The following is a 54,802-nucleotide window of genomic DNA, read 5'->3' on the forward strand; positions in this document are numbered from 1 at the left end:
CCGGGCATGGGATACGGTATTGGCATGCGCTTTCAGCCCCAATAAGGCGCGATCGGAATTTTCAGCAAATAGGGCGTGCGGAAAATGGGCCGGCCCTTTTTGAAGACAGGCGATAAATTGCGATTGACTATCAGCTAGCGAGGGCATGGTGCGCGTCATCCCAAACATGGCTGTTGAGCACGGTATCAACTTTTGCAACTTCGGACATTAAAATATCATAGTCAGGAATATCAGTATCCCATTCAATCAATGTCGGTTTGGGTCCTGCGCGTTTGATAAACCGTTCGTAAAGACGCCAGGTGACATCGCTGACGACCGAGCCATGGTCATCAATGAGCAGGACACCGCTTTCATGATCTTCTCGGGCATGCCCGGCCAGATGCATTTCTCCGACCAGCGCGGGATCGATCGCATCAATATAAGCGTCCATATCCAAGCCAACATTGGTGGCGGTAACTTCCACATTGTTGATGTCAAAAAGCAATCCGCAGCCAGATTGTTTGCACAAGGAGAGGATAAAATCCGTCTCGCTCATTTCGTCATCATTATAGCTGAGATAGCGCGACGGATTCTCGATCAATATCGCCCGGCCCAAACGGGATTGAACCTTGTCTATTTCCCGCGCAAAATGGTCGAGCGCTTCTTGGGTATAGGGAATGGGCAGCAGATCCGGATAGCGGTCATGCGCGTTGCCGCTCCAGCTCAGATGGTCCGATACCATTGCCGGCTGATACCGGTCACAAAGATCCGCAATTTTTTCAAGATCATGTTGGTTTAACCCGTCGGCAGAGCCGAGCGATAAGCCCACACTATGAAAGCTGAGCGGATGGTCTTCGGCGATGGCGGTCAACCAACGATGTGGCGGACCACCATCACCGAAGTAATTTTGCGGATGCACCTCTACCCATCCGGGATTTTTTGAACCGTCTTCTGAGGACAATACATCATTATAATGTACGGACTTCAGACCTATGCCACCTGATGGAGGGAGGGAGTGTAACATAGGCGTTTTCATAACGGACAGATCAAAATTTGAGGGTCGGATATCGATAACATCCGCAAAACCTAGCTTAAAATCCGCACCTAGGCCAGAGCCTAGAAACGGATTAAGACTGATTAGCCTCTGCGTGGAACGGGCTTGCTATTGCCTTTTTTGGCGGTCAGCGATCCACCCGCTTTTACACATGCGCCTTTGGCAGTGTATTTCCAGGCATTGCCTTGATAATTTATGGTCGACGTACCGGCGCAGCTTGTGCCTGGTCCAGCGGCGCAATCATTCTTGCCTTTTAAAGCAATGCCGAAACATTTTTCTTTGGCGCCAGCAGCGACAGCGGTTGTTGGTGAGATAGCAATGGTAGCAGCAGCGGCTAGAGCGGCAGCAGCGGCGGTTGCTTTGATCATTTTGTTAGACATTGAGTATTCCTCTCATGAAATTGGGTAATGGGGGCGAGCTTGTCTCGCAGGCTCACCATCTGTTTCGTGGCGGTGCTGGCGTTGGTTACATTTCTTTTTTTCAAATTGCGGAAAATCTCGGCATAGTTTTCCAAAAGGGTAATTTTCTGGTGGATACAGGCAGAAAAAAAGATTCAAAATTTTTTGCTCTTAGGCTTGACGTGCCGGTCAAATCGCCCATATGGGCTCCGTTAGCACTCGACTCAAAGGAGTGCTAATTCTCCATTGAATATATTCTTGATGGCTAAAGCTAAAGGAGCGCAGCCCGCAGGAAAATAATTTGGATAAGAAAGGCAAACTTATGAAATTTCGTCCACTACATGACCGTGTACTGGTTAGCCGCGTCGAAGCGGACACGAAAACCGCTGGCGGTATCATCATCCCTGACAGTGCTCAGGAAAAGCCATCCGAAGGCAAGGTTGTTGCTGTTGGCAATGGTTTGAAAGACGATAATGGCAAGGCAACGCCGCTCGACGTCAAAAAAGGCGACAGCATCCTGTTCGGCAAATGGTCCGGCACAGAAGTCACCGTCGAAGGCAAAGATCTGATCATCATGAAAGAAAGCGATATCCTCGGAATTATCGATTAATCGCATTTCATTCCACGAAACATTCATTCTCATAAGCAGAGGAAAAAAACATGGCTGCTAAAGACGTAAAATTTGGTCGCGACGCACGCGAACGCATTCTAAACGGTGTCGACATTCTTGCTGACGCTGTAAAAGTCACATTGGGTCCCAAAGGCCGCAACGTGGTTCTCGACAAATCTTTCGGCGCGCCGCGGATCACCAAAGATGGTGTATCGGTTGCGAAAGAAATCGAACTGAAAGACAAGTTTGAAAACATGGGTGCCCAGATGCTCCGTGAAGTTGCATCGAAAACCAATGATGTCGCAGGCGACGGCACCACCACGGCAACCGTATTGGCGCAAGCCATTGTCCGCGAAGGCATGAAATCCGTTTCCGCTGGCATGAACCCAATGGATCTGAAACGCGGTATCGACCAAGCGGTGGATAAGGTTGTTGCCGATCTTCAAAAACGGTCGAAAAATGTCAAAGGCAGCGGTGAAATTTCACAAGTCGGTGTTATTTCTGCCAATGGCGACGAAGAAGTTGGCCAGAAAATCGCAGAAGCGATGGAAAAAGTCGGCAAAGAAGGCGTGATCACGGTGGAAGAAGCCAAAGGTCTCGACTTTGAGCTCGACGTTGTTGAAGGCATGCAGTTTGACCGCGGTTACCTGTCTCCTTACTTCATCACCAACCCGGATAAGATGATTGCAGACCTCGAAAATCCGTACATTCTCATCCATGAGAAAAAGCTCACCAACTTGCAGCCTATGCTCCCAATTTTGGAAGCTGTTGTGCAAGCCGGCCGTCCGCTTCTGATCATTGCAGAAGATATTGAAGGCGAAGCGCTGGCGACGTTGGTGGTCAACAAATTGCGCGGCGGTCTGAAAATCGCAGCAGTGAAAGCCCCAGGTTTCGGCGATCGTCGCAAAGCAATGCTCGAAGATATCGCGATTCTCACCAAGGGTGAAATGATCTCCGAAGATCTTGGTATCAAGCTGGAAAGCGTCACGCTGAATATGCTTGGTGAAGCCAAAAATGTCACGATTGACAAAGACAATACCACGATTGTGGATGGCTCTGGTAAATCGAAAGACATTAAGGCGCGTGTTGAAGCGATCCGCGCACAAATCGAAAATACCACGTCTGATTATGACAAAGAAAAACTGCAAGAGCGTCTAGCGAAACTCGCTGGCGGTGTTGCTGTGATCAAAGTCGGCGGTGCCACCGAAGTGGAAGTGAAAGAGAAGAAAGATCGTGTCGACGATGCATTGCATGCAACGCGCGCTGCGGTTGAAGAAGGTATTGTCCCTGGTGGCGGAACCGCTTTGCTTTATGCCACAGCATCTTTGAAAAATCTCGAAGGCGTGAATGACGACCAAACTCGCGGTATCGACATTGTTCGCAAAGCGTTGCAAGCACCGGTTCGTCAAATTGCTGAAAATGCTGGTTTTGACGGTGCGGTTGTGGCGGGCAAATTGCTCGATCAGAAAGACAAGAACTTCGGTTTCAACGCGTTTAGCGACAAATATGAAGATCTGGTCAAATCTGGTGTGATCGATCCAACCAAAGTCGTGCGTGCAGCATTGCAAGATGCGAGCTCGGTTGCTGGTTTGTTGATCACCACCGAAGCGGCTGTTTCGGAAACGCCAGAAGACAAAGCCGCAGCGCCAGCAATGCCTGACATGGGCGGCATGGGCGGCGGCATGGGCGGCATGGGCTTCTAAACCCAACTTCTCTGCTTACGCTGAAACTCACAAGAGGGGCTGGAAGGCAACTTCCGGCCCCTTTTTTGTTGATGGATTCTGTAAACCATTCCCAATGTTTGCAAAATCGCCAGACTGTGCCATGCAGTTGCCAATGTAACTTTATGCACGGGGTCCAGACCACATGGCCAAGTTTTTCACGCTCCTACTCGCTTCTACCACATTGGCAGGTTGCGCCGCGACAACGCCGTCGGTGCAAACTCAAGCGCCGGTACCGGTCGTCGAAGATGCAATGGAAACGGAGACGGATCGTCTCAACATCTGGTTTAATAACAAGTTCGAAGAACAGCTGGCTTTCAGCCCAATCCGCCAGACCTTGCTTGGCCGCCGCACCGCTTATGATCAAATTGACGATTACTCGGTGGAAGCGGCAGACCGCCAATTGGATTGGATGCGCAAAGCGACCGCAGAAATGAAGCGGGATTTCGACTATGCAAAGCTGACCGCGGATGCGAAAATATCATGGGATATGTGGCTATTCCGGCTGGAGCAGGCCGAGGCCGGCGTCGCCTTTCGTCCCAACGGCTACGTCCTGCATCAATTTAACGGCCAGCAATCTTTCTTTCCCACCTTTTTGATCAATCAGCACCGGGTTGCCAGCGAATCCGACATGATTGCCTTTATTGCTCGGATTAAAGGCAGTGCGCGGGCGTTAGACCAGTTGCTTGCGCGCGCTCAGGCGAATGCGCAAGCAGGCACAAGGCCGCCACGTTTCGCTTATGAAGGGGTGATTGAGCAATCGGAAAAAATCACCAGCGGCGCGCCTTTTGATAACGGCAATGCATCGGCTTTGTGGGAAGCAACACAGAATAAGCTGGCTGCGTTGGTGGACGCGGGAACAATTACACAGAACCGTTCGGATGCGCTGAAAGAAGAAGCCCGGCTGGCGCTGACCGGGACATTAAAACCTGCCTATGAACGGATTATCACCTGGTTCAAGCAAGATCTGACCAACACGCAAGAATCCGCCTTCGGTGTCTCTGCACTGCCCAATGGTCAGGCCTTTTATAATTATCGGCTTGCCAACCAGACCACCACGACGCTCACCGCGGAGGAAATTCACACTATTGGTCTAGCGGAAGTGGCTCGTATCCGCAGCGAGATGGAGGCGATTAAGGACCAAGTGAAATTCAAGGGCGATTTGCAGGCCTTCTTCACCTTCTTGCGCGAAGACGATCAGTTTTATTTCTCCGACGATGACAAAGGCGCGCAGGATTATATTGATACTGCGGAAAAACATCTGGCCTTTATCAAAACGCGTTTGCCAGACTTTTTTGGGACATTACCCAAAGCTGATCTGGTGGTGAAACGGGTCGAACCCTTTCGCGAGCAAGACGGGGCCGCGCAGCATTATCGTCCTGGCACGCCGGACGGTACACGTCCTGGCACCTATTATGCGCATTTGTCCGATATGCGCGCCATGCCAATTCACAGTCTCGAAGTGATCGCCTATCATGAAGGCAATCCCGGTCACCATATGCAAAGCTCTATCGCCCAGGAATTGACCGGCATCCCCAAATTCCGGGCACAGGGCGGCTATATTCCAGCCTTTGGCGAAGGATGGGCGCTCTATTCCGAACTGTTGTCGAAAGAAATGGGGGCCTATGCCGATCCTTATTCCGACTTTGGCCGGCTGACGACCGAAATCTGGCGCGCAATAAGGCTGGTTGTCGATACCGGCTTGCATTCCAAAGGGTGGAGTGAAGAAGAAGCCATTTCCTATTTTCTGACCAATTCCCCTATTCCAGAAACGGCGGTGCGCAGCGAAGTGCGGCGTTATCTGGTGATGCCGGGTCAGGCGACAAGCTATAAAATCGGCATGCTGAAAATCCAGGAATTGCGCGCGGAGGCGGAAAAACAACTGGGTGACCAGTTTGATATAAGAGGATTTCACGACACTATATTGGGCGGTGGGGCCGTGCCTTTGAACATTCTTGAGAAACAGATTGATCAATGGGTTGCCAAGGTAAAAGCGTCCTGAAAACAAAAGGCTTGGAACGAGGCTGATGGTCACCAGTACATTTGATCTGTTCAAAATTGGCGTCGGGCCTTCCAGCTCGCACACAATGGGGCCAATGTCAGCGGCGGCAACCTTTGTTTCCCGTCTTGCAGATCTCGAAATTATCAAACAGGTAACGCGCTTGGAAACCCAGCTTTTTGGGTCGCTTGCGCTGACCGGCAAGGGGCATGCGACGGACCGTGCGATCTTGTTGGGCCTTTCGGGACAAATGCCAGAAAATATCGAACCAGACGCAGCCGATATGCTGGTTGAGCAGATCAGAAAAAGCGCCAATATCCGATTGGGCGGCGTGCAAGACATCAGCTTTGATGAGAAAACGGATGTGATTTTTGATCAGCGCAAACGACTCGATTTTCATTCCAATGCGATGCGCTTTACTGCTTTTAAGGGTGAAGAGGCGTTAGAGAGCCGCGTTTATTACTCGGTCGGCGGCGGAGCGATATTGGATGAAAATCAAATTGGTGCCAATGATCGCGAAACGGGCCTTTGGGATGTTCCACATCCCTTTTGCTCCGGTGCCGACCTTTTGGAGATTGCCGAAACCAAGGGGCTGTGCATTGCAGATATTATGCGCAACAATGAACGCGCCGCAAAAAATGATGGTGAAATCAGCGAAGCAATAAGGCAAATTGCCGGTGCCATGTCCCACTGTATTGATCGGGGTATCCAGTCTGGCGGCATCTTGCCCGGCGGCCTGGGCGTCAAGCGGCGTGCGCCCTTAATTCATGCGCGGCTGATGGAACGCCAAGAGCGCGCTCTGTCCGACCCGTTGACGATACTTGATTGGGTCAATTTATGGGCACTAGCGGTGAATGAAGAAAATGCGGCAGGCGGCAAGGTGGTGACCGCACCCACAAATGGTGCGGCGGGGATTATTCCCTCGGTGCTGCGATTTTACGAACGCTTTTCGCCCAAGGCGGATGTCGACGGTGTAGAGAAATTCATCCTCACCGCCGCAGCCATTGGGTCCTTGTTCAAGGAAAATGCGTCTATTTCTGGCGCTGAAGTGGGGTGTCAGGGCGAAGTAGGCGTTGCCTGTTCAATGGCAGCGGCCGGTTTGACGGCGGCTTGGGGCGGCTCGCCCCTGCAGGTTGAAAATGCCGCTGAGATTGGCATGGAGCATAATCTTGGCCTGACTTGTGACCCGGTGGCCGGGCTCGTCCAAGTGCCGTGTATCGAACGCAATGCCGTGGGCGCGGTCAAGGCGATTGAGGCGGCCCGCTTGGCGGTAATGGGCGATGGCACCCACCGCGTCAGTCTCGATGAAGTGATCGAAACCATGCGCAAAACCGGTTTGGATATGAGCGAGCGATATAAAGAAACATCTCAAGGTGGTCTGGCTGTGAATCTTGTGGAATGTTGAACGCACAGGGGGTTGGAGATGAAAAAACTAGTATTTATATTTCTGTTTGTCGCGCTGGTCGGAGTTACGGTGGCGGCGGTTTTGAGAGAAGAAATTGGCGATCAAATATTTTCGCGGGCTGTCGAAACGGCTGTGACCCGTGATGTTGTCGCCAATCTGTCGGACGGCATGCATGTCGCCTTATGCGGTTCGGGATCGCCATTACCCGACCCTAAACGCGCCGGTCCTTGTTCAGCTGTTATCATTGCGGATAAAATATTCATTGTTGATATTGGCGGCGGTGCGGTGCGGCGCATGGGCGAAATGGGTTTAGCCCCCGGTGCGGTCCAAGCCTTATTGCTCACGCATTTTCACAGCGACCATATTGATGGCATGGGAGAATTGATGCTGCAACGTTGGGCTGGCGGAGGCCGAACTGCGCCATTGCCGGTCTATGCACCAGAAGGTGTGACCGCGATTGTGGATGGCGTTAACGCGGCTTACGCAGCCGATGCCCAATATCGTATTGCCCATCACGGCGCTGATATTATGCCGCCTTCCGGCGCGGGTGGAGAAGCGCGGCCTTTTGCTCTGGATGCCGCGCAAGCGGATCGGGTGATTTATGATGAGGGCGGGATTAAAATCACTGCATTTCTGGTAGATCACGCGCCGGTTTCGCCTGCGGTTGGCTATCGCTTTGATTATAAGGGGCGGTCCCTTGTTTTCAGTGGAGACACGGCGCAGAATTCTGCGGTTGCCGAAGCTTGCAGCGGCTGTGACATTTTGATCCATGAAGTGTTAAATGCTGAAATGGTCGGCAAGATGGGAAAGGCCATGCAAAAGGCTGGGCGACCTCGGTTGGAAAAAATCATGGCGGACATACCTGATTATCACGCAACGCCGGTGGAAGCTGCCGAAACCGCACAAGCAGCGGGCGCCAAATTCTTGGTCTTTTCCCATATCGTTCCCGCAGTACCGATTGACTATCTGGAGGCATATTATCTCAAAGGCACAGAGGCAGTGTTCGACGGTCCAATTGTGCTCGGTCAGGATGGCATGTTGTTCAGCCTCCCCGCCAATAAGAATAGTATCGAACAAGACCAACTGCTTTAGATTGCCCTCGGGTTTCCGAGGAGAAGAAAAATGAGCACCAATCGCTTCTGGCAGTTGAACAAGCGTCCTGATGGTGAGGATGTCGCCAGCGCATTATCCTTGGAAACGGAACCCATGCCAACCCTAGCCGAGGGCGAAGTGTTGGTTCGCGCAACCTATCTGTCGATGGATGCTGGAACACGGATGTGGATGACTGAGCGCGAAGATAGTTATCAGCCGGCGCTGGAATTGGGCACGAAAATGGTGGGATTGGTTTTGGGGCATGTTCTGCAATCCCAGCATTCCGACTTTGCTGTTGGAGATCTGGTGCGCGGCTTTGGCCAATGGGCGGAACATGCCGTGGTGCAACCAGAGCTTGCCGGACTGGTCAAAGTGGATGACACAATTGCCGATATTCGTCAGCATTTTGGTGTGCTGGGTTTTAACGGCTGGACGGCCTTATGGGGTTTGGAAGAAACGGCGGGCGTCAAGGCGGGAGATAATGTGCTTGTTTCCGCAGCAGCGGGAGCCACTGGCGTTTTGGCCTGTCAAATTGCCAAAATTTTGGGCGCCAATGTTTATGGTCTGGCCGGCGGTCCCGATAAATGTCGCTGGCTTGAAGACAGTTTGGGCGTGACCAAAGCGATAGACTATAAGCGCGATGATATTGCCGCAACGCTGGCTGAGGTCGAAGGGGGCATTAACGCCTATTTTGACAATGTTGGCGGCCCAATGCTCGATGATATATTGCCCAATATGGCACTCTATGGACGAGTTGCCTTATGCGGTTTGTTGGCGCAATATAAAGGCGATGGACGCGGGCAAGGACCGGAAAATTTCGATCAGATCCTGATGAAAAGACTGCGGGTTGAGGGTTTCTTTTCCCCCGACTTTATGGATCAGGGTGAGCGGTTGAGCGCGAAGCTTAAAAGCTGGCTCGAACAGGGGTTGATTGATACCCCGTTTGACGTGACCAATGGGATAGAAAATGTTCTTACCGCCTATGACAAGCTGTTCCAAGGCGGCAATATTGGTAAGGTGCTGGTGAAAATCTAGCGGACGCGATAACGCATCGCCCCGATGGACAAGGCCATGATGAGAATGGCGAAAATAATAGATATTACAACGATGGCATCCCAGCCTCCATAGGCATAGGCACTGGTGCCCAGCCAACTGGCCAGCCCGCCACCGACGAACATGATGACGATATAAACGGTCATTAATCGTGTCCGAATTTCAGGCGCGCGGCCAAATAAAATTGTCCGATTAGCGACGTCCATCGATGCTCCGCCAAAATTGCTGAACAAAATCGGCAAGACCAGCATCCAGAGATTGTCTCCCGCAAAGGCCAAAAGAATGGCGCCGATGAGCTGGGTAATGGCAAACAGCATACGCGCCTTTTCCGGACCGATGCGATCAGCCAATCGCCCCGACCAGGGCGCGATAAATATATTGGTCCCGGCGAGCAAAGCTAGATATCCAACAATATCAACTCCATAACCCATTTCCGCACTGGTAATATGCAGTCCAATGCCGAGCCAAAGTGCAAGGAAAAAACCGAAGGACAAGGCTTGCAAGATGCCTGCCAGCAAAACGTCGGGCATGGTTTTGATGATCGGCCAGAGCGACGCGATCAGCGCGCGGTAGCTTTCCTGTGCATCTCCGTCATCGCGCAGCTTTTCATCTTTTTCCATGATCAAGGGCAAAATGATAAGCAGTGCCAGGGTGAGTGCGGTGCCCACCCAATAGGCTGAGCGCCATCCCCAATAATGGCCCAAAATGCCAGCTCCGGCTCGGCTGCCCAACAGACCCACGGTGATCCCGGCGGTCAAAATACCGGTGACATGGCCAATGCGATCGGGGCGTACGCGTTTCGTCACATAGGCTGGCAATAAATAGGGTGTGATTGTAGCAAAGCCGAGCAGCGAAGACGCCGCGAGAAAAAGCCGGAAGTCCTGAGCGGTGGCCATCGCTAAAAGCGCGCAAAACTGACCGGCGACAAAAGTTGTCACCAGCTTGCGATTGTTGATATGGTCTCCCAGCGGCAGGAGCAGCAAAATGCCCAAGGCCAGAGCAATTTGATTAAAGGCGGGAACCAAGCCGAGCAGATGACCGGCCACACCAAAATCATCCCCGATGGGCGCGATGAGCGGGTGGATATAATAGCCATTGGCGACGGCCACTGCACAGGCCATGGAGAACAGGAAAAGCTTGGCTTCACTAATCCGACGCGGCGCCGTTTTGATCGAGGATTTGGCGGCGTCAGTCAGAATTGTGGCTTTCCAAAAATAATCGGGACGCGATCGTCCATGTCCGAGATGCCGTCCCCTGTCCTCTGTCGGTTTAGTTAGCGTCCAGAAGATCATCCAATACGTTTAGCGCGTCCCCATATGCGCGCGCGTTCAGCATGGCAACAAGCTTGGGATCTGCGACTTTGGGGTGCCCGCTGTTAAACGGCGGATCCGGGTCATATTCCAGCCCTAGCTGGACGGCCTCGGCAAAAGGTTGTCCGGCTATTTCTGCGATGACATTTAGGGCAAAATCAATCCCCGATGTTACCCCGCCAGCGGTGATAATATTATTGTCCTGTACCACCCGCGAAGCTTCATAGATCGCACCGAATTTTTCCAATAATGAAGTATAAGCCCAATGGGTGGTAGCGCGCTTGCCTTGGAGCAAACCGGCGGCGCCTAAGGCAAGCGACCCGGTGCACACTGACGTGACATATTGGGCGCCGGCCGCCTGATCGCGCAAAAATTGCAATATTTCTTTGTCCTGAATGATATCGCGCGTTCCAAAGCCGCCGGGAACGCAAAGCAAGTCAGCTTGCGGACAATCGACGAGCGATGTGTTTGGAACGATGGCAAATCCGCTGTCGGTTTCAATCGGTTTCAGGGACGTCGCTGCCGTATGAACAACCGCTCCGGGTATCCGCGCCAGAAATTGGGCTGGCCCGGTAAAATCAAGCTGCGTAATGCCGTCAAATAAGAGAAAGACAATATGATAGGGTTGCGGTGTTTCCGACATGGGCCTGTTCCTCCGCCAAGTTAATGCTCAGTCTCTTCTTGCCGGTCTATTACTCGCTGCGCAACGCTTCAATAGGCGATAACCGGGACGCCCGAACGGCTGGATAGCCGCCGAACAAGAGACCGATAAAGGCGGAGAATAAAATCGCGCCAATGCCAACCCCAACGCCGATAGGGACAGGGAAGTCAGCATAGACCGTCAGTGCAGTGCCTCCTGCTATAGCGAGGATCAATCCCATGGCTCCGCCAATGACGCATAAAACCGCCGCTTCGACCAGAAACTGATTGCGAATATCGCTGCGGCGCGCGCCTAATGCCATGCGCAAACCGATTTCGCGGGTGCGTTCGGTGACGCTAACCAACATGATATTCATGATACCAATGCCGCCGACCAGCAAAGAAATGGAAGCAATTGCGACCAGAACAATTTGAAAAATACCAGTGACCTGAGCGGATTCCTTCATAAATTCTTCGGTCGTACGGATGGTGAAGGGATTAATATCTTTTCCCCTTACGCGATAGCGTTCGCGCAGCAGCCGCGTCATTTCACGCTTCGCCTGAGGCAAGGAAACACCATCTTGAAAGCCGACAAATAATACCTGCAAATCATCGGGTCCGGCCAGTGCATCTCCGGAAAAGCGTTGGCGCATGGTGCTGATCGGAATGAGCGCAATATCGTCATTATCATTGCCAAAGCTTGACCCCTTGGATTCGGTAATACCGACCACCTTAAACGGCGCGCGATTAATCCGCAGCGTTTCGCCAACAGGATCAAAGTCACCAAATAATTTGCGGGCAACGGTTGGACCCAAAACGACAACGCGGGCAGCAGAACGAACATCTGCTTCGCTGATAAAGCGGCCGGATTCGGCAACCAGATTGGACACTTTGCCATAGCCTGGCGTGATCCCAATAGCGCTGGTCGAGGCATTGCGGCCGGCCACTACCAATTGAATGCTCGAGCGCAATTGTGGAGCGATATCGGTAATGCCATTAATCTGTTTCTCAATGGCGCGGGCATCACGCATCGTCAATCGGCCGCGATCAAAGCCGCGGCGGCTTCCTTCGCTATCAGGTTGCGGAAAAATAAGCGCCATGTTTGAACCCAAGGCATTGATCGACTGCATGACCGAAATCTGGGCGCCGGAGCCCACGGCAACGGCGAGCGTCACGGCGAACACGCCGATCATGACGCCCAAAGTGGTCAAGATGGAGCGCATTAAATTGGTCCGCAATGCGGTCATTGCGATCGCGATATTGACCAACCAACCCGCCGCTTTTTGTCCCAGATTCCCAATCATCGACTGACCTTACGCCGTTTTTTGACAGTGGTATCCTCAATCACTTTGCCGTCACGAAATTCGATGCGGCGTTTGGCATGATCGGCAATTTCCGATTCATGCGTCACCACGATAATGGTAATACCTTGCTCATTGAGGCTCTGGAAAATTTGCATAATATCTTCCGAGGTTTTGCTGTCCAGAGCGCCGGTCGGTTCGTCCGCTAGCAGGATGACAGGCTCGGTCACCAATGCACGCGCAATGGCGACGCGTTGCTGCTGACCACCGGATAATTTGGCGGGGCTGTGATCCAAGCGATCTCCGAGACCCATATCTTCCAGTTTCGCTTTCGCTTTCGCTTTGCGTTGCTCTCCGTTCAAACCTGCATAAATAAGCGGAACCGCCACATTATCGAGCGCGGTGGTCCGGGCGAGCAGATTAAATTGCTGGAATACAAAGCCAATTTTCTGATTGCGCAGCTCAGCCAAGGCATCGCCATCGCGCTCGCTTGTTGCAATACCATCAATCCGAACATCCCCGGATGTGGGAATATCAAGGCATCCGATCATATTCATGAAGGTCGATTTGCCGGAGCCGCTAGCACCCATGATGGCAACATATTCGCCATGGTCAATCGACAGTGAAACGCCGTCAACGGCCCGCACTGTTTCGCCCCCAAGCACATAGTTTTTGACCAGATTCTCGGTTTTGACAAGCGTCATTGCCTTAGGTATTTCCGCGGGCCGATTCATCGCCGTCATCATCATCTTCAGTTTCAAGATTGCGGGAGCGGACGAGAATCTTCTCTTTTTCTTTCAAGCCTTTTAAAATTTCGACAAAATCTTCCCCCGACAGGCCAATGGTGACGGCTCTGCGCGCAGGCTTGTAAGCGTCGTCCGTCGCCACCCAAATGTGCGCGGACCGGCGGTTTTTCTTGTCTGACGGATTGGGATTATCTGCGTCTTCGTCCTTTTCGTCTTCTTCCGGGCGATCATCCTTGCGCGGCCGGAACCGGATGGCCGGCGCCGGTACGCGCAAGACATTAGCTTTGGTGCCGGTGACGATTTCGACATTGGCCGTCATGCCCGTCAGCAATTTGCCTTCCTGATTGTCAACATCGAGAATGACCAAATAGCTGACCACATTTTGTGCTTCCGTCGCCGATTTGCGGATTTGGCCAACTTTGGCGACAAATGTGTCATCGGGATAGCTGTCCACGGTAAAGCGCACCGTTTGATCCACCCGTACCTGTCCGATATCCGCTTCATCAACCGAGGCCTCGACTTGCATGCGACTGGTATCGGCTGCTATTTCAAAAAGATTGGGCGTTTGGAAGCTCGCCGCGACGGTTGTACCGGGTTCGACCAGTTTGTTGATCACAACGCCGCTTGTGGGCGCGACGATTTTGGTACGATTAAGATCCAGTTGAGCGGAGGATAATTCGGCTTCGCTTTGCGCAATTTGCGCACGGCCGCTTTGGGCTTGCGCTCGGGCTGTGCTGAGTGAAGCCTTGGCATTGGCGAGTGCGTTGCGCGCTTGGTCGATACCCGCTTTGGAAACAAAGCCCTTGTCGGCCAGTTGGCGCTGGCGCTCAAATTCCCGGGATTGCACTTCAAAATCGGTTTGTGCCCGGATGATCGAAGCTTCAGCCTGCGCCAGATTGGCCCGCGACAATTCCACCTGCGCGCGCGCTTGGGTTACCCGAGCCTGGATACGGGTCGGATCGATCCGCGCAAGCACTTGCCCGGCGGTCACCGGGGAATTAAAGTCTACATAAACATCGGTCACTTGCCCGGAAATTTCCGAACCCACATTTATGGTATTCAGCGCGCGCAATTTCCCGCTCGCTGACACCACACGGGCCACATCTCCTCGACTGACAGAAGCGGTGACATATTCATAGCTTGCCGGTGATGGGACGATCAGCTTGTATAGTACCGCTATTGCCACCAACGCCATGATACCGGAAATGATCGGATGGAGGCGCACCCACGCGAGAGCCTGTTTGATAATTATCTCACCCCTGTCTTAGCCACATAAGGCACTATGGCAGGTCGCCTAGATTTAGGCAATATTATTGGGTGAAAAGCTTCTCGGCAAATTAGAAACGCGCCATTTGTCGCCGTGGATTGATCAGACTAATAGAGCCCGTGCTATTGGCGGAGTAGTCGACCGCCCGCCGCGTAGTAAGCGAACCAGCCCCATGCTTTAGGGACCGGGTTCAACCCATCAACCACGCAACGGTCTGCCGCGTTTGCGGTCAGCGGTTTATTCTATTTTTTCCCGAGTCCAATTTTCGTCGCCAGTCCGCTGCGGACCTTTGAATAGTTGGACGAGACCATGGGATAGTCTGCGGGCAGTCCCCATTTTGCGCGATATTCTTCGGGTGTCATATTGTAGCGTGTCATTAAATGCCGTTTCAGCATCTTGAATTTTTTACCGTCTTCCAAACACACAATATGATCGGGTTTGATAGAATCTTTAACCGGCACGGCGGGTTCTTGCTGGGTTTTTGCAGAACTTGGCTTCCCAGCCAGTTCGGTCATGGTGCTGTGCACACTATTGATCAACAATGGTAAATCCGAGACGGCTACACTGTTATTATTTACATGCGCGACGACAATTTGTGACGTTAGTGCGATGAGTGTTTCATCCATTCTATTTTCAACTTCTGTCATTTTGACCCCTAATTTTATAATTATTTATGTATTTCAATCGCTTAAATCCAATGTAGAATTTAAGTCCATTATGGACATAAAAAAGCAAGTGTGCGTCCTGTCAAGAGAAATCAAGTGATTATTGACGCAGGCATGACGAATCGGATTAATACCCGTGAGTTACGGGCTAATCGCATAATATTCGTTGTTGTTATTTGATCTTATAGTCCGGTACCGTTTGGACGGCCGGCGGTTAAATATAGTGGGCTTTGGTCTTTGCCGCGACTTGGTCTGAACCAATACCAGGCGCGAGTTCGATGAGCTTGAACGGGCTCTGATGATCGGGCCGATGAAACACGCATAGATCGGTGATAATCATATCCACGACATTGGTTCCGGTCAGCGGCAAACTGCATTCCGGGATGAATTTGGGCGAACCATCTTTAGCGCAGTGGTCCATTACGACGATGATTTTCTTCACGCCTGCCACGAGGTCCATCGCACCGCCCATGCCCTTAATCATCTTGCCAGGGATCATCCAGTTGGCAATATCGCCATTTTCGGCCACTTCCATCGCGCCCAAAACGGTCAGATCGATATGGCCGCCGCGGATCATGGCAAAACTGTCGGCGCTGCCAAAATAGCTTGAGGACGGCAAGGCGCTGATTGTCTGTTTGCCGGCGTTGATCAAATCGGGATCAATCTCATCGGCATAGGGAAAGGGTCCGATGCCGAGCATCCCGTTTTCGCTTTGCAGCGTCACTTCAACCCCATCGGGTATATGATTGGCGACCAAGGTTGGAATGCCAATGCCCAGATTGACATAATAGCCGTCTTGCAATTCCTGCGCGGCCCGGGCGGCCATCTGATTACGGTCCCAGCTCATTGCATATTCTCCCGTTCCCGGGTCATACGAAATTCGATTTTCTTGTCATAAGGCGCCCCATTGATCAGCCTTTTGACATAGATGCTGGGCAAGTGGATCGCATCGGGATCCAATGCGCCGACCTCTACAATTTCTTCGACTTCTGCGACGCATATCTTCCCGGCTGTTGCCATTGGTGCGTTGAAATTGCGCGCGGTCTTGCGGAATATTAGATTGCCGGCCTTGTCTGCTTTCCACCCTTTAATCAGGCACAGATCTGCATAGATACCGCGTTCAAGAATATAATCTTCGCCATCAAATTGCTTTATCTCTTTGCCCTCAGCCACTTGTGTTCCGACACCGGTCTTGGTGTAAAATCCGGCTATGCCCGCGCCGCCTGCACGGCAACGCTCTGCCAATGTGCCTTGCGGGCAGAATTCTACTTCCAACTCACCAGAGAGAAACTGTCGTTCAAATTCCTTATTCTCCCCGACATAGGACGAGATCATTTTCTTCACTTGCTTGGAGCGCAGCAATTTGCCGAGGCCTTCATTGTCGATCCCGGCATTGTTGGAGGCAATTGTGAGATCCTTGACCCCATCTTGCTGAATAGCATCAATCAGGCGTTCGGGTATGCCGCACAGGCCAAATCCGCCAACGCACAGGTGCATGCCATCAACCAGCAGACCGTCGAGCGCCGCTGCCGCATCTGAATATATTTTTTGCATAGATGAGCCTTTGAGTAGAATTAGCCTGCTCCTAGCCCAAGTTTCCGCCCATCGTCCAGAATAGAATATATTTGCGTCCGCAGATCGGTTATGGGCGCGATTGTGATACGTTTCTTGGCCTGTCTTTCGCTCTTTTTCTTCCTCGTTCCGGTGACCTATATTCACGGGTCCGTGCCGGAGAAAAATGATAGCCAGCTCATCCGGTTAACCCCGATTCTGTTCCATGCCGAACAAGCAGAAAATCGGCGCGCCGGCCGCCTTGAATTTCTGCGTGGATGGAAAATACGCAGCGACAATGCCGATTTTGGTGGCCTGTCGGCAATGCTTGCGCTTCCGGATCAGCAATTTATTTTCCTCAGTGATGCAGGTGTTTTGGTCGGCTTCACATTGGATGAAAAGGCGCACCTAGCGCGCCGGCCCTTTATTGCGCCGCTGCCCGATGGGCCCCCTGTCCCGAATGAATTTGCTAAGAAAAATTGGGACAGCGAATCTTTGATTCACGATCCCGACACCGGACAATATTGGGTTGGCTATGAGCGCTATCATGGCGTGTGGCGCTATGGCCGGTCCTTTGCCCGCAAAGAAGCAAAGCATGATGTCGAGGCGATGCAGGATTGGCCCGGCAATGGCGGTGCCGAAGCCATGCTGCGTCTGGTCGGCGAGGATGAGGAGACGGATCGTTTTCTGGTTTTTTCCGAATCGGCTCCCTTTGGCAAGCGGGCCTATCAAGCCCTGATTTTTGCTGGTGATCCGACGGATCACGATATTGAACCCAAGGTTTTTGGCTACCGGCCCCCGCGCGGTTATCAATTGACCGATGCAGCGCTATTGCCGGATGGAAAAGCGCTTTTGCTTCACCGCCGATTCACTCCGCTCGAGGGCGTTTCCGCGATTATTTCTATTGGTGACCCGGCGGAAATTGCAGCGGGCAAAATCTGGACTTCACGCCTTATTGCCCGGATTAAACCCCCGATGCGGGTGGATAATATGGAAGCCCTGGCGGTCACCATGGAGGGCGAGAACACGATTATCTGGATGGCATCGGATGATAATTTTAACGCTTTTCAAGAAACAATTTTGATGAAGTTCAAACTTCTTCCTGGAAAAACCAAACGCAAGAAAGCATCGGATGGAGCGCCGGAAAACGACCCAGAAAAGGAAAAAGCCGAGGCGCGCCCCGGCTTTTCTACAATTTCACAATAGTCTGCGAACCTGAGTTCAGGCCGCGACCTGCTTTTTGGCAATTTCTTTTTTCAGCCGGCGAACCCGCAGACTCAATTTGTCGTCCGATGTTTTCAACAGCCAGTTATCAAGACCACCAACATGTTCCACGGAACGCAGGCCATGAGTCGAAACGCGCAACTTTACACCTCTGCCGAGCGTGTCGGACAAAAGGGTTACATTTTGCAAGTTCGGCAAAAAGGTTTTCTTGGTGCGGTTTTTGGCGTGCGATACATTATTGCCCACCAGCCGAGTCTTACCTGTCAGTTCGCAAATCCGCGACATGTTCTGTGTCCAATTTCTTGTTTATGAGTGATTCCCGTAGGAAAGACAGCGCACCTAACGGCAAATCAGCTGTCCGTCAAGCGGCCCGCTTGGATTCCTTGGCGTTTTGCTGTCATTTTTTGCGAAATATGGGAACAATAAATGATCGACGGGCAGGAGAGGATCTGGCCATTTCACTGGCTTCACGCTAATCGCTCAAGAGATGAACGACGAAAGCTATCTTTCCTTTATGCCGCAAGCCCTGATTCTCGCTGGCAAAGCCGCGGAGGCCGGCGAAGTTCCTGTGGGAGCGATTGTGGTGAGAAATGGTGAAATTATCGGCCAAGGGCACAACCGAACACGGATCGACAATGATCCCAGCGCGCATGCGGAAATTGTTGCCATACGACAGGCTTGTGCGGCGGTGGGCAAAGACCGGCTGGATGATTGCGATCTATGGGTGACATTGGAACCCTGCACCATGTGTGCCGGGGTCATAGCCCATGCTCGAATCAGACGGCTCTATTATGCTGCGGCTGATCCAAAGGGCGGCGCAGTGGAAAGCGGTGTGCGCTTCTTTTCCAATGCTACCTGCCATCATCAGCTTGAAATTTATTCAGGATTTGAAGAAGATGAAGCCGCCGCGATGCTCCGGCAATTTTTCTCTGATCGCCGCGGCTAGTGAACAAAGCGGGCAACAACATCCCGATAGCTACGGCTGACTTTCACTTGTGCGCCGGAGCCGAGAATCAGGAAACATTCGCCATTTGTATGGGGTTTCACTTCGCGAACCTGACCGAGATTGACGATGGTCGAGCGATGGACGCGCTGAAAATTGCGGGGGTCTAGACGCTTTTCCAGATCTTTCATCGTCTCTCGCAAAATCAATGAGTTATCTGCAGTATAAATACACATATAGTCGCCAGCAGCGTCAATCCGCTCAATCGTATCCACGTCAACGCGGAAAATCTGACCACGGTCTTTCACATTGATCAGCTTTTCATAGCGGCTAGCAGCGGCTGGTTCTTCGGCATTTTCCAGATCTGCCATGGCCGATGGCGCAACTTCGCTGAGGACATTTTTCAGTTTTTCAATTTCTTCGGCGCCGCGTTTTTCAGACAATCGCGTGCGCACGCGCTCGAGGGCGTCTGCGAGCCGGTCTACTTCCACCGGTTTAACGAGATAATCAACCGCTTCTGCCTCAAATGCGCGCACCGCATGATCGGCAAAGGCGGTCACAAAAATAAACAGCGGGGGTTCGATTTCCATAATCCCTTGAACCACTGAAAAACCATCAAATCCGGGCATTTGGATGTCGAGAAACACCAGGTCGGGTTTCAGCGTTTTGATTTTGCGAATGGCTTCGCGGCCATTGCTGCACGTATCGATAACTTCGATATCTTCAAATTGTTCGAGACGGATTTGAAGGCCTTGAATTGCTAATTTCTCGTCGTCGACTAATATCGTTTTTATCGTCATGGGTTAATATCCTCTTGGTGCGATGAAACTGCGGCGGGGGCGGTGACGAGACCCCCAGAGCTCCTATCGGATGCATGCTCCCCAAAAATAGCTTCGTTCCTGATTTGGCCAGAAGAAGGACTCTCCTGTGCGGCCTTTTTCTCGATCTGTTTTCTGGTTTCAAACGGCAACGCAATGATCACAGAAAAACCGCCTCCCGCTGAAGATTTAATCTCGAACGAATGCGCTTCTCCATAAGCTTGGTTTAATCGCTCCTGAATATTTCCTAAACCCACGCCGGTTGAATAGGTATTTTTTGCGATCGGGCCGTTTTTCCCCGGTCCGGTATCCGATACGATAATCTTCACCGATTTATTTTCCATGCGCGCCGATACGGAAATATCAGCGCCTTCTTCCATCGGCGTTACCGCATATTTGATCGCATTTTCTACTAGCGGTTGCAGCAATAAGGACGGCAATAGAGCTTCGCGCACCGCTGGCTCAATATCGAAGCTAGGGCGCAGACGCTCTTCAAAGCGCATTTTTTCTATATCGAGATAGAGATGCAATGTTTCCACTTCCTGCGCCAAAGTGACGCGGCTGTGTACTTCATTGACCAATGTGTGGCGCAGAAAAGACGACAAACGCGATAGCATCGCATTGGCCGGCTCGGTTTGTTTCAGCAGCACCAAGGTTGAAATACTGTTCAGCGTATTGAACAGGAAATGGGGATTTAACTGATAGCGCAGCATCGCCAGTTGTGCTCGGGTTGCCTGGGTTTCCAGCCGCAGCAATTGGTCATTTTGTTCTTCCACCCGCAAAAAGAAATTAATCGCAAAATAGAGCGCCGACCATGCGCCCAACATAGTGAAATCGACAAAGACATAGCCGACGAAAAGACTGGCAAAGCCGGTTTCAATGCTCGGATTCTGGATTAAAAATACCCAGGCATCAATAAAGGCAAACAGGGCCGCAGCAATGGACAAGACAATGGTGGTCGTCACCCAGGTGACAATCGGCTTTTGATGGATGAGGTTTTTATAGATAACCGACAAAAGCAGCGAGATGGAATAGCCGGTGATCGTCGATATGATGATCGGCAATAAAAAGCTTAGTGGCTGTCCATTGGCGATACCGGAAATTCCGCGCAGCGCTAGAGCTCCGGCCCAGCCTGCGGATTGCAGGTTCCAGAATGCGCGGTTTTTATTGCCAAAAAAGGGCTGAGGTCGGATTTCCATGACGGCCATATATCCTATCTATAGCGTGCCATTGCCGTTTGGGAAAGAATCGCATAATAACTTACTGGAAAACGCCAAAAGGCGGCTGACAAAGGAGAGTGCAATGGGCGGTCCGAATGAAGTGACAGCAAAATTTTCTTCAATGGAAGAAGGCACCGAAGAAGATTGGAAGATTATTGGCGGCCATTATATGCCCTTTGCCAGCAAGGTTGCCGATCGGGTTCTGGATCATTTGCGCTTGCTTGATGGCGACTATGGCGGCTTTCCGGTGGATCGCTTGGAACATAGTTTGCAAACCGCGACGCGGGCTCATCGCGATGGGCAATCGGATGAATATGTCGTGATGGCGCTGCTGCACGATATTGGCGATACATTAGGGACGTTTAATCATCCCGACGTGGCAGCGGCCATCCTGAAGCCATTTGTCAGCGAAAAATTGCATTGGATCACCGAGAAGCATGGGATTTTCCAAGGCTATTATTTTTTCCATCATCTTGGACAGGATCGGGACATGCGCGAGGCCTTTCGCGGGCATGAGCATTTTGAAGATTGTGCCGAATTCTGTGAAAAATATGATCAGAAAGCTTTTGATGCCAATTATGACAGCGCGCCGCTTGATTTTTTTGAACCGATTGTAAAGCGGGTCATGGCGCGGCCGGTCAACAGCATATATGTGAATGATTAAAGACGGCCGTTAACACCGCTTTCTTAAAGTCGAGTTGGCCTTAGGCGGCTGATGGTTCGCCCAAACCTTTCAAATGACGGACGACCATATCGTCGCGGTCATCAGTATTGCGCGCTTGGTGATTTTTCAGCTCGGCTTCATCAATCCAGCACAAATCATCCAAACCCAATTGCCGGTCGTCATGGGCGCGGAGAGAAATCCGGCTAATCGGCAGACGGTCTTTGGCATCGGCCAATATAGGGTTGGACGGAACCCCCGTTTCCCATTTCTCGCCCCATTGTCTTATCGCCACAATCACCGCCAATAAGTCAGCTCCCTTATCGGTCAGGCGATATTCGACTTTGCGTTTGTCATGGTCGCAAGGCCGCCGCGACATAATCCCGGCGTCAACCAATCGTGTCAGGCGGTTGGCCAGTATATTGCGGGCGATACCGATTTCCGACAAAAAATCTTCAAAATGGCGCACGCCATTAAAGGAAGCGCGTAAAATCATGAAGCACCATCGTTCCCCGATAACTTCAAGAGAAATAGGGAGGGAACAGCCTGTTCCGAGTTCTGCGAGATTTTCTGTCAATTTATCCATGAGCATTACCTAGCCGAGTTTTCAACAAACCCAAAAAAAAATATAAGTTTTTAGTTGCAACTTAAAACCTATTAAACTAAGTACTGATTCGCAACCTAAATTGCAAGCTGGTTTTCCTACTAATTTTTCTCCCCGGGAATTTCGGCGCAACCAAAGGATGCATTAGACTTGAAAGGAAATATAATGCTTCTCTCCCTAAACCGCCCGCTGCGCAATATGTCCATGTTGTTCGTTGCCATTTTGACCACCACATTAATTTTCACCGCGAGCGCCGCCGATGCGCGTAGTAAACCGGTCGCCTATTCGATCGAACTGCAAGAACCGGTTGAACAATCGCGTCACATTATCAAGGGCACGATGATCTATTGTGAAGGCACCCAATGCAAAGGCGCCAAAAGTACGTCATCGATCCGCACCATCTGCGCCAAATTGTCCCGCAAAGTCGGCCCCATTGCCGCTTTCTCTTATAAAGGAGAAGAAATTTCGCCGGAAGCACTGGCAAAATGTAACGGCTAAACCGATTAATCCTGCCTAGTGATGGCAGGGAAGTTCATGTTTTCGACCGGTCTCTCAATCCCGTTTACGTCACGCAAGTGACTCGACCGGTCCAACTTCAGCGTTGAAGTCAAGCCTTCTTCCCTCGAAGGCATTGTCTTCAACGCTATTTTTTTGTTGCTCCGGCGAAGAAAGCCAGACAGTTTACGGATGTGTTACGCCAATATGAACTTGTTGAACGGGTCCGCAGCTATGATCCCGAAGCAGATGAAGATCTGATCAACCGCGCTTATGTGTTTTCGGTTCAAAAACATGGCAGCCAAAAACGGGCCAGCGGCGATCCCTATTTCAGTCATCCGATAGAAGTGGCTGGCTTGATGACTGATCTCAAACTGGATCAACAGACTATTGTGACAGCCCTTTTGCACGATACGGTTGAAGATACGCTGACAACTACGGAAGAAATCCAAAAACTATTCGGATCTGATGTCGCGCGATTGGTTGATGGCGTGACCAAATTGTCAAAAATCGAAGCCCAGACGGACAATGAAAGGGCGGCGGAAAATCTCCGCAAATTTCTGCTCGCTATGTCAGATGATATTCGGGTCCTTTTGGTTAAGCTCGCGGATCGATTGCACAATATGCGGACCTTGCATTTTATCAAAAGCGAAGAAAAACGCCGCCGTATTGCCCATGAAACCATGGATATCTATGCGCCCTTGGCAGAGCGTATCGGCATGTATGAATATATGCGCGAAATGCAGTTGCTGGCTTTCAAGCATCTCGAACCGGAAGCTTGTGAAACCATTACGGGTCGCTTGGACGCGATCAAGACGGGTGACGAGGGTCAGGTACATAAAATTGCCCGGTCCCTGGAAAAAGCCCTGGCGGCCGGAGGACTGGCTGCGGACATAAACGGACGCGAAAAACATCCTTATTCAATCTGGCGTAAAATGCAGGAACGCCATGTCAGCTTTGAACAACTAACCGATATCATGGCGTTTCGCGTTATCACCGACAATAGCGCGGAATGCTATCGGGCTTTGGGCATATTGCATCAGAAATGGAAAATGGTGCCTGGCCGCTTCAAGGACTATATTTCAACACCCAAGCGCAATGGCTATCAATCGCTGCACAGCACGATCATGCACGGCAATAATATGCGGGTCGAAATACAAATCAGATCCGAACGCATGCATCGCGACAATGAATATGGGCTCGCTGCCCATTGGGCCTATAAGCAAGGCGGCGGGCCGGATGGCCAAGCTGGATGGATTCGCGATTTGATTGAAATTCTCGATCATGCGGAAGATGCAGAAGAGCTGCTCGAAAATACCAAATTGGCCATGTATCAGGACCGGATATTTGCGTTCACGCCCAAGGGCACGTTGTTGCAAATGCCGCGCGGATCGACGACCGTGGATTTTGCCTATGCCGTGCACACGGATTTGGGCAATCAAGCGGTTGGTGCAAAGGTCAATGGCCGCCATGTTCCCTTGCGGACGCAATTGACCAACGGCGATGTTGTAGAAATTCTCAAATCCAATGGTCAGGAACCACAGCCGGGTTGGCTTTCATTCGTCATAACTGGCAAAGCGCGCGCTGCTATCCGCCGGTTTGTCCGCCATAAGGAACGGGATGAAATCGTTGAAATCGGGACCAAGCTTTACGATGAAATTGTCCAGCGCTTGCCCGGCAAGGTTGGGAAAAAAGCGATGAAGGCTGCTCTCAAACGTCTCGATTTGGAAAGCGATGATGATTTGATGATCGCCATTGGCACGCGGGAATTAAGCGACCGGGAAGTGATGGAAGCGCTGATGCCCGGCAGTGTGAATGACAATGATGTTGATCGCGAATGGCCAGAACAAGATCGCGCCATTTCGATCAAAGGACTAACCCCCGGCGTGGCCTTTGATTTGGCCGAATGCTGTCATCCGGTGCCGGGCGATCGCATTGTTGGTCTCCGGCGCAGCGGCGCCAATGTCGAAGTGCACGCTATTGATTGCATGAAATTGGCCGATGGTGTGGATGCCGACTGGGTTGATCTAAGCTGGGGCACTGAAACCGACGGCGCCCCCGCACGCTTAATGGTTGTTCTCCACAATAAACCCGGGACACTCGCTGAAATGGCGGGTATTTTTGGCTTTCACAATGCCAATATATTGCGGCTGCGGATGACCAATAGAGATGCGCCTTTCCACACATTTGAAGTGGATCTGGAAGTGCATAATGTACATCATCTTATGCGCATCATATCTGCGCTGAGAGCATCAGACGCGGTTGCGCAGGCCGAACGGTTATAAGGCGCGGCTTGACGGCCGCTATTCGCGAAAGGTTATTGGCCTGGAAGACCGGGTGGCGGCCCACCGGGAATTCCGCCTTGCTGTTGCATTTGTTGCTGCAAGGCTTGCATCTGCTCAGCGGAGATAAAGTCGAGCAGGGTAACATCAAAAATCAGGACCGAATTAGCTGGCAGTTCAGGACTGGGCGATTGTTCACCATAACCCAATTCAGACGGGATCCAGATCCGATATTCGCCGCCTTTTTGCATCAATTGCAAAGCTTCCGAAAAGCCAGGGACGACCCCACCAACCGGCATGGGCGTTTGTTCATTCTGGTCGAACACATTCCCGTCGCGGGTTGTGCCCTTATAGTTGACCAGAGCGGTGTCGGTAGCGGTGGGTGATGGACCTTCACCAGGCTTCAGCGTCTTGATCTGTAAGCCAGTTGCAGTCGTGGTGACGCCGTCTTCTTCGCCATTATTGGCGAGAAACTGTTCGTTGCTGGCCCCGGTTTCGACAGCATTTTGCGTTCCGGCCCACGCCAGGGCTCCGGCAACTGCTAATACCAAGGCCAGTCCGATCCACAATTTGGTCAACGACCCCTTCTTTATAGGCCGAATGGGAACAGTGGTTACGGACATAGCAGATTACCTGTTGGCTAAGAGTTCAGGATCGGAAAACAAACCGGCTTAAATAGTGCCGTCGCGTTCCATACGTTTGCGTTCCATTTTGCGCGCGCGACGGACAGCGGCAGCTTTTTCGCGTGCCCGCTTTTCCGACGGCTTCTCATAGTGCCGACGCAGCTTCATTTCGCGATACACGCCTTCACGCTGCAATTTCTTTTTGAGCGCCCGAAGGGCTTGATCAACATTATTGTCGCGAACCATGATTTGCATAAGACTAAGTAACTCCGTTCAAATTTCTATCTATATTCCGTGGCAAATATTATCTGCAACCTGGTCAAATCATAACCGGCCGAAAATCTCATTAAGCCATAAAAAAGGGTTTGCAGATGATTCGATCAGCTGCAGTCGGAGCGCGCCTAACAGGCTAATCCACCAAATTCAAGCATTTCCGACTCTAAACTGTTGCTTTTCTGCCGCGTTGAATCGGCTCATTTGATTGATGCAAAGGCTTTTGATTATCTCAAGGGCCTGTGCCATATCCGGTTGAAAGCGCAATGGATGCGAATCAGGAGATGGAAAATGGCGACGGCAATTAATGTTCAATCGCATTGCAGCACCGAAGAATGGCAGGCTCGCCAACGTTTGGCCGCCTGCTATCGGATATTCGCGCATCTCGGCTGGGATGAAATGATCTTCAATCATGTGACGCTAAAAGTGCCTGGCGAAGATGATGCTTTTCTGATCAATCCCTATGGTTTGCATTTTAGTGAGGTCACGGCTTCGACGCTGGTCAAAATCGATATTGACGGGAACACGCTGGATGGATCAACCTATCCCGTTAACAAGGCGGGCTTTACCCAGCATAGCCTGTTCCACCGGGAATTGCCCGATGTGCATGCAATAATTCACACCCATACAACGGCGACCATGGCTGTCGCATCACTGGAGGGCGGGCTGCAGCCGGTGAATTTTTACGCCGCAGCCATTGTCCCGCGCTTGGCTTATCACAAATTTGAAGGGGTCACCGTCCATGCTGAAGAAGGGCCGCGCTTTCTCGCAAGTTTAGGCAACAAGCGGATGATGCTATTGGAAAATCATGGACCCGTGGTCATGGGGCGGACATTGGAAGAAGCGTTTCTCAACCATTGGGTGTTGCAGCGCGCCTGTGAAATTCAAATGCAGACTTTGGCGATGGGCAAACCCGTCATGATCGGTGAAGAAGTGATCCAAAAACATTTGGCCAATCTCTCGCAAGCATCCATTGATCCTGCGATTCAGGGCGTGCCCGAATTTGATGCCATGGTCCGTCTGATTGACCGCGAAGACAAAAGCTGGCGGGAATAAACCCGTTTGTCAGGCTGGCATGCGGCCGAGCAGGGAAAAGCGGAATGGCTGATAGAATATGACCAAATTTACCGTCAATAACCGGCCCGTCGAATATCGTATGGATGATCAGACCCCGTTATTATGGGCGCTGCGCGATGCGTCGAACCTGACGGGGACAAAATATGGCTGCGGCACGGGCGACTGCGGGGCCTGTATGGTCGAAATTGATGGGGAAGCGATTCGGAGTTGTTTGGTCACCATTGGCGAACTTGAAGGGCGGTTTATCACAACGATAGAGGCGTTGTCGCGGGATCGCAGCCACCCAGTACAACAGGCATGGGCGGCAGAAAATGTCCCGCAATGTGGCTTTTGTCAGTCCGGAATGATCATGGCAGCATCGGTCTTGCTCAAAAAAAATGAAAAGCCTTCGGATGAAGATATCGATCAGGCCATCACTAATATATGTCGATGCGGAACCTATCCGCGGATCCGTGAAGCGATTCAACGCGCGGCGCGTGTAGCGCGCGGTGAAGATGTGCTCAGTGCGGCGCCGCCGCCTGGAATTGATCCGGTTGATGCGGCAAAAGCGGTGCCTGCTTTGACACCTAAAAAATAGATTCTCTCATGAAACGGACGCGATTTTTCGTGACTTCTCGGCGCCAGTACATGCTGAACCCGTCGTTCGGGGGGGTGGGGGTTTCGACAGGTCCAGCATGATCTTATGTAAGCAATATCGTAAAAAGTGCATGTCTAGAAACTGAACAATCCAGTCTTATGATCTTTGTAGAATTTTATCACTCAAATCAAATATTTCCTGATACGGAAAAGGTCATTTTACTGTTGTCACGGCTATTTTATTTATACGCTTATCTCATCAAATTTTGCGTAAAACAAGCCTCGGCTAACCCCATCCATCGCTAAAATTATGCCGCTGGACCCACCCAGAGACCCTAGATTGAAGCTATCGAAACCCCTTTAAAAGCGCCCGCTGATAGAAAAGCGTGCATTAATGGGCGCGCCCACAGATGCCTGATGGGTGGCGTGTGAATTTGGAAAATAAAGCGTATCGGTAAGATTCTCAATATTGACCTGAATGCGCAGATTTTCAGACAGGTTAAAATAAGCCGCCGCATCCACACGGGTATAGGCAGGCAAAACCGCAGTATTGCCATTATTGATAAAGCTTTCGTCCTGGTGGGTCAGGCCGAAACCTAAGCCAAATCGATCAGTGACCGCGATATTATTCCAGATCGAGAACATATTTTCTGGTAGTTCCCGTGGCCGCAAACCGCTGGGTCCGGAACGGTTCACCTGTTCGCCGTCCAAATAGCTATAGCCAGCTGATATGGTCCAGCTGTCGGTCACTTGTCCTTGCAACTGTAATTCGAAGCCTTGAATATTGGAGTCAATGACATCGAGAGTTGACGGATCATTATCAGCAACTTGTGGCGAACTTTGTTCGATTTCGAAAATCGCGGCGGTGAGACTCAACCCCTGTTGGAAGTCCCATTTTATTCCCGCTTCCAAATTGGTGAATGTATTGGGATCCAAAGCATTATTGCTGCCATTAATATTGGCAAATTGCTCTCCGCTCCGCGGAAGGAAAGATTCGCTATAACTGCCGTAAATAGAAATATTCTCTTGCGGTTTGAGGATAACCCCGAATCGCGGAGAAAATTCTTCATCTTTGCGTGTTCGCGTTTCATTGGCGGGAACGTTGAACACTTCAATGTCGAAACTGTCAAAGCGAACCCCAACAATGACGTCGAGCCACTCGGTTAGCTCGATCTGATCTTGAATATAAGCCGAGAAAACATCGATATCGACGCGTGTGTCATCGTTGAGATCGACTGTGAAATCATTGGCTGTAGCGCGGCCATCGGCAACAACACCAACGCCGCCGTTTAGCGCGATGGGGCGGGTTGCAAAAAAATCTGCGCGGTCGGTTCGGGCGCCAGCCACCATATTGGCGACATCATCGACGGACGTAGAGAAACGCGAATTGAACCGGTTTTGATCCGATGATGTGCTGATATATTCGCCGCCAAAAATCAACGTATGCGCAATGCTACCGGTTTTAAATTCGCCGACAAGATTGCCCGAAAGGATCAAATTTTGCCGTTCGGTAGTATCGATATAGCCATCCAATTCCGCGATGTTGGTGGCTGGGTCGTAGCTGTTGGCAAAAAAGTTGGAATATACCTTGTCATAATCTCCGTAAAAAGCGCTGAAATTGCCTTTGAGATTCTCCGAAAAGCTATGCTGAAGTGAGGCGCGCAACAAATGGGCTTGGAGCTCTGTAAAATTAAGCTCCGGATCGCCGAAGACCACATCGCGCAGCGCTTCCACAGGACGACCGTCGGCGCCAGTGGGGATGCCGCGATCGACAAACCGCTCATGATCGGCATATTCATAGGATAGATCGAGGGTTGTATCCGGGCCGAGTTGAAATTTGGCGGTTGGGTTCACGCCAATGCGATCTCCGTCGAAAAAATCGCGATGATTATTGAGGCTCTCATACATGCCGTTAATCCGGAAGGCGACATTATCGCTGGTCGAGATATTGACATCGGCTTGTATGCCAAAAGCGCCAAATGTGTCGACACTGGCCTGGAAGCCAGTGAAGTTTTCGCCAATAACGCCTTTTTTGGTGACACGGTTTAAAATGCCGCCTGTACCGCCGCGGCCAAATAACAGCGCATTGGGCCCGCGCAAAATCTCGACTTGCTCCAAATTATAGAGCGGCCGATAATATTGTACATCATCACGCACGCCATCGATAAAGAAATCAGCCGTGGATCGAACACCGCGAAACACAACGGCATCGCGATGGCCCTCGCCTTGGGAGCTGTTCACACCGGGTGTGTAGTTGATGATCTGGCCAATGCTCGAAAAGCCGCGCTGTTTTATTTGCTCAGCGGTCACGATCGAAAGGCTTTGCGGGACATCAATAATCGGCGTGGGCGTTTTGACCGCATTGATTTGATTGGAATACAAAATTTCACCATCCACGATAATATCGGGACTGTCGCTTCCCGCTTCCGCTTCCGAAGCATGGGCCGTGGCGGGAACCAGTATCGTGCTTGCCAAAAAGAAGGAGATGGATTTAGATTGTAACATGAACGGGTTCCCAGATAACAGTTTTTGCGACCGATTCGCAATATTGCTACCTGCTAGTGATAATGATTATTAACAGCAACCAAAATCATTGAAAAATTTTTCATTCTGTCCAAAAGGCCGATCAATGAGGTTTTTCAGCAACAAGTGATTTTTCCGGAGAATGAAATGAAAGCGACTATTTGGCATAATCCTAAATGCGGGACGTCCCGCAAAACATTGGCATTGCTCGAAGAAGCACCGGATGTTGATGTGACCGTGATTGAATATCTCAAAAATCCCCCGACCCGTGCCAAGCTGGAACAACTCTATTGCGATGCTGGTATCAGTCCGAAAGAGGGCTTAAGAACGCGCGGTTCGCCCGCTGAAGAGCTGGGATTGACGGATGAAAGCGCTACTGCGGATCAAATTTTGGATGCTATGGTCTCCGAGCCCATATTGATCGAAAGGCCATTGGTAGAAACGGATAAGGGGGTCCGGCTTTGCCGCCCTCAAGAAAAGGTCCAGGGCATCATCTGACATTCCGACAATTTGGCGATATTTTTAGCCTGATTAAACCGGATATCTGCCATGGCTGTTATCGCAATTTATAGTTTGAAAGGCGGCGTTGGTAAAAGCTGTACAGCGGTCAACTTGGCTTGGAACAGTGCTGTAAACTCTTCGCGCAAAACATTGGTCTGGGACATTGATCCGCAAGGCGCAGCGTCTTTTATATTAAATGGCGACCGGCATAAAAAAGACCGCGCCCGAGCTATGATCGCAGGGGATATAAAGCCGGCAAAGCTGATCAAGCCAACAACTATCGAGAATATTGATTTGCTCGCCGCCGATATATCGTTGCGCGGTTTGGATCGCTTTTTTTTCGACCTGAATAAGAAAAAGCATATGGGGAAGATATTGACCGGACTGAAAAAAGACTATGATCGGATCATTCTCGACTGCCCTCCAGGATTGACGGAAACCAGCGAACAAATCTTGCGAAATGCCGACTTGGTCATTGTCCCGGTCATCCCATCACCGCTTTCTCAGCGCGCGCTCACTGATGTTCAGAATTTTCTTGATTCTAGGCGTCGCAAACATGCACCGCTTCTGCCTGTATTCACGATGGTTGATCGCCGGCGGACTATTCACAAGGAAACATTAGCGCGGCATCGCAAATGGCCTGTCATTCCCATGTCCAGCGATGTTGAACGGATGACCCGATTGAAAAAACCAGTGGGTGCGCTGTCCCCTCGCAGTCCTGCGGCGCTTGCTTATGCAAAAATTTGGCGTGGAATCGAAAAGAAGCTGGCTAAGCTCTGATCCATCCGATCGGATAGAAATAATTTGGATTACGCAGCTTGGCCGCCAAGCTGCGGAGTGCTGTCCCCGAAATCGTTAAACAATTCCATCGCATCATATGCTGCCATGGGTCGACCAAAATAATAGCCCTGAATTTTGCTGCAACCGAGTTTCTGGATCATTTTAACCTCTTCTTCGGTTTCCGCTCCCTCGGCCGTAGTGGTCATGCCCAAGCTATCGGCCATAGCCACCACTGCGCGAATAATGGCGAGGCTTTCCGGAACTTTTTTGGCGGCCCCTTGCACAAAACTGCGGTCGACCTTGATCGTGGAAAAGCGCGTTTTGCGGAGATATCCAAGTGAAGAATAACCGGTACCAAAATCATCCAAGGAGAGATTAATCCCCAATCCGATAATCTGATCCAGAACTTGCGTGGCTCCGGTTCCTTCCCGCATGAATATGCTCTCGGTAACTTCAATTTCCAGTCGCTGTGCAGGCAATTGGCTGTCTTGCAGAGCCGAAACAACCATATCGAGGAAATTCGGATCGGTGAGTTGGTCAGCGGATACGTTCACGGCAATTTTTACCGTTGAAGGCCATTTCATCGCCTCTTTACAGGCCGTCCGCATTACCCATTCGCCTATCGGAACGATGAGCCGCGCGTCTTCTGCCAACGGAATAAATTTCGCCGGCGAAACAATGCCGAAATTGGGATTGGTCCACCGAAGCAGCGCTTCAAAGCCCAAAATTCCGCCTGTATCGGCGCTGACAACCGGCTGATAGTTGAGCGAAAACTCGTCATTGTCCAAAGCTTTGCGCAACGCAATTTCCATTACCCGGCGTTCTTCTGCATGGACGTGCAGCTTGGGCTCGTATTGATTATGGGCGCCGCCGCCCTGGTCTTTTGATCGATAAAGCGCAAGATCGGCGCTGCGCATCAACATTTCGACGGTCCGGCCATCGCGCGGACCAATGGCGGTTCCGACACTGGCTCCGATATATAAGGTATGCTGATCCACTTCATAGGGGCGCGACAACGTGTCGATAATCTTTTTCCCGAGCATTTCCATATATTGGGAATCGCTCGCGTCGCGGATCACTATGGCAAATTCATCGCCGCCCAAACGACCGCACAGTTCGTTGTCGGTCATGATGGAGCGCAGTCGCTCTGACACTCGGGCCAGCAGCCGGTCCCCGACCGGATGGCCGAGCGTATCATTGACCGCCTTGAAGCGATCCAGGTCAATCATCATGAAGCCGCAGCGGCCATTCCACTTGTCTGAATCCTGTTGGGCTTTTCCTAATGTCTCGGTGAGTTGCAATCTGTTCGGCAAGCCGGTCAGTGTATCGAACCGGGCCATATGCGAAATTTTGTCGGCAGATTCGCGCTGTTCGGTGACATCAGAGCCAACCCCGCGAAAACCGTGAAACGCGCCGTTCTCGCCGAGTTTCGGAGAGGCTGAAATTTCCCACCAACGGGTTTCATCATTGATCAATACCGGAACCAGCATATTGCTGAAACTGTCTCGCCGTTTCAGCTTTTCAGCCAGTTCATGCAAAGCGGGGGGGAATTTTCCCGAATCCCATGCTTGTCCGGCAACCAACTGAAGAAAGGGTTTCCCTTCAATATCTTCCGCGGTTCGTCCGACCGCATGCGCAAACCGAGGCGACACATGGGTCAGGCGGCGAGATGTATCGGTTTGCCAGAGCCAATCCGCGCCTGTATCTTCAAATTCGCGTAAGAGCAGGCTGACGACCTCTTTCTTCTCGTTAAGATTGGCTTCAGCAATTTTCCGGGTGACGAAAGAACGGCCGTTCATCAGGCAGGATGTAACCAGCAACATCGCAATGGCCGCAGAGGCGGTGGCCATTTGATAGCCATTGATGAGATACCACCCGATGGTGGAAGACAGTCCGCACATGCTGATGAAAATGATGCTCGAGAGCGGCACCGCGGACATCAGCATTGCGGATCCGACCATCAAACACAGCACCAGAGCCCAGATACCGACCATGACGCTCACGTCGCCTGCCGGGCCAAAGAGTATGATCGCGGCTGACCATAACAAGCCGCCAGCCGCCGAGGTGATAAGCGTATCGATATTTTCCCGGCGAGAAATGCTCTTTCGTTCCCGCGCCATTTCCTTGCGGCTTTTGAGATAAGAAAAAATATACAAACCAAAAAGAGCGATGGTCCAAATGCCGAGTAGCCAGCTGTTGACCTGATCGAGACTGAACTGGATGGCCAAAATACCACAAGTGATAGAGCCCATCATCTTGAGGAAACCATTTTGATGCATACCCTCAAACTGGAGCACGCGAATGCGGCCCCAATCAATGCCTTCTGGGTCCGCAATGCCAAGTAAGACGCGCAACGGAACTTCCTGCGGGAGGCCGGGTGATGATGATAGCTTTTCTTCCACGCTTTCCCCTTAAGAGGAAAACCTTATCGAATGGTAAGCGCCGGATGATTTTTTACGTTTATGGTTAACCGATATTAACGATTAAAGCCCTTGGTTTTAAGCCGCCACGTCATAGGGCTGGATATCTCCGGATAGATAAAGATTGCGCGCTTTGGCCCGACTGAGCTTTCCGGAACTGGTGCGTGGTAATGTCCGCGGTGGAACCAATTCAATCACGCAATTCATTCCGGTAATGGCCCGGACTTTTTCCCGAATCTCGTCTCGCAGCCGCAACCGTTCCACTTCATCTGATGTTCGGCATTGAACCAGCACAGCGGGCGTTTCGTCCCCACCAGGCGTGGTGATCGCAAAAGCAGCAATATCTCCGGCCTTGAATCCGGGCAATTGTTCCACCGCCCATTCAATATCTTGCGGCCAATGGTTTTTGCCATTGATGATGATCATATCTTTCGCCCTGCCGACTATGTATAAATAGCCATCGGACAAATAACCCATATCTCCGGTATCAAGCCAGCCATCTACCAAACAGGCGTCCGTGGCTTCCTGATCCCGATAATAGCATTCCATGACCGACGGGCTTTGCATCCACACTTTACCGACGGCTTTTTCGGGCAATAGGCTGCCATCTTCTTCGCGAATTTCCAAAATAGTATCCCGAACGGGTTTTCCGCAATTGACAATGGCGCGATAGCGTTTCGGACGGCTGCCATCGGCTTGCTTCTCTCCGGCAAGCTCGGTTTCTTCAACCAGTTCCACTTCCATACCTTCGCCCGGCGGCATGATGGTCACCGCCAAGGTTGCCTCTGCAAGGCCATAGCTAGGCAGAAACGCTTTGGCGTCAAACTGCGCCGGTGCAAATGCATCGGTAAAGCGCTGCATGACATCGGGGCGAATCATATCTGCTCCGTTGCCGGCGAGACGCCAACGCGACAGGTCAAAGCGTTCGGCGACATTGGATTGGCTGCCGATCCGGCGGGCACAAATTTCATAACCAAATGTTGGCGAAAAGCTGCATGATGTGCCGGTATTGCGGGAAATGAGATCGAGCCACGACAAAGGCCGCCGCGCGAAATCGGATGTTTTAAGATAATCGGTCGAGACCTGGTTGCAGACCATGGAGATGAAGCAACCCACCAATCCCATGTCATGGTAGAAGGGCAACCATGATACGCAGCGATCATCGTCACCGACGTTCATGCCATAAGAATGAGAACCCACATTATGTAGCAAGGCCTTGTGCGAAACCGCGACGCCATGCGGAAAGCGGGTCGAGCCACTGGAATATTGCAAATAGGCAATATCGCTGCTTTTGGCTTGCGGTAGCACGCATTCGGGCACAGAGTTTTCTGCAAATTTATCCCAACCAAAAACCGGGATTTTTCGCGATTGCCCTGCGGCGGACGCGAGCTCTTCAATTTCATCTGGGTAGAGCAATATGGCAGGATCACAGCTGTCCAATTGCACGCCAATTTGATCAATATAACTGTCTTTGCCCCCGAAAGACGTGGGGAGCGGCAGGGGAACGGGCCAAGCACCGGCATAAATGGCACCAAAAAACAGCGCGCAAAATTGTGGCTCCGTATCCGCGATTAAGGCCACTCGATCACCCGGCTTCACACCAAATCCGATGAGCCGGCGGGCGGTATCAAGCGCGTCTTTTTGCAACTCTTTGAAAGGATAGACGCGCACCAGCGATGCCCGCGCATCATGGAAGTTAAAGCCTCTTGCTCCTTTTGCCGCATAGTCAAGAGCTTCTCCGACTGTGTCAAAGTCAGCGAAACGGCGGGGAAGATCATCGGCGGTTGGGGTTGGCGTCAATTCGGTCATACAAAATCCATTTTCCAGAAGGTCCAGCCTTCTTACAAATTGTCATTTTCTTAGATAATCTGCCGATTTTTAAGTGAAAACCGGCAGTTTTAGCCCTAAATAAACTCTATTGATTGCAACTGGCGTTTAAATTTCGGCTCTACTGTGGCACAAAAAGGGCAGTGGTTCTGTATCAGGGACGAAGCGTTGAAAAATAGCGGCAAAGCGTTGAATGAAAACAGCTTGCAGGAGTTAGCTCTGCGCTATGTCACGCGCTATGCGACCACCCGCCACAAATTAAAATCCTATCTTTTCCGCAAATTACGGGAAAGAGACTGGGCCGATGACCGGCCCGCTGAGGTCGATGCGATGGTCGAACGCTTTGTCGAGCTGGGATATGTGGATGACGCGCTTTTTGCAAAGAATAAGGCGGCGTCTCTCGCCAATCGCGGCTATGGAAAAAGGCGCGTTACCCAGGCTTTATATCAAGCAGGCATAAGCGAGGGGGATGATCAGCAAGCACTCGCGTTAAGTGACGCCAAAAAATGGGACGCCGCGCAGACTTATGCACGAAAAAAATCCATCGGACCATATGCGGATCAACTTGCTGATCAAGACAAGAGCCGAAAACAACTGCAAGCCTTTTTGCGGGCCGGACATGATTTCGATATTGCATCTCGTTTTGTGTTTGCGCGCCCCGGTGAAGAGATAGAACCAGAGCAATAGACGCTTATTTTTTGCGTTAAAATATTCTGATAACAACAAGAATCGCAAGTTTACAATTAATATGCTATATTTTTACTTCTCGATTCTCTTCGATTGAAGAAGCAATGATTCGGGTAGTGTGTTCGGAGATAGGTTGTGGCAAGTTTATATGCGGAACCCGCCAGAGCGAATGACGATGGCAGCAGCGATCGATCATCAACCCGTTCGGGTGAGAGTAGCAGCGATAACGTGACAGAAAATCGGGGTGCGCCGGCAGTGGCTGCATCCCAGACCACAGGTCAGGTCAAATGGTTTGATTCGCATCGCGGATTTGGTTTTATCGTTCCCGATCCAGACGATCAGGAGCAGTCAGACTTGAAGCCGGGTCAGGATATTCTGGTGCATTGGACGGTTCTTGAACCGCTCGGCCGCCGGGATCTCCCTGAAATGGCGCGCGTTACTTGCGAATATGTCGATGCTGCAAAAGGACTTCAAGCCACCAAGATACTTGATATTGATGAATCAGATTGCGAGCAATTGGTACATCCACCTGCTCCAGAAACAAGACGGAAGGCGATCCATATTGTCGAAGATATGGCTTCTTTTGTTGAAGCCGAAGTCAAATGGTTTAACCGCGCAAAAGGCTATGGCTTTTTAGTGGTCGACGGCATTGATGGCGATATTTTTGTCCATATGGAAACATTGCGCAATGCCGGGATTGGCGAAATCATGCCCGGCCAATTGTTGCTTGCCAGAATTGATGCGGGTGATCGTGGTCATATGGCCGTGCAGATCAGTATCCCGCAGGCGTCCGTATAAACATTGTGAAAATTGTGCATAATCTGACACGTTGGGCGTTCATGCCGTTGGTTTATTGTGCGCTCGCAGCCTGCTCCGCGCAAGCTGGTGATGCGCGCGGAAATGCAGCCGGTGAAAATAGTTCGCAGGACAAAAGGTCACCCGCAGGCTTGCGTTTGATTCCACTGACGATTCAGTCCAAGGACAAGACGCATAATTTTACGGTCGAGCTTGCCGCGACCCAAGAAGAGCAAGCCCAAGGCTTGATGTTTCGCACCGAATTGGCACCCGATATGGGTATGATTTTCCCGTTTGATCGCGAAAGAATGGGCAGCTTCTGGATGAAGAACACCGTCATTCCGCTCGATATTATCTTTATCCGCAAAGACGGATCCATTGAATCGATAGCGGCCAATACTGTGCCTTATTCGCTGGACCCCGTGCAATCGGGAGAACCGGTCGCGGCGGTTTTAGAACTGGCCGGGGGGCGGGCAGCGCAACTGGCCATTGAGCCTGGCGATAAAGTGAACTGGAACGAATAAGTCTGCCTTTAAAGGCGAAGACAATTGTGCATTTTTTAATTGCGAACCCCCCACTCGGGGCGCTAAGCGGACCCCATGGGAATATTAAGCAAAATTTTCACGTGGTGGGACGGTGCAACCATTGGCACCTTGCTGTTTAGCGCGCGCAAAGGCCAATCTGTTGGCGAAGATGTTTTTGGCAATAAATATTATCACTCCAAAGATGGAGCGCAGCGCTGGGTAATCTATTCTGGTTCCAATGATGCCAGCCGAGTACCGCCTGAATGGCACGGCTGGCTGCATCAAAGCTATGATGAGATCCCTGAAAGCCATTTGCCACAGCCGCGGATTTGGGAAAAACAGCCCACCGGAAATCTCACTGGTACGGCGGACGCATATCGTCCGGCTGGCGCTCTGGAATCCGGTGGGATTCGAGCGGCTGCAACGGGCGACTATGAGCCATGGAATCCGGCCGAAACCGAATGAAATCTGTAGCTCATCTCGTTGCTGGAAAAAGGCAGCGGCTATTTCCGCTTGCCGCCAGTATCGTTTTTTTATCCGGTTGCGGGTTAATTGATGACAATGCGGTTGATGATGAAAATGCCGGACAACCCGCAGAAAAAGCAGAATTGGAAGCAACGGATGACAATGAACTTGTCCAGCCGATAAGCGAACAAATTGGCACGCCCATGGCGGAACGGGTTGCGACCCTGGGTTTCCTCAACAAACGCAATGGCCTGACCCGGGATTTGGAATTGAAGCCCGGACAGTCAATTCGTATCGGCCGCGCCATCGTCCGTTTGCGCGCCTGCGAGCGCACGGCCCCTTGGGAATTGACACCGGAACAAGGCGCATTTGTTCAACTGCTCGTCAATGATCGTCCCGCCACACGGCAAGGGGATGACAATTGGAAAAAAGTGTTCTCCGGTTGGCTGTTCCGCGAATCTCCATCTTTAAATGTGGTGGAGCATCCGATTTATGATGTTTGGGTCAAAAGCTGTGCGATGAGCTTTCCAGGAGAGGAAAACCCGCCCGAAGATTCGGTGAACCCAACCGCACCGCGCTCCTCTTCGTCCAATCTGGCCAACAGGCCATCCAGCGCGGCAAATGAGGGCGCGGATACCAGCGTTGAAGCGGTTGCCCCGGTCCCAGAAACGCCGGCAGTAGCTCCGCCACCGGTGCCAGTGCCCACCCCGCCGGTCGCCGTCGAACCGGTTCCGGAAACGGCACCACAAGCGGCACCGGAGGCCACTGATCTCATTGGTGATTTAATTGCTGAAAATGCAGGCGAGCGATAATCCTGCGCGGCCTGGAGTTTATCGAGATACTCGGCCTGACTAATTTCTAACGCGCCTAAAGACGCGAGATGATCCGTCATGAATTGACAATCCAGCAGTTGGAATCGTCCAACAATTAATCGCGCAACCAGCCAAGCAAGAGCAACTTTAGAAGCATCGCGGGTGCGCGAAAACATGCTTTCCCCGCAAAAAGCACCCCCGATGGCCAATCCATATAAGCCACCGACAAGTGATTTTTGTCCTTCTTCATTGGTGTGCCAACATTCCACGCTATGGGCGTGGCCCAATTCATGCAGCTTACAAAATGCCGTTTCGATGTCCGCGTTAATCCAAGTTTCGCGGCGATCACTGGCCGATTGCGCGCAAATGGAAATAACCTCTTCAAAGGCTTGGTCGGCGGTCACTTCAAAGCGATCTGCGCGGATAGTTTTGCGCAAGGACCGCGCCAGGTGGAACGCGTCCAATGGCAATATTGCGCGGGTCTTGGGTTCAACCCAAAATGTTTCCGGATCATCGCGTGCATCCGCCATAGGAAAGATGCCCGAAGCATAAGCCCGTAATAATAGGTTAATATCTATGGCCATTATTTTTCTTTGTCCGCAATCTTGCTGAGCAAATTTTTGGCTTCATCGGCGATTTTTTCTGCCACCGAGAGATATTCATCAGCGAAACCCGCCCCGCTGCGCCAGGCAATGCCAATGCTCCGCGCCGCTGTCCATCCTTCCACTTTAATCAATGCGATATCGTCCCCATGGGTGATTTCTGATTGAATATAGAGCGCAGGCAATATGCCCAGGCCCAGGCCTGAGGCGACCATTTGGCGCACACTATCGAGACTGGTGCCTTCATAATCTTGCAACAGGTTCATACCATGAAGACGGCATTGTTCGGCGACATCCCGGTGCAAATGATGTCGGCGATCGAGGCTGAGAACCGGCGCATTTTTAAGGTCTGCTTTAACGATATTGGACTTGCCTGCCAAGGGGTGGTCGGGCGGGGCAACCAGCATTAACGGTTCCCGAAAAAGCGGTTCGATGGTGAGATTTTCGCCTTCAATCGGGAACGGCCCAAGCAGCATATCAATAGCACCTTTTACCAATTCCATCGCCTGCAAATCGGGAATGCCTTCCCGCATATAGAAACGCAGATCCGGCTGGGCCCGGTGCAGTGCGGCAATGACCGGCGGCATTAAATACGGGCCCAAAGTTGGCGATACGCCGAAACGCAAGGTGCCCGCCAAGCTCTCGCTAGCCCGTTCCGCAAGATCGCGAATATCTTTGACCTCAACCAAAACCCTGCGGGCGCGTTCGGCTATTTCGCGGCCGATGGGAGAAAGTTCAGCACCATGGGTTCGGCGTTCGACCAATGTCACACCCAGGCGCGTTTCCAATGCGCGCAACTGATGACTGAGCGTTGGTTGCGAAGCGCCAGCTGCCTGCGCTGCCCGGCCGAAATGACGGTGATCGGCAACGGCAACAAGATATTGGAATTGGCGTAAAGTTGGCATTGCGATCCCCTTGCAGTGCAATAGACGTTATCTATTAAATTCTACTTTTTCATTCGATTAGAAATATCACTGACGATGTGCAATATCAAGATCAGCGCGCAGAAATGTTCAAAAGGGCGGATAATCGCGCGCCGCCTTTCGATCCGATCATCTGCCGATGATTGGGATCGCTTGAACATGATGTTCTTACCCCCGACTGAGGGGCAGCAGCTTTCCCTCTTTGCGCTGCTGCCCCTATTTTTTCTAGTGGATCTGGAAGTTAAGCGAGCGATTGCTGAATCTGATTGCTCGCAGACCGGCAATGTAGGATAGAATGGGGCATGAAACGGCAATTATATTTGGTGGGAGGCTATACCGCGCTCGCGCTCGGCAGCATCGGCGCGTTCTTGCCATTATTACCGACGGTGCCCTTTGTCATTCTGGCAGCATTTTGTTTCGCACGGAGCAGTCCGAAATTGGAAGCTTGGCTGCTCGATCATGAAATATTCGGTATCCATATCCGCAATTGGCGAGAACAGGGGGCCATTACAAAACGTGGAAAGCGGGCCGCTCTGGCAGCATTTGCGTTCAGCATCATAATGGCGTTAATTTTTTCGAAAATGCCCTGGACCTTGATCCCGGTGGTAGCAGCGTTGATTGGCGGTACGTGGATTTGGACACGCAATGAGCCGAAAACAGAAACAGTGCCGCCATTGGCAGGCGCTGCACCTGAAAAGCCTTCACAAAAAGACGAAAAGTCTCCGCATAAAGAATAGTATGATCTCGGGCTGGTTTTGATATTCTCTAACCGATTTATGGAGAGAAAAATGTCGCGGGATAAACTCATTGAAATGACTCGTTCGCTGGTTGCCCATGGTGCTGCCGGTACGATGGAATTGGTTGACGATGTTGTGGGGGTACCGGTTTCAGATTATACTGATGAAGGCCGGTTCGAGCTGGAAAAAGAGAAAATTTTCAAACGCCTCCCCTTGATGGTGGCGCCGTCTTGTGAATTGCCAGAAGCCGGCTGTTATAAAGCCATGGACATTGCCGGTATCCCGGTTTTGGTGACTCGCCAGAAAGACGGCACGGCGCAAGCTTTTCTGAACAGTTGCACCCATCGCGGCAATCCTGTTGCCCAAGGCAGCGGTAAGGCTTCTCGCTTCACTTGCGGCTATCATGGCTGGACGTTTAAGAATGACGGAGAATTGCTCGCCATTGCCTCGCCAAAGGATTTCGGGACGGTCGACAAAGCGGCTTTTTGCCTGAAAAAATTCCCCACTTTGGAACGCGCAGGTTTGATTTGGGCTACGCTGGACCCAGAGAGTAATCTCGATATTTCTTCTTATCTGTGCGGCTATGACGATTTGCTGAAACATTTTGGGTTTAAAAGCTGGCATTTGTTCGACCAGCGCACATTACCTGGCCCGAATTGGAAAACCGCTTATGACGGCTATCTCGATTTTTACCATTTGCCTGTGCTCCACAAAGATACATTTGGTGCAGATTTCTTCAATCAGGCCAATTATTTTGCATGGGGTCCCCACCAACGGCTATCCGCCCCTTCCAAATTTGTGCAAAAAACCGGCAGTGATGAGCAGGTGGATTTGACTGAGATTGATGAAAAAGAGTGGCCAATTGATGCCCTTTTGCAGGGCGTTTGGACAATTTTCCCTCATATTTCCATTGCCAGTTTCTATGGCGGTGGGGGACGCGGCGCGATGATTTCCCAACTCTTCCCCGGAAAGACAGTGGGTGAGAGCTTCACAACGCAATTTTATGTTATGGAGCATGAGCCAACAGATGATGCGGTCCGGCAAGGCGCGCACGAACAATTTGCCTTTCTCGAGACTGTCGTGGCGGATGAAGATTACTCAACCGGCAAACGGCAGCATGAAGCGTTACAATCGGGCATGATGGATAAAGTCTGGTTTGGACGCAATGAAGGCGGCGGACAGGCTTTTCATCAATGGGCGGACAAATTGGTCCATGCTGATGATGCAGAGCTGGACGCGTTATTTGCGCCGCAACTTGAGGCGGCAGAATAAGCAACCTAGCGCTAAGCCGAGCGAAAATCTCTACTGGGCGGGAGGGCCTGTTCCCATTGCGGCCGTTCCCGGCGTAATTTTTCTAACATGGTTTCCCAATAGGCCTCGGTTTTGCCTTTGAACTGGATGTTAAAATCTTCAGCCGTACGAAACTCGAGAATTTCTACGCCTTTCTCGCCGATCATATAGGTATAGGGGGTTTCGGCGGGAAGGAAGAAGCCGTCGCCGGCTCCCATCGCTTCGGTCCCCATCCGGATATCACCGGCTATAATATAATAGAGACAATCGCTGTCATGGCTGTGCAGCGGTAGCGGATATCCGGGTTTGAACCAAAAGTGATGGAGCGAAAAACCAAAGCCGCTAAACAGACATGTACCCTTATAGCCGTCGCCAATGCCGGCTTCTCCCATTTTTGTCAGGCCATCGAGAATGACCGGCGCGTCATCGACATAGGACATATGGCCCGCATCGCCAAAGTCCTGCGCATCTTCTTTACGGAAGATACGCAGGACTTTCAGCGGCGCGGGTTTTTCGCCTGCTTCATGCTTGCCTGTGTTCGTGGGGGAGGCATTTGTCATTTCAATCTCCGGACCAATAGAAATTGAGATGTAGCATTGCAGGCGGGCCGGGGGAATAGTTTAGCGATCTGACCCGGAGATCGCTGCGATCAGGCGGGCATGATATTGCGTGGTGGGTAGCTCGCGATAAATCGATCCAACACGGCCGGATTCAGCATCGTTTGAAAGGCACAACCCAGACCCATATTGTTGATATGAATGACTTCAGCCTCGAGCGGGGCCAATCCTGGCAAGGTTAACCAGCACCGTGTTCCCGGGTGCGCCTGAAGCAAAGCATCACAGGCAAATCCGGCCATGGAGATATTGGCCACTTCCACCGCAAAGCTAGTGGAACCGGAAAAGCGTAATTTTGCAGGGATTGCAACTTTATGCCTTGGAGCACAGCGATCTTCTTCTGCTGCAAACGTGTAAGGCGCAATAGTGGGCGGTGTTTTCGCGTCTCGGGTTTGTGTATATGTCATAGGAAACTCCTTGATAGTAACGGCCGCATGTCGAAAATTGGGTAAGTGTCGACAAACCGCTTTTCACACATGCGGGTAAACCACCCCTTTTTTCGCTCGGTAAACAAGGATTCGGTCAAAATTAACTATGTTGCGTTTTGCGCTGGGGTGAAAATGATGATTTTTGATCCAAGAGACAATGGCGCTTGCCCTTGTCTGCATAGGGCGCTAATGGGCGCCCAGCGGTTTGTTCAACATTATCGGACAGGCTCATATAGGGGTGTAGCTCAGATGGTAGAGCGTCGGTCTCCAAAACCGAAGGCCCACGGTTCGATCCCGTGCGCCCCTGCCACCTCTCCCCAATGTTATATTTCCAATTTTCTGGGCGGCCCAAAATATGACTCAATTTATTTCCGCTATTTCGCTGATTGTCCCTGACTATGATCAAGCCATTTCTTTTTATGTGGGGCTTTTGGGCTTTGACCTGATCGAGGACACGCAATTATCTCCGGATAAGCGCTGGGTTCTTGTCGCTCCCCCTGGCAGCACGGAAACCCGATTGCTTTTGGCTAAGGCCGCCAATGAAGCGCAAGAAGAGGTGATTGGCGAGCAAGCTGGCAACCGGGTGTTTCTCTTTCTGGAAACCTATGATTTTGAAAGTGACCTTGCGATCATGGAACGCGCCGGCATCGACTTTGTCGAAGAGCCGCGAGTCGAGACCTATGGCAAAGTGGTCGTGTTTCGTGATCCATTTGGCAATAAGTGGGATTTGATCGAGCGGCACTAGCCTTTGCAATGCCGTAGCGTCACCGCAATAAATTGCTAGAATCGCGTTATTCTGGCATGATTAGACCATGAAAAACGCGACAAGCTACATAAATGAACACCCCGAATTGGAACCCTATCTGGGCGGCAGAAGCTTTGCTCAATGTTGGGAAGAATATGAAACCCAGGGATATGTCATTTTCCCCGGGATTATGGCCACTGACCAAGTGGATCAGCAGCGCGCCGCATTGAATCCGTTTATCGAAGCGGATATTCGCGGCCGTAATGTTTTTGAAGGCGTCGAATCCAATCGTATCTATGCGATGCTGGGCAAAGATCCGGTATTTGCCGATTTGATCACCCATCCGCTGCAACTCGCTTTTGCAGAACGCGAATTGGGCAAATCTTGCCTGCTTTCAGCCTGTCTCGCGATCAACCTGCATCCCGGTGAAACCGTGCAGCCCTGGCATATGGATGACGATCATTGCCGCCAACCGCTGCCGCGCAAAGCACTGGGTGTCAGCACGTTTTGGGCGATTGATGCGATGACCGATGATAATGGGGCGACCGAGGTCATTCCCGGCAGCCACAAATGGAGCGCCGCCAATTTAAATGGCGCCAATAGTCTATCAGATTTTTTCACTACAGATGATGGCAATGCAGGTGAAGATCCCGGAGCGCATCCCGATGCCGTAAAGGCAATCATGCCGTCTGGATCATTGATGATCGCAAAGGGCAATTTGTGGCACCGCGGCGGCGCCAATCGCTCGCCAGCGGCCCGCTTGATCGTGACGCCGCAATATTGTCCCGGCTGGATGCGTCCATTAGAGACAATGTTGCTCGCTGTGCCGCCCGAAAAGGCCGTGCAATTACCAAAACGCGCTCAAGAATTGGTCGGCTATTCCATTCATGAGCCTTTCATGGGCTATGTCGATGGTGTTCACCCCAACAGATCGCTGGCCAGTTGAGCCCTGATCCGAGCCCGGGGCTGGAGGCGATGGATCTATGAACGCCTTGGAAAGCGATGCGCCGCTGATTGTCTATGTTGATATAAAAAGCCCTTATGCGTTTGTTGCGATCCAGCCCACCTTGGCAATGGAAAAGGAATTGGGGTTGGCATTTGATTGGCGCCCGCTCACTTTGGACATTCCCAGCTATCTCGGTTCCGCGCGCAAAAAAGAAGGTAAAGTCGTTAAAAGTACACGCAGCACTGATCAATGGAACTGGGTCAAATATGCCTATCGCGACGCGCGCCGTTATGCCGAGCGCCAGGGGCATATGCTCAAAGGCACGGAAAAAATCTGGGATTCCTCCATCGCCAATATTGGGATATTGTGGGTCATGCAAACCCAGCGCGAAAGCTTGGCTGATTATTTCAGCGCGGTATACCCGCCTTTTTGGCGTCGTGAATTGGATATTGAAAATGTTGCTGTGGTCGAATCTTGCCTCGAACAAGCCGGGATAGAGGCGGACGGTTTTGCGGCTTTTGCACAGGCGGAAGGCCGTGCCCAACATGACGCGCTGCAACCGCAATTGCACCAAAATGGCATATACGGGGTCCCGACTTATATCTTTGACGGCACGATTTTATTTGGCCGGGAACATCTGCCCTATGTGCGATGGCATTTGCAGGGCCGGCAGGGACCAGCGCCGGATATAGCTTATGATTTTGATCGGCATGCGCTGTGATGATGTTGACCATCTATATCGATTTTAAATCGCCGGCATCCTATCTGGCTTTTGAGCCAACCCTCTTGCTCGCAGAAAAAACCGGTATCCCTTTGCATTGGCGACCCTTTTCATCGCGGCCGTTTTTTGTACCGGAATTGCAGTCTGATGAAAGTGTTGGTGAGCGCCATCGGCGGGTGCGTGCGATCGCGCAGCGCAATATGCATTTGCACTATGCCAATGTGCAGGGGCAACAGATGAAATTTGCAGACCAGCCAGCGGAATCTGAACTGGCCTTGGCGGCGCTGGCCACAATGGACGGGGATCCCGTGCCTTATATGCGCACAGCATTTGCTGCTTATTGGCACGATCAGGCCAATCTCAATGACGAAAATTGCGTTGCCGACATGCTCCGCGCCAATGGAAAAGATGTTCCAGATTTTGACACGGCCTGCGACCGCTTGGCGGCAATCCGAATGGAGGCCCGGGAATCAGGTGTTTTTGAAGCGCCAGCTTATCATATCGCAGACCAACTCTTTTTGGGGCGCGAACATCTGCCATGGATTACGGCCCTTATTACCGCTGAGCAGGGTGCGTAAAGGCCCACTCTTTTCTTGCGGAATCGGGAATCACCCGCTAAAGGGCTGGTTCTTTCCGAAATCATGCATATATCCGACACCAGTCGACAGACTGACACCCGGAGTTTATGCCGGATTTCAGGAAACGCAATTTTAGGAATCTTACCATGGCGAAAGTCAATCCTGGCGAATTTATGCGGCAAGTCCGCGCCGAAAACAGCAAGGTTGTGTGGCCAACATGGCCTGACACCGTGCGCACAGCGATCATGGTTTTGATCATGACGACAATTTTGGGCCTTTTCTTTCTCGCTATTGATTCGGTTTTCAATGGTGTGGTCGGTTGGCTCCTGGGTCTCGCAAAGGGCGGATGATTTCGTCCGAATTGAAATTTTAATTTAGGTTATAGACATGGCACGCTGGTATATTATTCACGCTTATTCAGGCTTTGAGCACAAGGTCAAAGAAGCCATCGAGGCGGATGCCAAGCGTCTGGGGTTGACCCAGTTGGTTGAAGAAATCGAAGTCCCAACCGAAACGGTGACCGAAGTTCGCCGCGGCAAGAAAGTGCAATCGGAACGCAAATTTTTCCCCGGCTATGTGTTGGCCAAGTTGCAAATGAATGATGATGTTTATCACCTTGTCAAAGACCAACCGAAAGTCACCGGCTTTCTCGGGACGACCAAACCGCAGCCGATTAGCGAAGCCGAAGCCGCGCGCATCCTCAACACCAAAGAGGAAGCGGCCAATGCGCCGAAGCAGCGGATTACGGTCAATTATGAAATTGGGGATCAAATTAAGGTTCTCGACGGCCCATTTGCAAGCTTCAACGGCATTGTGGAAGAATTGGACTTTGAGAAAAACCGGGTCAAAGTTTCGGTATCGATCTTTGGCCGAGCTACCCCTGTCGAACTTGATTTCGAACAGGTTGAAGTGGCGAAATAAGAGATTTGGCGATCTTCGGATCGCCGGATAAACCCCAGCGGCTTTGAGCCACTGGATACCAATGTGGAAGGATGATTTTCGGATCGTCTGATTGACCACTTAATTTGCGAAACAAGACAAATTCGTTTTGTTTCAAAAGAATGAAAGGACAGCCAAATGGCTAAGAAAATTGATGGCTATATCAATTTGCAAGTACCAGCCGGTATTGCAAACCCATCCCCGCCTATCGGCCCTGCACTGGGTCAGCGCGGCGTTAACATCATGGAATTCTGTAAGGCGTTTAACGCGGCCACAGACAAGATGGAAAAAGGCGCTCCGATCCCAACGAAAATCACGGTTTATGCGGATCGCAGCTTTACCTTTGAAACCAAGACGCCGCCTGCCAGCTATATGATCAAGAAATTGACCAAGCTGAAAAAAGGATCGCAAGAGCCGGGCAAAGAAGTTGCGGGTACGATTAAAACATCGCAACTGAAAGAAATTGCCGAAGCTAAAATGGCCGACCTCAATGCCAATGACATTGATCAAGCTATGAAGATTATTGCTGGTAGCGCCCGCTCCATGGGCATTGAAGTGGTGGAGGGATAAGACATGGCTAAACTCACCAAACGTGCAAAAGCAGCCACCGAAGCCGTCGATCGTGAAAAACTTTATGGTATTGACGAGGCGATTAAAGCGTTGAAAACGCTGGCGTCCAAATCAAAATTTGACGAAACGCTCGATATCGCGATCAACCTGGGTGTTGACCCTCGTCACGCGGACCAGATGGTACGCGGCGTGATTTCTCTGCCTGCTGGCACTGGCAAAGACAGCCGTGTTGCTGTTTTCGCAAAAGATGCCAAAGCTGATGAAGCGAAAGAAGCTGGCGCTGATGTGGTTGGCGCTGAAGATCTTATGGAAGCCATGCAAGGCGGCGATCTCAATTTTGATCGTGTGATTGCAACCCCTGATATGATGGGTGTTGTAGGTCGTCTGGGTAAAGTGCTTGGTCCTAAAGGTCTGATGCCGAATCCGAAGCTGGGCACTGTTACGCCAAATGTCGCGCAAGCGGTTAAAGACGCTAAGGGCGGACAAGTCGAATATCGCGTAGAAAAAGCCGGTATCATTCACAATGGCATTGGCAAAACGAGCTTCAAAGAAGCCGATTTGCGTAAGAATTTCGATGCTTTGGTTGGCGCGGTTGTCAAAGCCAAGCCGGCTGGCGCGAAAGGGAAATATGTCAAGAAAATCGGATTGAGTTCGACGATGGGCCCTGGCCTGAAAATCGACCTCAACGAGATAGAGGGCGCTTAAACCCAATCTTGAGTGATCAAAGAAATAGAAAAAGGCCGGGCGTGATCCCGGCCTTTTTTATGTCTGCAACCGATTGGTGAATTAGAATTTGGCGCGTACTCCAAGGCCAATTCCGAAGGATTCGGTATCATCGCGCAGATTGGCGTTAAAGCCAGTATTGCCGCCGGCAACAAAATTGCGCGTGAAGTCACGGCGGTAGACTTTCGTATAGCGCCCTTCTGCAAATATATCGAAGCGCTTGCTCGCTTTAACCGTTGCGCCAACCGCGTTGAACGTCACAAGGCCGGTGGGATTGCCATCGACCGCAAATGTGGGCGCAGTTGCGATACCATTATTGGGGAAATAATTAATATCGGCGTCCACAACGCCAATGCCAATGCCGCTGCCGAAATAGGGGATGACCTTTTGATTGGGCGACCAGACAATATCATTATATAAGGCGGCGGTTGCCGTAAACCGGTTGATATTCCCGCCAAAAGACTGGTTTCCGGCATTAAAAGCGCCGCCATCGACATCGGCTTCGGCATAGCTGACTTCAACTTCTGCGCGGGGTTTGAGAAACGGAATTAGCCCGTTTTTAAACTGATATCCAATCGCACCTCTGATCGCGAAGCCAGTATCATATTCAACATTCACATTGGCGGGTGCGCCCGCGACGCCGGGAACGCCTGCCGCTGGGCTCTGGGTGCCAGCAAAGTCGCTGTCGTTCAAAAACTCCGCAGCGGCCGATGCAGACAAATAAAATCCTTCTTTGCGATCATTTTCGGTTTGGGCATGGACTTGAACAGAAAAGAACATGCAGCCAGCCAAACCGGCAAGGGCGACGGTGTTGCGAAGTATGTGGATATAATTCATGTAGAGATACTTTCCAGGTGCCATCATGTGCACCCATAAATTGGGGGACAGTGAGCTTTTCGGGCTGGATCAACATCCGGTTACACCCGCAAGAAAATAAAGGAGCGCATATGCAAGATCAGATTCATAAAGGCTCTTGCCTTTGTGGTGCGGTGAAGTTTTCCGTGACCGGCGCCTTGGCCGAAGCAGATGCCTGCCATTGTTCGCAATGCCGAAAACAATCGGGACATTATTTCGCCAGTACCGATGTGTTGGAAGAGGCGCTGTCGATAGAAGAGGGCGGTGATTTGCGCTGGTACCAATCGTCTGAAAAAGTGCGCCGAGGCTTTTGTGGGACTTGCGGATCCACCTTATTCTGGGACCCGATGTTTAAAGACAAGATTGCCGTGGCAATGGGGGCATTTGATGGAACCACCGGGACCAGCTTATGGAGTCACATATTTGTGGCTGATAAAGGCGACTATTATAAAATTGAAGATGGTGTCTTGCAGAAAGACCAATAATCGCTGGGCCATTGCCGCGCCATCACTGGCCAAAGCGCTTGACATCTGGGTCATTCCCGCTAATGGCTCTTCCACAAATTGTTGTTTCCGCAAAGGAATCGCAATTTCCGTCCGAGACAGCCGGTGAAGGTAATAAGGCCTTCTTAATTTCCAGCCTAGACGGGGACCAGTTTTTTCGTATGGAAACATACGGGTTGGCGGCCTTCCCATGGGGATAGGCCAAGCAACCAAAACCCCCCTTCGGATACATAAAACTGACTTCGGTTGGTTTTTTCGCGCGTCATTCCAGTTCGCACTGGCGTGGCGCTATTGAAGAAAGCGGATTGCGCTTAAAAACGCAGTCCACGTGAAGGAGCAAAATATGGATCGTGGTCAAAAGACCGAAGCCGTTGCTGCGCTGAACGCAACTTTCAAGGAAGCCGGGGTTGTTGTGGTGACACGCAATCTGGGCCTTTCCGTGGCCGAGTCCACGGAACTCCGCGGAAAGATGCGTGAAGCTGGAGCAAGCTTCAAAGTCTCTAAAAACCGCCTTGCCAAGCGTGCTCTGGAAGGAACCGACTATGCCCCGATAGCAGATATGCTGTCCGGCCCGGTCGCACTTGCCACATCGGATGATCCGGTGGCGGCTGCAAAAATCGCAGTCGAATTTGCAAAATCCAATGATCTTCTTGAGATTGTTGGCGGCGCAATGGGTGATACCCTTTTGGACGAAGCTGGCGTTAAATCTCTGGCCTCCATGCCTTCTCTTGATGAACTTCGCGGTACGATTGTTGGTCTGCTTGTTGCACCACAAACGAAAATCGCTCGGATTGTCAAAGAGCCAGCTGGAGCCCTTGCACGCGTAGTCGGCGCTTATGCCGCCTCGGGTGAATGATTACTGAAATTAATTGAATAGAAATTTGGAGTATATTGAAAATGGCTGATATTGCTAAATTGGTTGAAGAACTATCGAAACTTACCGTGATGGAAGCGGCTGAATTGTCTAAAGCTCTTGAAGAAGAGTGGGGCGTTTCTGCTGCAGCTGCTGTAGCAGTTGCTGGCCCAGCTGCTGGTGGCGGCGACGGCGGAGCAGCTGAAGAGAAAGACGAATTTGACGTCATTCTCACCGGCGACGGCGGCAAGAAAATCCAAGTGATTAAAGAAGTCCGTGCGATCACCGCTCTTGGCCTGACCGATGCGAAAGCACTTGTCGAAGGCGCGCCGAAAGCAGTTAAAGAAGGCGTCAACAAAGCGGAAGCGGAAGAGATCAAAACCAAGATCGAAGCTGCTGGCGGTACGGTTGAACTCAAATAATGAGTCCAATCCTATAAGCCTTCGGGTTTATTGATGAGATTAAAGGGTGGTTTCCTTGCCGGATGCCGCCCTTTTCTTTTGCATGGTCAACACTGCTTACCTCTGGCAGAGTCACATCGTTCCCGGGAACGGCTAAGGCAGTTTGATCACCAAGCGCGCGCCGATGATATCAAGACCTGGATTTTGGTTGCCGTTAAACAATTGTGCATGGCTGACATGAACCCATGTGGCTTCCAAATCGATGCGCTTGGACAATTGCACGCCCACGGATAACTCAGGCTCGAACAAGATGCGGGAGCCCAATTGAATTTGGGATCCATCAGCCGCAAAGCGCTGTGATGGGCCGTCGTGAATGGCAAGCCCAATACCCGGCCGGAGATAAAATGTGGTACCAATTTTCCAACTGACCCCAGCCGCGATAAGGCTGGTGTCTCCGGCGCTGTTAATCGAAGCAAAAATATAGGGAGACGGCGCGCCGATAAAGGAAAGCCCCTGTATCGGGTCACCGCGATAGCCGGCTTGAAAATCGACACCTTGCTCATCAATTCTGAAGGAAAGCGGTGTGTCTACTTCATGCGCTGCAACGCCGACAAAAATCTCATCCGCTCGCGCCGACTGTGTCGCAACGCATCCGAACATAATGACGAAGAGAAAAATAAAATATCGCTGCATAAATGCGGCCTCCCTTTGCCGCTTTTCACCGGTTGGCGATGTGATCGGTTCGTCTATAGGTTCTCCCCACCATTTAGGGAAGCGAGCTTGGCACCCAGTGTCTTATTGGGCCAGACCCAAGAACAGAGATTAACAGGCCCCTCAATAGGACTGGCTTACTGACAATATTGTCAGCATTGATTGCAGCGCGTTTTTCCGATAGTATTTCGTCCGGAAAAGGCTGGTGCGATGCAATTTATTTTGAAGAATATCCTCCACTTCATGCCCATATTTTTTGGCATTGGGTTTTTGGGACCTCTGGTGGGGCAGGGTATCGCCTGGTTGGCTTGGCCTATTCCGTTGGAGCTTTCCCCGCTGAGCTTAGGATTGATCATCGGCGGGCTTTGGGGTCTTTTTGCACAGTTAACGGGGCGCTGGATATGAGCCATTTACTAGCCGAAAAAGATTTGCGGAAACAGGAACGGGCCATAGCCCGCAAATATGCCGACCGCTTGCCGTGGGAGGCCGTGGCCTGGGGATTGGGCAATCTGCTCATCTGGCTTTCGCTTTGGCCACTGGTTATTTTCAATGTCCTGCCGCTGTGGCTAGGATTTGTCATTGCGACGTTAAACGTGATGCTCTGTTATTTGCCATCGCATGAAGCGCAGCATGATATTATCGGGCGCAAGGGCACCAAATGGCGCTGGCTCAACGAACTGGTAGGCCATGTTTCTACTATACCGTTGGTGCTGCCATATCGCGTGGCCAAGCTGACTCACATTCAGCATCATTTACACGCGAATGATCCGAACCGCGATCCTGATATTAGCAGCAGGGCGGGCAGCCCATGGCACGCTGTTTGGAAGTCTATCCAGAACCGGCAACCCGGAGCCGAAGGCGGCTTTAACAAATATGGCGATATATTGCAGGATATCGGTCGACCGGATGCCTTGCTTGATGGTGCCTTGTTCCAAATTATCCATTTCGGAATATTGATTGCCTTGGCCTGGTCTGGTTACGTACTGGAAGCCGCTTTGCTGTGGTGGTTGCCGCGGCAAATCGGGTTAACCTATATCCAGTTTTTTCTCAGCTGGGCGCCGCACCATCCGGCGGATGAGACGGGCCGCTATCGAGATACTCGCGCTTTCAAAAGCACATGGGGCAATATCGGGTCAATGGGCATGCAATATCATATTGTGCATCATCTTCACCCCTATATTCCGCTAACCGATACGCCGCGCGCCTATCGTGAAATGCGGCCTATATTGGAACAGCGTGACTGCCGGTTGGAAGAGATATAATCACTGGGATTCAAGCTTGGCCGGTTGGGCGGATCATCAGCTCACCGACACAAACGGACGGTGGTTGGCCAAGGACATAGGCGATGCTATCGGCCAGATTTTCCGGTTCAAGAAATTCAAAATCAAACACTCCACCCATCATGTCCAGGACTGACTGATCCTTGATGCTGGTGCCCAGCTCGGTTTTAACGCCCCCTGGGAATATCGTTGTTACCCGGACTCCATGCGCGGTCATTTCCTTGCGGAGCGTGTCGCTCATCGATCGCACGCCCGACTTTGTCGCGGAATAGACTGCACTAGTAGGGAAGGTCTCCAGCGCGGCGATAGAAGAAATGATAATGATATGGCCGTCTTTGCGTTCAACCATGGCGGGTAGCACGGCGTTAATGCCATAAAGCACGCCGCGCAGATTGACGTCGATCATTCGGTCCCAATCCTCGACATCGCCTTTTTCGAGTAAAGACACGGGCATGATGCCGGCATTGCTCACCAATGCATCAACTTGACCAAACCGTTCAATTGTTGCCGCGGCCAGCGCCTGCTGATCTTCCCTCTTGCTGACATCTGTCGCGTGAAAGGCGGTTTGCTCGCCCAGTTCTTCAACAATGGCTTGCAATCGCTCTGTCCGCCGCGCGGCAAGCATGACATTATATCCGGACTGCACCAATTTGCGCGCAGTTGCTTCCCCGATACCGCTAGAAGCGCCTGTCACAATGACCGTTTTCATGTCCATCTCCTTCTGTCGTTGGGCAAGAGGTTTCAACGACTGCGGGACGATGGACAATCACTGTTTTTGTTAGGCGGCGCTCACCCAATTGCCATGAAAGCCTGGCGGGATACGATGGGGCACGTGGATGACGGCTTGGGGATCGCCAGTAAAGTCATTGGCTTTCAGAATATGGAGCGCGGTGGTCTCGGTATTCATATCGATCACGAGACCGATCAGCCAACCATCATCTTCGGCGCTATCAGCAGATCGTGGTACGAAAACAAATTCCCCAGGATGCCGGTTTTCGCCAAAGTGACGAACAGCGGTTTCTCCGGTTTTCAAATCATGTTTGAACAATTCATTGCCGGCCATGTCGAGCTGATCCGGTTCACCGGCCAGAGCTATGCTGTAAATATAGCGATAGTCGCGCGTTGTCAGCCGCTCGTCATAGCGCGGAAATTCCTGTGCGCGATTGTTGAGGGTCTTGCGAGCCACGGTCTTGCTGACAGGATCAACCGTCCAGCGTTCCAGCCGAGACCATTCGCCGCCAGGGCCAAAAGTGGTTCGGGCATAAGTGCTTTCATGGACCACGACATCGACAATGACCTTGCCATCTTCCGTCTCAAAAGCATTGGCTGGGTGATAGACATAGCAGGGTTCGACATCGCACCAGATTGTGTCTGCGCCGGAGCCATTTCGCGGGCACAAGCCAACACGGGCTTTATGATCAGGATTCCAGTCATAGGGAAATGCATAGCCAGCCAGCATCCGC

At 51.4% G+C, this 54,802-nt stretch carries 62 protein-coding genes, 1 tRNA gene and 2 pseudogenes (2 of these 65 cut by a window edge); 37 read left to right on the forward strand and 28 right to left on the reverse strand.

Translation table 11 applies throughout. The annotated features are described in order from the left end of the window. The 3 genes from ABJU74_RS09035 to ABJU74_RS09045 form a co-directional block, all read right to left on the reverse strand. Window positions 1-147 carry the 5' end (the start) of a putative DNA-binding domain-containing protein gene (locus ABJU74_RS09035; protein ID WP_348383355.1) on the reverse strand. Its footprint begins 585 nt before the window's first position, so 147 of the gene's 732 nt are visible here — the first part of the coding sequence; its start codon is at window positions 145-147; its stop codon lies off the left edge, out of view. After that, the gene (locus ABJU74_RS09040) at window positions 131-1,003 is read right to left on the reverse strand and encodes a DUF692 domain-containing protein (protein WP_348383353.1); all 873 of its coding nucleotides are present in this window, start codon (window positions 1,001-1,003) and stop codon (window positions 131-133) included. The genes ABJU74_RS09035 and ABJU74_RS09040 overlap by 17 nt, the downstream gene beginning before the upstream one ends. Before the next feature lie 113 nt (window positions 1,004-1,116). Then, on the reverse strand, window positions 1,117-1,413 hold the full coding sequence (locus tag ABJU74_RS09045) for a DUF2282 domain-containing protein (protein ID WP_348383351.1): 297 nt from the start codon (window positions 1,411-1,413) through the stop codon (window positions 1,117-1,119). Between the two features lie 14 nt (window positions 1,414-1,427). Here ABJU74_RS09045 and ABJU74_RS09050 point away from each other — a divergent pair, with 14 nt between their 5' ends. The 7 genes from ABJU74_RS09050 to ABJU74_RS09080 all read left to right on the forward strand — a co-directional run bounded on the left by ABJU74_RS09050 (window position 1,428) and on the right by ABJU74_RS09080 (window position 9,293). After that, window positions 1,428-1,670, forward strand: a complete 243-nt coding sequence (locus ABJU74_RS09050; RefSeq protein WP_348383349.1) for a hypothetical protein — start codon at window positions 1,428-1,430, stop codon at window positions 1,668-1,670. Between the two features lie 83 nt (window positions 1,671-1,753). Beyond that, window positions 1,754-2,041 carry a co-chaperone GroES gene (gene groES / locus ABJU74_RS09055; RefSeq protein WP_348384006.1) on the forward strand — a complete coding sequence of 96 codons (288 nt, stop codon included), beginning with the start codon at window positions 1,754-1,756 and terminating at the stop codon, window positions 2,039-2,041. A gap of 50 nt (window positions 2,042-2,091) precedes the next feature. Then, the gene (groL, locus tag ABJU74_RS09060; protein WP_348383347.1) at window positions 2,092-3,744 is read left to right on the forward strand and encodes a chaperonin GroEL; all 1,653 of its coding nucleotides are present in this window, start codon (window positions 2,092-2,094) and stop codon (window positions 3,742-3,744) included. A gap of 163 nt (window positions 3,745-3,907) precedes the next feature. Continuing rightward, window positions 3,908-5,764, forward strand: coding sequence for a DUF885 domain-containing protein (locus tag ABJU74_RS09065; RefSeq protein WP_348383345.1), 1,857 nt, complete (start codon window positions 3,908-3,910; stop codon window positions 5,762-5,764). A 25-nt stretch (window positions 5,765-5,789) separates the two neighbouring features. Further along, window positions 5,790-7,166: an L-serine ammonia-lyase gene (locus tag ABJU74_RS09070; RefSeq protein WP_348383343.1), complete on the forward strand. Its 1,377-nt coding sequence runs from the start codon at window positions 5,790-5,792 to the stop codon at window positions 7,164-7,166. A gap of 18 nt (window positions 7,167-7,184) precedes the next feature. Then, the gene (locus ABJU74_RS09075) at window positions 7,185-8,258 is read left to right on the forward strand and encodes an MBL fold metallo-hydrolase (protein WP_348383341.1); all 1,074 of its coding nucleotides are present in this window, start codon (window positions 7,185-7,187) and stop codon (window positions 8,256-8,258) included. 30 nt (window positions 8,259-8,288) lie between these two features. Further along, the gene (locus ABJU74_RS09080; protein WP_348383339.1) at window positions 8,289-9,293 is read left to right on the forward strand and encodes an NADP-dependent oxidoreductase; all 1,005 of its coding nucleotides are present in this window, start codon (window positions 8,289-8,291) and stop codon (window positions 9,291-9,293) included. Here ABJU74_RS09080 and ABJU74_RS09085 read toward each other — a convergent pair. The 8 genes from ABJU74_RS09085 to ABJU74_RS09120 all read right to left on the reverse strand — a co-directional run bounded on the left by ABJU74_RS09085 (window position 9,290) and on the right by ABJU74_RS09120 (window position 16,793). Further along, window positions 9,290-10,603: an MFS transporter gene (locus tag ABJU74_RS09085; RefSeq protein WP_348383338.1), complete on the reverse strand. Its 1,314-nt coding sequence runs from the start codon at window positions 10,601-10,603 to the stop codon at window positions 9,290-9,292. The two genes, ABJU74_RS09080 and ABJU74_RS09085, sit on opposite strands and share 4 nt — an antisense overlap. Then, window positions 10,581-11,264 (reverse strand): DJ-1/PfpI family protein, encoded by a 684-nt coding sequence (locus tag ABJU74_RS09090; RefSeq protein WP_348383336.1) that lies wholly within the window; start codon window positions 11,262-11,264, stop codon window positions 10,581-10,583. The genes ABJU74_RS09085 and ABJU74_RS09090 overlap by 23 nt, the downstream gene beginning before the upstream one ends. A gap of 49 nt (window positions 11,265-11,313) precedes the next feature. After that, complete coding sequence (locus ABJU74_RS09095) at window positions 11,314-12,564, reverse strand: ABC transporter permease (RefSeq protein WP_348383334.1); 1,251 nt, start codon at window positions 12,562-12,564, stop codon at window positions 11,314-11,316. Further along, on the reverse strand, window positions 12,561-13,265 hold the full coding sequence (locus ABJU74_RS09100; RefSeq protein WP_348383332.1) for an ABC transporter ATP-binding protein: 705 nt from the start codon (window positions 13,263-13,265) through the stop codon (window positions 12,561-12,563). Before ABJU74_RS09100 ends, ABJU74_RS09095 begins: the two co-directional genes overlap by 4 nt. Window positions 13,266-13,269: 4 nt before the next feature. Beyond that, window positions 13,270-14,532: an efflux RND transporter periplasmic adaptor subunit gene (locus ABJU74_RS09105; RefSeq protein WP_348383330.1), complete on the reverse strand. Its 1,263-nt coding sequence runs from the start codon at window positions 14,530-14,532 to the stop codon at window positions 13,270-13,272. 284 nt (window positions 14,533-14,816) lie between these two features. Beyond that, a complete protein-coding gene (locus tag ABJU74_RS09110; RefSeq protein ID WP_348383328.1) occupies window positions 14,817-15,221 on the reverse strand; it encodes a MucR family transcriptional regulator in 405 nt (134 codons plus the stop codon). Window positions 15,222-15,453: 232 nt separating this feature from the next. Then, window positions 15,454-16,086, reverse strand: coding sequence for a CoA transferase subunit B (locus tag ABJU74_RS09115; protein ID WP_348383327.1), 633 nt, complete (start codon window positions 16,084-16,086; stop codon window positions 15,454-15,456). Beyond that, the gene (locus ABJU74_RS09120) at window positions 16,083-16,793 is read right to left on the reverse strand and encodes a CoA transferase subunit A (protein ID WP_348383326.1); all 711 of its coding nucleotides are present in this window, start codon (window positions 16,791-16,793) and stop codon (window positions 16,083-16,085) included. Before ABJU74_RS09120 ends, ABJU74_RS09115 begins: the two co-directional genes overlap by 4 nt. A 102-nt stretch (window positions 16,794-16,895) precedes the next feature. On the opposite strand from ABJU74_RS09120, the gene ABJU74_RS09125 reads away from it, so the two are divergent. After that, entirely contained in the window at window positions 16,896-17,996 is a 1,101-nt protein-coding gene (locus ABJU74_RS09125) for an esterase-like activity of phytase family protein (protein ID WP_348422670.1), read from the forward strand. A gap of 15 nt (window positions 17,997-18,011) precedes the next feature. On the opposite strand, the gene rpmB is transcribed toward ABJU74_RS09125, so the two are convergent. Further along, window positions 18,012-18,299, reverse strand: coding sequence for a 50S ribosomal protein L28 (gene rpmB, locus ABJU74_RS09130; RefSeq protein WP_348383324.1), 288 nt, complete (start codon window positions 18,297-18,299; stop codon window positions 18,012-18,014). Between the two features lie 202 nt (window positions 18,300-18,501). Between rpmB and tadA the strand changes: the two genes are divergently transcribed. Beyond that, the gene (gene tadA / locus ABJU74_RS09135; protein ID WP_348383323.1) at window positions 18,502-18,960 is read left to right on the forward strand and encodes a tRNA adenosine(34) deaminase TadA; all 459 of its coding nucleotides are present in this window, start codon (window positions 18,502-18,504) and stop codon (window positions 18,958-18,960) included. Here tadA and ABJU74_RS09140 read toward each other — a convergent pair. Together ABJU74_RS09140 and ABJU74_RS09145 are read right to left on the reverse strand one after the other, a co-directional pair. Further along, complete coding sequence (locus tag ABJU74_RS09140; protein ID WP_348383322.1) at window positions 18,957-19,757, reverse strand: LytTR family DNA-binding domain-containing protein; 801 nt, start codon at window positions 19,755-19,757, stop codon at window positions 18,957-18,959. The two genes, tadA and ABJU74_RS09140, sit on opposite strands and share 4 nt — an antisense overlap. Continuing rightward, on the reverse strand, window positions 19,754-20,983 hold the full coding sequence (locus tag ABJU74_RS09145; RefSeq protein ID WP_348383321.1) for a histidine kinase: 1,230 nt from the start codon (window positions 20,981-20,983) through the stop codon (window positions 19,754-19,756). Before ABJU74_RS09145 ends, ABJU74_RS09140 begins: the two co-directional genes overlap by 4 nt. A gap of 94 nt (window positions 20,984-21,077) precedes the next feature. On the opposite strand from ABJU74_RS09145, the gene ABJU74_RS09150 reads away from it, so the two are divergent. Further along, window positions 21,078-21,659, forward strand: coding sequence for an HD domain-containing protein (locus ABJU74_RS09150; RefSeq protein WP_348383320.1), 582 nt, complete (start codon window positions 21,078-21,080; stop codon window positions 21,657-21,659). Window positions 21,660-21,699: 40 nt separating this feature from the next. On the opposite strand, the gene ABJU74_RS09155 is transcribed toward ABJU74_RS09150, so the two are convergent. Beyond that, window positions 21,700-22,242, reverse strand: a complete 543-nt coding sequence (locus ABJU74_RS09155; protein ID WP_348383319.1) for a helix-turn-helix domain-containing protein — start codon at window positions 22,240-22,242, stop codon at window positions 21,700-21,702. A gap of 183 nt (window positions 22,243-22,425) precedes the next feature. Between ABJU74_RS09155 and ABJU74_RS09160 the strand changes: the two genes are divergently transcribed. Then, window positions 22,426-22,758: a hypothetical protein gene (locus ABJU74_RS09160; RefSeq protein WP_348383318.1), complete on the forward strand. Its 333-nt coding sequence runs from the start codon at window positions 22,426-22,428 to the stop codon at window positions 22,756-22,758. A 191-nt stretch (window positions 22,759-22,949) separates the two neighbouring features. Further along, the gene (locus tag ABJU74_RS09165; RefSeq protein WP_348383317.1) at window positions 22,950-25,040 is read left to right on the forward strand and encodes a bifunctional (p)ppGpp synthetase/guanosine-3',5'-bis(diphosphate) 3'-pyrophosphohydrolase; all 2,091 of its coding nucleotides are present in this window, start codon (window positions 22,950-22,952) and stop codon (window positions 25,038-25,040) included. A gap of 32 nt (window positions 25,041-25,072) precedes the next feature. Here ABJU74_RS09165 and ABJU74_RS09170 read toward each other — a convergent pair whose 3' ends face one another. Both ABJU74_RS09170 and rpsU read right to left on the reverse strand, forming a co-directional pair. Then, complete coding sequence (locus ABJU74_RS09170) at window positions 25,073-25,660, reverse strand: FKBP-type peptidyl-prolyl cis-trans isomerase (RefSeq protein WP_348383316.1); 588 nt, start codon at window positions 25,658-25,660, stop codon at window positions 25,073-25,075. A gap of 48 nt (window positions 25,661-25,708) precedes the next feature. Further along, on the reverse strand, window positions 25,709-25,915 hold the full coding sequence (gene rpsU / locus ABJU74_RS09175) for a 30S ribosomal protein S21 (protein ID WP_074204042.1): 207 nt from the start codon (window positions 25,913-25,915) through the stop codon (window positions 25,709-25,711). A 309-nt stretch (window positions 25,916-26,224) separates the two neighbouring features. On the opposite strand from rpsU, the gene ABJU74_RS09180 reads away from it, so the two are divergent. Then, window positions 26,225-26,989 carry a class II aldolase/adducin family protein gene (locus ABJU74_RS09180; RefSeq protein WP_348383315.1) on the forward strand — a complete coding sequence of 255 codons (765 nt, stop codon included), beginning with the start codon at window positions 26,225-26,227 and terminating at the stop codon, window positions 26,987-26,989. A gap of 58 nt (window positions 26,990-27,047) precedes the next feature. Further along, a complete protein-coding gene (locus tag ABJU74_RS09185) occupies window positions 27,048-27,587 on the forward strand; it encodes a (2Fe-2S)-binding protein (protein WP_348383314.1) in 540 nt (179 codons plus the stop codon). 359 nt (window positions 27,588-27,946) lie between these two features. Here ABJU74_RS09185 and ABJU74_RS09190 read toward each other — a convergent pair whose 3' ends face one another. After that, on the reverse strand, window positions 27,947-30,091 hold the full coding sequence (locus tag ABJU74_RS09190) for a TonB-dependent receptor (protein ID WP_348383313.1): 2,145 nt from the start codon (window positions 30,089-30,091) through the stop codon (window positions 27,947-27,949). A 165-nt stretch (window positions 30,092-30,256) separates the two neighbouring features. Here ABJU74_RS09190 and arsC point away from each other — a divergent pair, with 165 nt between their 5' ends. Together arsC and ABJU74_RS09200 are read left to right on the forward strand one after the other, a co-directional pair. Next, window positions 30,257-30,607 (forward strand): arsenate reductase (glutaredoxin), encoded by a 351-nt coding sequence (gene arsC, locus ABJU74_RS09195; RefSeq protein ID WP_348383312.1) that lies wholly within the window; start codon window positions 30,257-30,259, stop codon window positions 30,605-30,607. Window positions 30,608-30,658: 51 nt separating this feature from the next. After that, window positions 30,659-31,390 (forward strand): ParA family protein, encoded by a 732-nt coding sequence (locus tag ABJU74_RS09200; protein ID WP_348383311.1) that lies wholly within the window; start codon window positions 30,659-30,661, stop codon window positions 31,388-31,390. A gap of 29 nt (window positions 31,391-31,419) precedes the next feature. On the opposite strand, the gene ABJU74_RS09205 is transcribed toward ABJU74_RS09200, so the two are convergent. Both ABJU74_RS09205 and ABJU74_RS09210 read right to left on the reverse strand, forming a co-directional pair. After that, on the reverse strand, window positions 31,420-33,792 hold the full coding sequence (locus ABJU74_RS09205) for an EAL domain-containing protein (RefSeq protein ID WP_348383310.1): 2,373 nt from the start codon (window positions 33,790-33,792) through the stop codon (window positions 31,420-31,422). Window positions 33,793-33,888: 96 nt separating this feature from the next. Further along, window positions 33,889-35,619 carry a fatty acyl-AMP ligase gene (locus ABJU74_RS09210; protein WP_348383309.1) on the reverse strand — a complete coding sequence of 577 codons (1,731 nt, stop codon included), beginning with the start codon at window positions 35,617-35,619 and terminating at the stop codon, window positions 33,889-33,891. 144 nt (window positions 35,620-35,763) lie between these two features. On the opposite strand from ABJU74_RS09210, the gene ABJU74_RS09215 reads away from it, so the two are divergent. From ABJU74_RS09215 to ABJU74_RS09235, 5 genes and pseudogenes are all read left to right on the forward strand, one after another. Beyond that, the gene (locus ABJU74_RS09215; protein WP_348422843.1) at window positions 35,764-36,324 is read left to right on the forward strand and encodes a regulatory protein RecX; all 561 of its coding nucleotides are present in this window, start codon (window positions 35,764-35,766) and stop codon (window positions 36,322-36,324) included. 135 nt (window positions 36,325-36,459) lie between these two features. Then, window positions 36,460-37,122: a cold shock domain-containing protein gene (locus tag ABJU74_RS09220; RefSeq protein ID WP_348383307.1), complete on the forward strand. Its 663-nt coding sequence runs from the start codon at window positions 36,460-36,462 to the stop codon at window positions 37,120-37,122. 5 nt (window positions 37,123-37,127) lie between these two features. Next, window positions 37,128-37,643: a DUF192 domain-containing protein gene (locus ABJU74_RS09225; RefSeq protein WP_348383306.1), complete on the forward strand. Its 516-nt coding sequence runs from the start codon at window positions 37,128-37,130 to the stop codon at window positions 37,641-37,643. A gap of 75 nt (window positions 37,644-37,718) precedes the next feature. Further along, window positions 37,719-38,108 (forward strand): NADH:ubiquinone oxidoreductase subunit NDUFA12, encoded by a 390-nt coding sequence (locus ABJU74_RS09230; protein WP_348383305.1) that lies wholly within the window; start codon window positions 37,719-37,721, stop codon window positions 38,106-38,108. A 203-nt stretch (window positions 38,109-38,311) separates the two neighbouring features. After that, window positions 38,312-38,563: pseudogene (locus ABJU74_RS09235) on the forward strand (DUF2155 domain-containing protein); the annotation flags it as partial. A gap of 35 nt (window positions 38,564-38,598) precedes the next feature. On the opposite strand, the gene aat reads toward ABJU74_RS09235, so the two are convergent. Together aat and ABJU74_RS09245 are read right to left on the reverse strand one after the other, a co-directional pair. Then, complete coding sequence (aat, locus tag ABJU74_RS09240; protein WP_348384005.1) at window positions 38,599-39,507, reverse strand: leucyl/phenylalanyl-tRNA--protein transferase; 909 nt, start codon at window positions 39,505-39,507, stop codon at window positions 38,599-38,601. Further along, the gene (locus ABJU74_RS09245) at window positions 39,504-40,427 is read right to left on the reverse strand and encodes a hydrogen peroxide-inducible genes activator (protein ID WP_348383304.1); all 924 of its coding nucleotides are present in this window, start codon (window positions 40,425-40,427) and stop codon (window positions 39,504-39,506) included. Before ABJU74_RS09245 ends, aat begins: the two co-directional genes overlap by 4 nt. Window positions 40,428-40,747: 320 nt before the next feature. Between ABJU74_RS09245 and ABJU74_RS09250 the strand changes: the two are divergent. Beyond that, window positions 40,748-41,095 (forward strand): annotated as a pseudogene (locus tag ABJU74_RS09250) (YbaN family protein); the annotation flags it as partial. Between the two features lie 138 nt (window positions 41,096-41,233). Next, a complete protein-coding gene (locus ABJU74_RS09255; RefSeq protein WP_348383303.1) occupies window positions 41,234-42,454 on the forward strand; it encodes an aromatic ring-hydroxylating dioxygenase subunit alpha in 1,221 nt (406 codons plus the stop codon). An 11-nt stretch (window positions 42,455-42,465) separates the two neighbouring features. Here ABJU74_RS09255 and ABJU74_RS09260 read toward each other — a convergent pair whose 3' ends face one another. Both ABJU74_RS09260 and ABJU74_RS09265 read right to left on the reverse strand, forming a co-directional pair. Then, a complete protein-coding gene (locus tag ABJU74_RS09260) occupies window positions 42,466-43,032 on the reverse strand; it encodes a cupin domain-containing protein (RefSeq protein ID WP_348383302.1) in 567 nt (188 codons plus the stop codon). 89 nt (window positions 43,033-43,121) lie between these two features. Beyond that, window positions 43,122-43,493 (reverse strand): PilZ domain-containing protein, encoded by a 372-nt coding sequence (locus ABJU74_RS09265; RefSeq protein ID WP_348383301.1) that lies wholly within the window; start codon window positions 43,491-43,493, stop codon window positions 43,122-43,124. A 255-nt stretch (window positions 43,494-43,748) separates the two neighbouring features. Here ABJU74_RS09265 and ABJU74_RS09270 point away from each other — a divergent pair. The 9 genes from ABJU74_RS09270 to rplA all read left to right on the forward strand — a co-directional run bounded on the left by ABJU74_RS09270 (window position 43,749) and on the right by rplA (window position 48,718). Beyond that, window positions 43,749-43,824, forward strand: a tRNA-Trp gene (locus ABJU74_RS09270). Window positions 43,825-43,869: 45 nt separating this feature from the next. Further along, entirely contained in the window at window positions 43,870-44,259 is a 390-nt protein-coding gene (locus tag ABJU74_RS09275) for a VOC family protein (protein WP_348383300.1), read from the forward strand. Window positions 44,260-44,326: 67 nt separating this feature from the next. After that, window positions 44,327-45,205, forward strand: a complete 879-nt coding sequence (locus tag ABJU74_RS09280) for a phytanoyl-CoA dioxygenase family protein (protein WP_348383299.1) — start codon at window positions 44,327-44,329, stop codon at window positions 45,203-45,205. A gap of 37 nt (window positions 45,206-45,242) precedes the next feature. Next, entirely contained in the window at window positions 45,243-45,926 is a 684-nt protein-coding gene (locus ABJU74_RS09285; protein WP_348383298.1) for a DsbA family protein, read from the forward strand. After that, window positions 45,926-46,504, forward strand: coding sequence for a DsbA family protein (locus ABJU74_RS09290; protein ID WP_348384004.1), 579 nt, complete (start codon window positions 45,926-45,928; stop codon window positions 46,502-46,504). Before ABJU74_RS09285 ends, ABJU74_RS09290 begins: the two co-directional genes overlap by 1 nt. A 146-nt stretch (window positions 46,505-46,650) precedes the next feature. Continuing rightward, the gene (secE, locus tag ABJU74_RS09295; RefSeq protein ID WP_348383297.1) at window positions 46,651-46,854 is read left to right on the forward strand and encodes a preprotein translocase subunit SecE; all 204 of its coding nucleotides are present in this window, start codon (window positions 46,651-46,653) and stop codon (window positions 46,852-46,854) included. Window positions 46,855-46,891: 37 nt separating this feature from the next. Continuing rightward, the gene (gene nusG / locus ABJU74_RS09300; RefSeq protein ID WP_348383296.1) at window positions 46,892-47,425 is read left to right on the forward strand and encodes a transcription termination/antitermination protein NusG; all 534 of its coding nucleotides are present in this window, start codon (window positions 46,892-46,894) and stop codon (window positions 47,423-47,425) included. A 156-nt stretch (window positions 47,426-47,581) separates the two neighbouring features. Then, window positions 47,582-48,013, forward strand: a complete 432-nt coding sequence (gene rplK / locus ABJU74_RS09305) for a 50S ribosomal protein L11 (RefSeq protein WP_108811608.1) — start codon at window positions 47,582-47,584, stop codon at window positions 48,011-48,013. Window positions 48,014-48,016: 3 nt separating this feature from the next. After that, complete coding sequence (rplA, locus tag ABJU74_RS09310) at window positions 48,017-48,718, forward strand: 50S ribosomal protein L1 (RefSeq protein ID WP_348383295.1); 702 nt, start codon at window positions 48,017-48,019, stop codon at window positions 48,716-48,718. Window positions 48,719-48,799: 81 nt separating this feature from the next. Here rplA and ABJU74_RS09315 read toward each other — a convergent pair whose 3' ends face one another. Beyond that, on the reverse strand, window positions 48,800-49,573 hold the full coding sequence (locus ABJU74_RS09315) for a hypothetical protein (protein ID WP_348383294.1): 774 nt from the start codon (window positions 49,571-49,573) through the stop codon (window positions 48,800-48,802). Between the two features lie 110 nt (window positions 49,574-49,683). Here ABJU74_RS09315 and ABJU74_RS09320 point away from each other — a divergent pair, with 110 nt between their 5' ends. The 3 genes from ABJU74_RS09320 (at window position 49,684) to rplL (ending at window position 51,369) form a co-directional block, all read left to right on the forward strand. Continuing rightward, window positions 49,684-50,076, forward strand: a complete 393-nt coding sequence (locus tag ABJU74_RS09320) for a GFA family protein (protein ID WP_348383293.1) — start codon at window positions 49,684-49,686, stop codon at window positions 50,074-50,076. A gap of 361 nt (window positions 50,077-50,437) precedes the next feature. After that, window positions 50,438-50,950, forward strand: a complete 513-nt coding sequence (rplJ, locus tag ABJU74_RS09325) for a 50S ribosomal protein L10 (RefSeq protein WP_348383292.1) — start codon at window positions 50,438-50,440, stop codon at window positions 50,948-50,950. Between the two features lie 41 nt (window positions 50,951-50,991). Continuing rightward, on the forward strand, window positions 50,992-51,369 hold the full coding sequence (gene rplL / locus ABJU74_RS09330; protein WP_348383291.1) for a 50S ribosomal protein L7/L12: 378 nt from the start codon (window positions 50,992-50,994) through the stop codon (window positions 51,367-51,369). A 132-nt stretch (window positions 51,370-51,501) separates the two neighbouring features. Here rplL and ABJU74_RS09335 read toward each other — a convergent pair whose 3' ends face one another. Then, window positions 51,502-52,041 carry an acyloxyacyl hydrolase gene (locus ABJU74_RS09335; RefSeq protein ID WP_348383290.1) on the reverse strand — a complete coding sequence of 180 codons (540 nt, stop codon included), beginning with the start codon at window positions 52,039-52,041 and terminating at the stop codon, window positions 51,502-51,504. A gap of 228 nt (window positions 52,042-52,269) precedes the next feature. Here ABJU74_RS09335 and ABJU74_RS09340 point away from each other — a divergent pair, with 228 nt between their 5' ends. Both ABJU74_RS09340 and ABJU74_RS09345 read left to right on the forward strand, forming a co-directional pair. After that, window positions 52,270-52,464 carry a hypothetical protein gene (locus tag ABJU74_RS09340; protein WP_348383289.1) on the forward strand — a complete coding sequence of 65 codons (195 nt, stop codon included), beginning with the start codon at window positions 52,270-52,272 and terminating at the stop codon, window positions 52,462-52,464. Then, window positions 52,461-53,321: a fatty acid desaturase gene (locus ABJU74_RS09345; RefSeq protein WP_348383288.1), complete on the forward strand. Its 861-nt coding sequence runs from the start codon at window positions 52,461-52,463 to the stop codon at window positions 53,319-53,321. Before ABJU74_RS09340 ends, ABJU74_RS09345 begins: the two co-directional genes overlap by 4 nt. A gap of 10 nt (window positions 53,322-53,331) precedes the next feature. Here ABJU74_RS09345 and ABJU74_RS09350 read toward each other — a convergent pair whose 3' ends face one another. Further along, window positions 53,332-54,048: an SDR family oxidoreductase gene (locus ABJU74_RS09350; RefSeq protein WP_348383287.1), complete on the reverse strand. Its 717-nt coding sequence runs from the start codon at window positions 54,046-54,048 to the stop codon at window positions 53,332-53,334. Between the two features lie 69 nt (window positions 54,049-54,117). After that, window positions 54,118-54,802, reverse strand: partial view of a carotenoid oxygenase family protein gene (locus ABJU74_RS09355; RefSeq protein ID WP_348383286.1) — the final stretch only. It continues 758 nt past the right edge of the window; 685 of the gene's 1,443 nt are visible here — the last part of the coding sequence; its start codon lies beyond the right edge, outside the window; it ends in the stop codon at window positions 54,118-54,120.

The sequence above is a fragment of the Parasphingorhabdus sp. genome (assembly GCF_039982415.1).
Classification (GTDB): domain Bacteria; phylum Pseudomonadota; class Alphaproteobacteria; order Sphingomonadales; family Sphingomonadaceae; genus Parasphingorhabdus.

Excerpts from the sequence above, each read along its gene's own strand:
- ABJU74_RS09040 (WP_348383353.1), bottom strand. The coding sequence starts at position 1,003 with ATGTTACACTCCCTCCCTCCATCAGGTGGCATAGGTCTGAAGTCCGTA.
- ABJU74_RS09045 (WP_348383351.1), bottom strand. The coding sequence starts at position 1,413 with ATGTCTAACAAAATGATCAAAGCAACCGCCGCTGCTGCCGCTCTAGCC.
- ABJU74_RS09050 (WP_348383349.1), top strand. The coding sequence starts at position 1,428 with ATGAAATTGGGTAATGGGGGCGAGCTTGTCTCGCAGGCTCACCATCTG.
- groES (WP_348384006.1), top strand. The coding sequence starts at position 1,754 with ATGAAATTTCGTCCACTACATGACCGTGTACTGGTTAGCCGCGTCGAA.
- groL (WP_348383347.1), top strand. The coding sequence starts at position 2,092 with ATGGCTGCTAAAGACGTAAAATTTGGTCGCGACGCACGCGAACGCATT.
- ABJU74_RS09065 (WP_348383345.1), top strand. The coding sequence starts at position 3,908 with ATGGCCAAGTTTTTCACGCTCCTACTCGCTTCTACCACATTGGCAGGT.
- ABJU74_RS09070 (WP_348383343.1), top strand. The coding sequence starts at position 5,790 with ATGGTCACCAGTACATTTGATCTGTTCAAAATTGGCGTCGGGCCTTCC.
- ABJU74_RS09075 (WP_348383341.1), top strand. The coding sequence starts at position 7,185 with ATGAAAAAACTAGTATTTATATTTCTGTTTGTCGCGCTGGTCGGAGTT.
- ABJU74_RS09080 (WP_348383339.1), top strand. The coding sequence starts at position 8,289 with ATGAGCACCAATCGCTTCTGGCAGTTGAACAAGCGTCCTGATGGTGAG.
- ABJU74_RS09085 (WP_348383338.1), bottom strand. The coding sequence starts at position 10,603 with ATGATCTTCTGGACGCTAACTAAACCGACAGAGGACAGGGGACGGCAT.
- ABJU74_RS09090 (WP_348383336.1), bottom strand. The coding sequence starts at position 11,264 with ATGTCGGAAACACCGCAACCCTATCATATTGTCTTTCTCTTATTTGAC.
- ABJU74_RS09095 (WP_348383334.1), bottom strand. The coding sequence starts at position 12,564 with ATGATTGGGAATCTGGGACAAAAAGCGGCGGGTTGGTTGGTCAATATC.
- ABJU74_RS09100 (WP_348383332.1), bottom strand. The coding sequence starts at position 13,265 with ATGACGCTTGTCAAAACCGAGAATCTGGTCAAAAACTATGTGCTTGGG.
- ABJU74_RS09110 (WP_348383328.1), bottom strand. The coding sequence starts at position 15,221 with ATGACAGAAGTTGAAAATAGAATGGATGAAACACTCATCGCACTAACG.
- ABJU74_RS09115 (WP_348383327.1), bottom strand. The coding sequence starts at position 16,086 with ATGAGCTGGGACCGTAATCAGATGGCCGCCCGGGCCGCGCAGGAATTG.
- ABJU74_RS09120 (WP_348383326.1), bottom strand. The coding sequence starts at position 16,793 with ATGCAAAAAATATATTCAGATGCGGCAGCGGCGCTCGACGGTCTGCTG.
- rpmB (WP_348383324.1), bottom strand. The coding sequence starts at position 18,299 with ATGTCGCGGATTTGCGAACTGACAGGTAAGACTCGGCTGGTGGGCAAT.
- tadA (WP_348383323.1), top strand. The coding sequence starts at position 18,502 with ATGAACGACGAAAGCTATCTTTCCTTTATGCCGCAAGCCCTGATTCTC.
- ABJU74_RS09140 (WP_348383322.1), bottom strand. The coding sequence starts at position 19,757 with ATGACGATAAAAACGATATTAGTCGACGACGAGAAATTAGCAATTCAA.
- ABJU74_RS09145 (WP_348383321.1), bottom strand. The coding sequence starts at position 20,983 with ATGGCCGTCATGGAAATCCGACCTCAGCCCTTTTTTGGCAATAAAAAC.
- ABJU74_RS09150 (WP_348383320.1), top strand. The coding sequence starts at position 21,078 with ATGGGCGGTCCGAATGAAGTGACAGCAAAATTTTCTTCAATGGAAGAA.
- ABJU74_RS09155 (WP_348383319.1), bottom strand. The coding sequence starts at position 22,242 with ATGGATAAATTGACAGAAAATCTCGCAGAACTCGGAACAGGCTGTTCC.
- ABJU74_RS09160 (WP_348383318.1), top strand. The coding sequence starts at position 22,426 with ATGCTTCTCTCCCTAAACCGCCCGCTGCGCAATATGTCCATGTTGTTC.
- ABJU74_RS09170 (WP_348383316.1), bottom strand. The coding sequence starts at position 25,660 with ATGTCCGTAACCACTGTTCCCATTCGGCCTATAAAGAAGGGGTCGTTG.
- rpsU (WP_074204042.1), bottom strand. The coding sequence starts at position 25,915 with ATGCAAATCATGGTTCGCGACAATAATGTTGATCAAGCCCTTCGGGCG.
- ABJU74_RS09180 (WP_348383315.1), top strand. The coding sequence starts at position 26,225 with ATGGCGACGGCAATTAATGTTCAATCGCATTGCAGCACCGAAGAATGG.
- ABJU74_RS09185 (WP_348383314.1), top strand. The coding sequence starts at position 27,048 with ATGACCAAATTTACCGTCAATAACCGGCCCGTCGAATATCGTATGGAT.
- ABJU74_RS09190 (WP_348383313.1), bottom strand. The coding sequence starts at position 30,091 with ATGTTACAATCTAAATCCATCTCCTTCTTTTTGGCAAGCACGATACTG.
- arsC (WP_348383312.1), top strand. The coding sequence starts at position 30,257 with ATGAAAGCGACTATTTGGCATAATCCTAAATGCGGGACGTCCCGCAAA.
- ABJU74_RS09200 (WP_348383311.1), top strand. The coding sequence starts at position 30,659 with ATGGCTGTTATCGCAATTTATAGTTTGAAAGGCGGCGTTGGTAAAAGC.
- ABJU74_RS09210 (WP_348383309.1), bottom strand. The coding sequence starts at position 35,619 with ATGACCGAATTGACGCCAACCCCAACCGCCGATGATCTTCCCCGCCGT.
- ABJU74_RS09230 (WP_348383305.1), top strand. The coding sequence starts at position 37,719 with ATGGGAATATTAAGCAAAATTTTCACGTGGTGGGACGGTGCAACCATT.
- ABJU74_RS09245 (WP_348383304.1), bottom strand. The coding sequence starts at position 40,427 with ATGCCAACTTTACGCCAATTCCAATATCTTGTTGCCGTTGCCGATCAC.
- ABJU74_RS09255 (WP_348383303.1), top strand. The coding sequence starts at position 41,234 with ATGTCGCGGGATAAACTCATTGAAATGACTCGTTCGCTGGTTGCCCAT.
- ABJU74_RS09260 (WP_348383302.1), bottom strand. The coding sequence starts at position 43,032 with ATGACAAATGCCTCCCCCACGAACACAGGCAAGCATGAAGCAGGCGAA.
- ABJU74_RS09265 (WP_348383301.1), bottom strand. The coding sequence starts at position 43,493 with ATGACATATACACAAACCCGAGACGCGAAAACACCGCCCACTATTGCG.
- ABJU74_RS09275 (WP_348383300.1), top strand. The coding sequence starts at position 43,870 with ATGACTCAATTTATTTCCGCTATTTCGCTGATTGTCCCTGACTATGAT.
- ABJU74_RS09280 (WP_348383299.1), top strand. The coding sequence starts at position 44,327 with ATGAAAAACGCGACAAGCTACATAAATGAACACCCCGAATTGGAACCC.
- ABJU74_RS09285 (WP_348383298.1), top strand. The coding sequence starts at position 45,243 with ATGAACGCCTTGGAAAGCGATGCGCCGCTGATTGTCTATGTTGATATA.
- ABJU74_RS09290 (WP_348384004.1), top strand. The coding sequence starts at position 45,926 with ATGATGTTGACCATCTATATCGATTTTAAATCGCCGGCATCCTATCTG.
- secE (WP_348383297.1), top strand. The coding sequence starts at position 46,651 with ATGGCGAAAGTCAATCCTGGCGAATTTATGCGGCAAGTCCGCGCCGAA.
- nusG (WP_348383296.1), top strand. The coding sequence starts at position 46,892 with ATGGCACGCTGGTATATTATTCACGCTTATTCAGGCTTTGAGCACAAG.
- rplK (WP_108811608.1), top strand. The coding sequence starts at position 47,582 with ATGGCTAAGAAAATTGATGGCTATATCAATTTGCAAGTACCAGCCGGT.
- rplA (WP_348383295.1), top strand. The coding sequence starts at position 48,017 with ATGGCTAAACTCACCAAACGTGCAAAAGCAGCCACCGAAGCCGTCGAT.
- ABJU74_RS09315 (WP_348383294.1), bottom strand. The coding sequence starts at position 49,573 with ATGAATTATATCCACATACTTCGCAACACCGTCGCCCTTGCCGGTTTG.
- ABJU74_RS09320 (WP_348383293.1), top strand. The coding sequence starts at position 49,684 with ATGCAAGATCAGATTCATAAAGGCTCTTGCCTTTGTGGTGCGGTGAAG.
- rplJ (WP_348383292.1), top strand. The coding sequence starts at position 50,438 with ATGGATCGTGGTCAAAAGACCGAAGCCGTTGCTGCGCTGAACGCAACT.
- rplL (WP_348383291.1), top strand. The coding sequence starts at position 50,992 with ATGGCTGATATTGCTAAATTGGTTGAAGAACTATCGAAACTTACCGTG.
- ABJU74_RS09335 (WP_348383290.1), bottom strand. The coding sequence starts at position 52,041 with ATGCAGCGATATTTTATTTTTCTCTTCGTCATTATGTTCGGATGCGTT.
- ABJU74_RS09340 (WP_348383289.1), top strand. The coding sequence starts at position 52,270 with ATGCAATTTATTTTGAAGAATATCCTCCACTTCATGCCCATATTTTTT.
- ABJU74_RS09345 (WP_348383288.1), top strand. The coding sequence starts at position 52,461 with ATGAGCCATTTACTAGCCGAAAAAGATTTGCGGAAACAGGAACGGGCC.
- ABJU74_RS09350 (WP_348383287.1), bottom strand. The coding sequence starts at position 54,048 with ATGAAAACGGTCATTGTGACAGGCGCTTCTAGCGGTATCGGGGAAGCA.